Here is a 55,884-nt window from a genome sequence, read left to right as displayed (position 1 = left end):
GCGTTCGGCACCGCGCATTGGACCAGGAACCGCAGGTGGTGTGCTTCGTCTGTCGCTGCCATGAGGCGCTGCGGACCGTGCTGGGCCGGGCGGGGCTTGCCCGACAGGCCGGCGGCCCAGTGGGCCGGGTTACCGAACGCCGGTGCGGCTTGAGTCCGGACGGCCATGAAGGAGACCGCGCCGGGCAGCAGCGTCCCCTCTGCCGTGCCGTCCTCGGCCACGGTGAGCAAGACCCGGGCGTATCCGTAGAGCCATCCCGACAGGCTGAGCAGGATCTTTCCACCCGGTCGGGTCTGGGCGAGCAGCGCGGGTGGGACGGCACGGAAGGAGCAGGCAGCCACGATCCGGTCGAAGCGGGCCTCGGGCCAGTACCCGTACAGTCCGTCCGCTACGGCCAGGGTCGGGGTGTAACCACAGCTGTACAGCGCACCCGCCGCCGATTCCAGTCGCCGCTGGTCGACCTCGATGCTGGTGACATCCCCGGAGTCGAGGCGTTCGCAGGCCAGAGCGGTCGAGTACCCGGTCCCGGTCCCGATCTCCAGCACCGTGTGTCCCTCTGCCACTTCGGCGTCGGCCCACATACGCACCACCAGGGACGGCAGCGTGGACGACGAGGTAGGCGCACCACCAGAGCGGGCGACCGGAGCCTTCCAATCGGGTTCATCCCCGTCGAACTGGGTGATCAGTGTGGTGTCGGAGTACGCGGCTGCCAACCACCGCCCGTAGTCGAGCTCGGCGGTGACCGGCTCCCACACCGTCAGTCCCTGCTCGTCGCGCTTGTCGGCGGGCAGGTAGAAGCCGGGCACGAACCGATGCCGTGGCACCGCCTCCACCGCCGCCCGCCAGGCCGGTTCCACAAGGACACAGTCTTGGGCGACGGTGTCCGCCATGGCTTCGCGTAGGCGGACCGCGTCGGTGTCAGGGTCGGCGGGCATCGCCATGACCTGGCGTCTCCTTCCGTACTTCCGTGCTCAGAATGTCGGCGAACGCCTCGGCGATATCCGCGGCGTCCGGGAGCCAGCCCCACTGCCCGTTCGGGTTGCACTCGATGGCCCACCAGTCTTCGGGATCGCTCCCATTCCCGGTGAGTGCGAAGTCGAAGCAGCCGAAGACCAGGCCGAAGGAATCCAGGTACTCATGCAGGGCAATCTCGACCATGGCCGGAACGGCGATGGGGGCATGCACCAGTTCGTCCCAGTCACCCCGACGCCAGTCGAGGGCCCCGTCGGGCGGAGTGATGCGCTGGGCGAAGATCCGATGGCCGACCATGGTGATCCGTACGTCCCCGCTCTTGGGAACCTCGGCCTGGAACATGTGCGCGGTCACTGCCAGCGTGTCGTCGAACGTGCCAGGCTCCACACGCTGGGTCCAGATCGCGCCGGTGTGCCCGTCCTCGCTGCGGGGCAGTCCGCGGAATGTCTTGTAGACGACATGCCGGTGGTCCGCAGCGAACTCCTTCGCCGCGTCCCACTCATTGGTGATGAGGGTCGGCGGAACACGTAACCCAAGCTCGGCGAACTTCTGCAACTGAGCCGGCTTGAAGTCCGCACGCGCCACCGCCTGCGGATGATTGACGTACAGCACCTCCCGGAGGCCGTTCAGAACACCGCCGAGTCCGTGTCTGGCCTCGGCGATCGCGAAGTCCCGTTGTTGCTGTGGCAGAAGCTCGAAACGGGTGGTGTAAGGGGTGGGGCGCCGGTAGTAGACCGCCGCCACGTCTCCCACCTCCACGTCTCGACTTGGAGTCCGCAATCTCCCACCCCAAACATGGGTGTCCGGTCCGAGGCGGAATCCGAAGGTCAGGTCGGGCCCGATGTCGGCGGGATCGACCCGTACGACGGGCAACTCACGTCTATTCAGAGCCTCGATGACGCGGTCCGCTGTGAAGTCTTCCAACGCGGTGACGACGAGGACAGTGGAGGCCATCGATCAGTCCGACTCGTAGTCGGTCGTGTTGTCGTCTTGCGTCTGCGGCTGCGGATTCTGTCCGTCGCCACCTCCGGAGACTGACGCGGTGCCGGTCGTCCTCGATGTGCCATGCTTGCCCATCTCGACCACCTGGCCGACGGCATCCGTATAAAGAGCCGTCTGGGAAGGTCCGTCCAGCATGACGGTCGTGTATGACGGCGGGCGTACGGGAAGCCGGTCGGTCACCAGTCGCATGGCCCACGGACGCTGAGCTGCCACAGTCGTCTTGAGTTCACCCGCGTCGTGCGGACAGACCTCAGCCTCCGCGGCCAGTCGAGAGCGGCCTGCTTCGACGAGGCCGATGACTGAACGCGGTGGACACAGATCACCCGCGTGCCGCGGTGGCACCACCCAGTACGTGCCCGGTGGTCGCTGTCGGTCGATGCGCGGCACTCCCAAGTAGGTGCCGTGGCCAAGGCACGTCGCGGTGCTGTCGTGGGCCCAGACGTCACCGGCATGCCCGTCGACTAGGGCGTAATACGTGCCACCTGCCACTCGGCGGTCGTAGATGATCGCGCCTCCAAGTAACTCGCCCAGAGTCGCCGCCACTCGGTCCTGATCATCGGACTGAACAGCGGCATGCACGACCTCGGAGGCGATGCGCACTGCCGCGAACCGCTCACCGAGAGGCAGAAGCGCGACGCCCTGTGAGGCCCACTCCGTCCGTACGCGCTCGGGCACCGGGTGGGTCCGAGCGAGCCACTCCGAGATCCTTCTGTCCAAGCCCTCGTGTGTGTGCACAGCGTGCTCCCCTTGCTGTCCGTCGGTCGGTACGCCAAACAGAGTCCACGACCGGCGTCGACTATTCGAGGACTTCAAGAGGCCGTTAAAGGGACCTATAAAGGGCCTACATGACTCCCTGAGAGGGAGGGGGTGTCCTGTAGCGGACCTTCGTGGGAGGGTGAGAGCCAAGTTGTCAGCAGGAGGAGGTGGCCCCGTGCCAAGGCCCACAGGCAACGTTCGACTCAAGGCGGCTCGGGTGGCCGCTGGCTTCAACTCACAGCAGGACCTGGCCGATGCCCTCACCGAGCACGCGAAGGGCATGGGCATCCGTGGCTTGTCCGTCGGGGTCCGCCAGGTCCGCCGCTGGGAGTCGGACAATCCACCATGGCCGCAACCGGACTGCCAGCGTGTACTCGTACACCTGCTTGGCCAGAACATGGAGTCCCTCGGATTCACGCCCCCGTGGGGTCCGGAGGGTTCAATGCCCGACCCTGTCCGACGCACACTGGTCGCCGGTGGGGCGGCCGCGTGGGGCCTGGCGATGGGGCCAAGCAGGGCCACAGCCGTATCGCAACCGGCCACGGCCGGAACGGACTTTGAGGCAGTCACGCGTTCTCACCGTCGGCTCTACTGGTCGGTCGCGCCGACCAAGCTGCACCCGGCTGTCCTTGCACACGCGACGCTCGGCTGCGCCCTACTTCCTGAGACGTCCGACTCCACCCGACGCGCGGTCGCCGCCGCGCTGGCGGAGACGTACCTCCTCGCGGGCCGGATCGAGTTCTTCGACCTATCCGAGCCGACCACCGCACACGAGACGCTTCTCTTTGCCCTGCAAGCCGCTGGCGAGGCCGACGATCCCTTGCTCGGTTCGGCCATCATCGCGCACATGGCCTTCATCCCGGGCTGGGCAGGAGATCAAGAGGGAGCCCAGGAACGCATGATCGCGGCACGCACCTACGCGCGCCGCGCTCCTGCCTCCGCGGAATTCCTCGCGTGGCTGGACGCCGTCGAGGCCGAATGCGAGACGAGGTGCGGCAACACCCGCACCGCCCTGCACCTGATCGGCCACGCCGAGGACATCCTCGGGGACGGCAACGAACAGCCCTCACCGCAATGGATGGACTGGTTCTCCCCAGCGCGGCTCGCGGCCTTCAAGGGCAATACCCAATTGCTCGCCGGCCACCTCCCGCAAGCCCGAGCGGCACTGCTTCAGGCGCTGGAAGCCATGACCCCAGGAGAAGAGAAGCAACGCACGGTCGTCTACGGAGACTTGGCAGCCGTCGAGGCTGCATCCGGCAACCCCGACGCAGCCTGCGAGTACGCGGGCAAGGCGCTCGACCAGTTGGCGCGCACCTGGTACGCCACCGGCATGGACCGCGTACGCGAAGTCCGTCGTGCGCTGACTCCCCACCAACACCAGAGCTGCGTCCGCGAACTCGACGACCGCCTGTACGACTGGTCTACGACACTCAGCGTGCTGAGGCGTTGAACCCGCGCACTCGGTCGCTCAGTTCCAGTAGTCCTTCGAGGCGGAAGGTTGGCAGCTCCCTGGCCTCGGTGCTGTCCCACTGAATGGTGGCCCACGGCCCGCGATGCACGAGCGCTGTATGCATGCCCGCCTGGGCGGCCGGCCTGATGTCGTTGTCGCACCGATCACCGACATAGAGAATCTCGCCGACCTCGAAGGGCACCGCCTCGGCGACCCGCTTGAAGAACTCGGGGTCGGGCTTGCTGGCGCCCCAGTCGTCGGACGTACCGATCAGGTCGACGTCGTTGGAGAACAGCTTCCGCAGGATCCCCCCGGCTCGTACGGTCTGATTCCCAGCGATACCGAGCCACAGCCCGTCGGCCCGGAGCTGCTCCAGGGCTGGCCGAACGTCCCCATACAGATCGTCTTCCCCAAAACTCTCCGGCTGCCCGGCAGCGGCCCGCTTCTCCCGTTCCTCGTAGAGATCGAACCCGGGCCGGAACGCCTGGAACGTCTCCCGGTAGTCCCGGCCCTGGGCGATCACGCCCCCGAACATCGCATGGAACGTATGCCGCGGTACGCCCAGCCAGTCGGCCCAAGTGCCGTACTCCCGGGTCTCGTCCACGAGGCACTCACCTACGTCGAAGACCACTGCGCGAATCATGTGGAAAGACTATCCAGGGTTGCGCTAGCCGAACGGGTCGGGCTCACTGGGAAGTGGATATCTCAGAGCTCGAAGGTATGGCGAAGTAGGGTTCGGGCCACTCGACGGAACCGTCTGCGTCGGCTTGGGCCACGTGCTGTAGGAGCAGTGCTGTGGGGTTCTTTGTATCGCGGTCATTGTCACCGACTAGTAGGGGTGACGTCTTGGATATCGATGGGTAGTCGATACCCAGCAGCTTGCATATGTGCTCGAAATCTTCGTTCTTGTTTTCGTCGCCGAGGTTTCCGTGGAGGTAGTCGCGGAGGCGCGAGCAGATATCGAGCATCGCATTTCCGCTGTCCGTCACGCTGTAGAGACCCCCTTGCGGGCTGTCGCTCGACAGGAACCCTATGATGAAGAGCCGCTCCGTTTCGAACTGGACAGAGTTCAGGTTGACGTCTAAAGCCGTGGCGATGTGTCGATGGTTGCGATAGCCCTGCTTCTTGACGTGAGACAGGATCCTGAGCGGAAGGCCGGGGCGCCGTGACGACGCGAAGCGCGTCACATCCGGGAGAGTAATCCCTCCCAGGGCTACTTGGAGGAGTAGGTCCCTGGTTATCTCCTCCTTCAAGAGGTTGTGGACGGCCGTGCGGGATTTTTCGTCGTCCGCGTCAAAGTCCGCCGGCACCCAGAAGACGCGCAGGCGAGACAGGCTCCCGGGCATTCTGCGAAGGTAGTCCTGTGTTACCTCGGCGAGGCGCGCACGGCTACGGCTCTGGTGCCGAGCGATGTATACCGCCGCGGCGATGTCCTCCTCAAGAAGGAGCGTTCTGAGGTCCTTGTCAATTCCGTCCCCGTCGTGCTTCCAGAGAGTCTGTCCTGCAACTACCTTTGACCAGTCCTTCTTTAAGTCGCAGGAGAAGTCAAAGCGCTTGCGCTGGCCTTCTGTGTAGCCAAACAGTGTTGAGTTCGAGGCGCTGTCCATGATCTGGAGAGCTGTGTCCGACAGGAAAACATGCTCTGGTGACTCTGCCATGATTGCTCCAAAGAGGTTTGCAGGGTGCTGTTACTTGGTCGCGCATCTCGTGTAGCCATCGACATCGTCGTAGACGAGGTTGATGCCCTCTGCGTGAAGTAGATTCAGCAAGTCGTCCTGCGGCTTCTCCGGAAGCAGCACGGTCAGTTTGGGGTCGCGCGGCTTGATGTGCCGTACAAGGTCCTTCAATTGGCCTATGGCCATGCGTACTTCGTCCCGACTGCTCGCGCCTCTGATCGCATACAGTTCATGCATGGTGGCGTCGTAAAGGTCGGTCTTGAGGGTCTTGGTCGTACCCGAGATCTTTATTTGGTACGCGAAGACTTCATGCTCACGATTTGTGAGCTCCTCGAGGTACTGCTCGCGCAACGCTGATTGGCGTAGATCGGCTATGAGGCTCGGTTGTGCAGCCCGCCTGCTCTCAGACGCGCGCTTCTTCTTCGGCTCCACCATTTTGCAGGCGACTACAGTGGCGGAAACCCTGTGGGCGTCTGTTTCCTTCGCGCGACTGATGACATCCTGAGTGAGGCGCTCAGAGTCTCCCTTAGGGCGTAGTCGGAAGACGATGATGCGACGGCGCTCACCGTTCTCGTCATGTGCCTCACGCACTGTGTACGGCAGCTCTGCATCGAGCTCAAATTCGCCTACGTACCGTTGTTGCTTAGCGGAGGATGTTGGATCGGGAACCTTCCCTGCTGCCATGAAGACTCGCAGTGACTTTCCGCTGTCTGCGTGACACAGGACGGCTGCGTTGCGGGAGCCGTTCAGCCCCAGAAACGTTTGCTCACCGCGGGTGCCCTGGCCGGTGTACTCGAACACCGGCCCTCGTTCGTCCTCTTCCTCTAGCCAGCCGTCCTCGTAGCCGTACTTCTTGCCACTGTCGTGATCTACGTAGATGAGGATGTTCGGGGTGGTGTCGGAGGGGATGATCCCTCCTTGCGTCCCTCCGCCGAACAGCTCCTTCATCGCTGCGCGTGTGGTCATCAGCCCGGGCTTGATCGAAGCTAAGTCCATGCTCTGACGTTAGCTGATCACTCTGACATCGAACGGGGCCAACTAGCTTGCGTTGATGGCTGCGTACGACCAGACATCGGCCGGCAGCTCATGTTCCATGCGCCACGTGATCGCCATCGGCTTGCTGCCAGCGTGGCCTTCGTAGGTGGCAGGCCCGAGAAGCATCCAGGGCTGAGACTTACCGATGTCGGTGTTCTTGTAGCGACGCATGAAGAGCAGGACATGACTGCCCCGCTCGGCGTGATGCTGGTAGCGCTGTCCTGTTGGGGAGCTCTCGGCTGTGGAGTTCTGGGACTCCCAGTGGAAGAGCGTCGGGCTGAGCGCGTAGTCCCTGTACCTGACAGTGGGGGAGAAGTCCTTCTCGTTCTTCTCCAGGGTGATCAGAAGGGCGTCCGTCTGGAGGTCCTCGACCCACTGGACGCCCTGCGCGAAGGACCTGGGCATCTGGCCGCCAAAGCGTGCCACGCCGAGGGCGGCCAGAATCTCGGAGCGGTTATAGGAGGAGTGCACCCTTAGCGGGAGCTGGCTGTGGCTGCCCGACAAGGGGATCGGGAAGTGGTCCGCCTGCTCGATGACGTAGGACAGGACCTGGCGGAGCTCGTCGCGCAGGACCGGTTGGTCGCGGAGCGCGTCGAGGCCTTGCTGGAAGCTGGTGAAACCACCAGCGTTGTCCCACAAGTTGAAGAAGAGCATGCGGGCATAGGCTTGGTCTGTGGGGTCCAGCTCGTCGTATGGCGGTACTTCGTCGGCGAGTAGACGGAGGTACGCGTTGGCTCGGGCAGGGTCATCGACGTGTAGGAAAGCGTGGACGCGTTTGAGGAGTGCCGGTTCGCCACTAGGAGCAGCAGCTTTGAGCAGGCCGGCTCGACGCACGATGGTGGTCCAGGAGTTGTCGCTCTTGTACAACTCCTTGATCTCCCTGCGACTCTCCCGAAGGTAGTCGCGTAGCTGTGGCGTCTCGTAGGCCTTGACCTCGTTAACCAAGGTCTTGACGGTAGCGCTCAGCTGCGTCCGAATGTTGTCCAGCACCAATTTCTTGGCCTTGCCTTCCAGGATGATCTGGCATCCCGATGGAAGGAGCGGGAAGTCGTGCTCGATGTGATCGACGAGCCGGTTCCTGGAGAGGTTCGTCAGAGCTCGGAACTGCTCTTCGAAGCGGAACTCTGCCCGGTGCTGTCCGATGAAATCGAGGACAGTGAGCACGGGCTTCATCTCGGTGCGGCGTAGCCCACGGCCTAGCTGCTGGAGGAAGACAGTGGCGCTGTTGGTGGGGCGCAGGAGCAGAAGCGTGTCGACATCGGGAATGTCGAGACCTTCGTTGAAGAGATCCACGGAGAAGATGACTTGCAGCTTCCCTGCTCGTAGATCAGCGAGAGCTTGAGCACGTGCTGCGGATGGTGAGTCGCTGGTGAGGGCGGTTGCTTGGAAGCCCGCTTTTCGGAAGAAGTCCGCCATGAAGCGCGCGTGCTTCTTGTCCACGCAAAAGCCCAGTGCACGCATAGCTCCGGGCTGGGAGACCTTGTCTCGGATCTGCTTGACGACGATACGGGCACGTGCCTCATTGCCCGTGTAGAGGTTGCCGAGGTCCTGGTCCGCGTACGCGCCCCGCTGCCAAGTGAGGTTCGTCAGGTCTGTGCCGTCGGGGATGCCGAAGTAGTGGAAGGGGCACAGTAGGTCGTTCTCAAGGGCCTCCCAGAGCCGCATTTCGGCTGCGATGCGGCCCTCGAAGAACTCGTCCTGGACATTGAGCCCGTCCATCCGCTCGGGGGTAGCGGTCAGGCCGAGAAGCTGATTGGGCTTGAAATGATCGATAACTCGACGGTAGGTGGTGGCCGTGGCGTGGTGGAACTCGTCGATCACGATGATGTCGAAGTGGTCGGGAGCCAGCTCTTCAAGCCTTTGGACGTTCAGTGATTGGACGCTGGCAAAGACGTGGTCCCATGCCTGAGGGTCCTCGCCGCCGTAGAGCAACTCGCCGAATGAGGCATCGTCCAAGACCTCTCGGTATGTCCGCAGAGACTGTTTGAGGATCTCCTTGCGGTGTGCGACGAACAGCAGCTTTGGTCGACGGTTATCAAAGCTCTTGGCCAGGCTTCGGTAGTCCACGGCCGCCATGACGGTCTTGCCGGTACCGGTTGCTGCGACCAACAGGTTGCGATTGCGCCCTCGGAGCTCGCGCTCTACCCGTAGGCGCTCCAGCATGTCCTGTTGATAGGGGAAGGGGCGTACCTCCAGCCCAGAGAGGTTGATCTTCAGGTCAGTGGTGGAGGCAGTACCGCTTGCCTGTGCCAGAGCGTGGTCGAGGCGCTCGGTGTGGTGATCGGGGTCGTACGTCTCGAACGCGGAGTCGTTCCAATACGCGTCGAAGGTCGCCTCGAACTTGTTCAGCACCGCCGGTGTAGCGATGGAGGACAGGCGGACGTTCCACTCCAAGCCATCGAGGAGTGCAGCCTTCGAGAGGTTGGAGCTGCCGACGTACGCCGTGTCGAAGCCCGTGTGGCGCCTGAAGAGCCAGGCCTTGGCGTGCAGTCGCGTTGATCGAATCTCGTAGTTGACCTTGACCGTAGCGCCGAAGTCGCGAACGAGACGGTCGAGTGCGTGGCGGTCGGTGGCGCCGATGTAGGTAGTCGTAATGACACGGATCGGCACGCCTCGCTCCTTAGCAGCGCGCAGTGAATCCTCGAGGACGCGAATGCCGTACCACTTCACGAACGCGCAGAGCAGGTCAATGCGGTCTGCCGTAGCGAGCTCTGCCCGGAGCTCGGAGCCGAGACTGAGGTCTTCAGGAGAGTTTGTGATGAGCGATGTCTCGGACAAGGGAGTGAGAGGGCGGAGGCCGTAGACGCCCGGAGCCTCCTGTTGGGCAAGAGCAAGGAGCTGTCGAGGGCCTTCGGCGATAGTGCTCGTGCTGATGGCCTTGGCTTCGCTGGGGTCGGCGGCACTCGTGCCCAGGGATTCGAGGATGCGGTTCGCGACAGCCACACGGTCTTCGGGCGGAAGCTCGCTGAGCCTCTGACTGACAGCTTCACCGATGTAGCGAGCTAGCACATGGGGCGTGGACTCTGGCGTGACCTCGGCGTCGATTGCCTTCCACCCTGCGGCCGTGAATCGCTCCAGCTCGTCATGCAAACCATGGGTGATCAGCTTCTCGTAGACACCCGCGATCGGCTTGGACAGGCCCCCATGTTCTGCCACGACTGCTCCCCTGATCCCTCGTGGTTCTCGTACACGATCACGCGTGACGATGTGGATCTGTTCTAACAGCAATCACTGACATTCGAGGGGCCATGCCGGAAGGTGGGCTGCCGTTGCTGCTGGGCCGCCCGCTTCTTGTCAGTGTCGCGCTTCCACGGCCCGCCTCAAGGGCGCTCCACTCCGCTGCGCTGCGTTCCGCGTCGGCTGCGCCGATGGCCCTGCGGGCCACCCTTGACCCGGGCCGTTCCAGTGCGGGAGAGAAGCGAGCGGGCGGCCCGGGAGGGCCGGTGGCCATCGGTCCGTCGGCCAACGGCGAGTTGTCCAGGCACTCGGGGTGCAGGACGCATCCGCGGTTTCCGGGCACGCCGGGTTGGCTTAGCGGCGATCGGCCGGTGGCCGAGGCGCGAGGGCCAGCGCGCCGGTCGGCCGCGTCGGGAGGCCGACCGTGCGCGTCATGAGGGCTGCGCCGTGATGAGGACGTCCGCGATGAGAGCCCTGGTCTCGTCATGCGGTTCTGCGCGACCTGTGATCCAGGCTGAGACGGTGGCGCGGGTCGTGCCGACCTGGTCAGCCAAGTCCGCCTGTGACATACCCGATCGTCGCAACTGGCGCCCCAGCCATGGGCCGAAGGTCTCGTTGTGCTCGGTGAGAGGGAGTGGGTCGTGCATCTTCTTCAGACTCGGCTAGGCGTCCAAGCCGTGGCACTCGCCGTACGGTCGGCCCGAGTCGCACCAGCAAGACGCCCCCTGCTGCGGCGGCCAAGCCACCGCCCGCCCCCTGGCCGCCAGTGTCGTCGCGTACTGGGGGAGCAGGGTCGCGTCGTCCGGGGACGACAGTTCCGATGCTGCGAAGGCCTCGTAGGACGGGACCGTGCCCGTGACGATGCCGAGGTTGGGGGTGCCGGAGGAGGCGAGTTCTCGGAGGGCGGACTCTATGGTCGCGAGGTGGGTCTCGTGGGTCGGGTACTCCGAGGTCAGCGTCGGGTACGCCTCCAGGAGTTCCGTCAGTTCGTCCGCCGGCCAGTGGAGGATCGCTACCGGGAACGGGCGGGACAGGGCCTCTCTGTAGGCGCCGAGTTCCGCTCGGAGGCGGAGGATCTCGGCCTCGAGTTCTGCCGGGTTCTCCGAGCCCAGGGACCAGACCCGCTTGGGGTCGTGGAGTTCGTCCAGGGTGATCGGGAGGGAGTGGACCGTGTCCGCGAGGGCGTCCCATTCGTCGTGGGACTCGCCCAGCATGCGCCGTACGCGGTGGCGGCCGAAGAGGAGGGGGTGGGTGGCGTAGGGGGGCTCCGCCACGTCCGTCAGGAGACGGTGCACGGCCTCCGTGAACGTCTCGTGGGCCGCTTCCAGTTCGTCGTGGGATTCGAGGGCTTCGGCCACGATGACCCAGGGGGCCGGGTCCTGGGGGGAGGCTGCCCGGACGCCCTCGATGATCGCCCTGGCCTCGGCCTCGTGGCCGTACTCCCAGAGGTTCGAGGCCTTGAGCGCCCGTACCAGGTGGGGGTTGTCCAGGCTGGTCGCGGAGGACAGCAGGCGGTCGTAGAGCGTGGACGCGGTGGGGCGGTCGCCGGAGAGTTCCAGGTGGGCCGCGGCCCGTAGCAGCAGGGCCTCGGCGTCCTCGGGGTACAGGCCGGCGGTCCGCTCCAGGCGTGCCGCTTCGGCGGTGTGGTCGACGTTTTCGGCAGGCGTGTCGGGGCGCATGGGGGACACCGTACTGCCGGGAGGTGACGAGCGTGAGAGAGGTGCAGGCCAGACACCTGTACCCGCGGATTCCCCGTGCTCGCCACCCAGGCTTTACAGATCGCCCCGAACCGCCGCCGACCTACGGAGTGACGCCGTCCCCTTGGAGCGCTTGGATCGACTTTGCCGTGAATGGAATGCTTAGCGATTTTCCGTTCAGGTGAGTGTCCGAGCGGGTGTGTAGAGGTCCCCGCCGCCCGACGGGTCCATCACCTGCCATTGACTTGCTCCTCGGGTTGAAGCCCGAGGATTCTGGCCTTCTCGTCCGTTGCTGGGCCGCTACGCGGCACGGGGGTCGGGCGGGAATCCGTGGCTTCCTGCTTCGTCGCGCTGTGCCAGGACGAGTCCTGGTCTGACCTGCGCTCCACAGGCTGTCACCGCCAGTCCGGCGGCCGTTTTCACGTTCTTCGCGGCATTGTGGTCCCGGTCGTGCACCGTGCCGCAGGCGGCACAGGTCCATTCCCGGATGTGCAGGGGCTTGGGGCCGTCCTTGGCTCCACACACCGAACAAACCTGACTGGTCGGCTCGAACCGGCCGATTTTCACCAGGGTGCGCCCGTACCGGACCGCCTTGTACTCCAGCATGTGGGCGAACTGAGCCCAGCCCGCGTCATGCACACTCTTCGCCAGTCCGGTGCGCGCAATTCCCTTGACCGCCAAGTCCTCCACACCGATCGCTTGGTTGTCGCGGATCAGCCGGGTGGAGAGCTGGTGGTGGAACTCGCGGCGTGCATCGGCCACTTTTGCGTGGACGCGGGCGACCTTCAGGCGGGCCTTCTCCCGATTCCTGGATCCCTTCTGCTTGCGGGACAGCTCCCGCTGGACCTTCTTCAGTTTCTTTTCCGCCCGGCGCAGAAACCGCGGACAGTCGATCTTCGTCCCGTCGGAGAGGACGGCGAAGTGTTTCAAGCCCAGGTCGATGCCGACCGTTTGGCCGGTGCCGGGCATCCGGGCGGCGTCCGCGGCCGGGTCGGTGTCGACGACGAAGGAGGCGAAGTATCGTCCGGCCGCGTCCTTGACCACGGTGACCGAGGAGGGGTGCGCGGGCAGGGTGCGGGACCACTTCACCTTCATCGCACCGATCTTGGGGAGGTTCAGCTTCCCGGAACGGGTGATCGACCAGCGGGCATTGGCCGTGAAGCGGATCGACTGACGGCTGTCCTTGCGGGACTTGAAGCGGGGCGCACCGCTCTTCGCACCCCTGCGCTCGCCCTTGAGGGAGGCGAAGAAGTTCTTGTAGGCGGCCTCCGCGTCGCGCAGGGACTGCTGGAGGACGACCGAGGAGACCTCGCCCAGCCAGGACCGCTCGGGTGTCTGCTTGGCCTGGGTGATCAGCTTCTTGGACAGCGCACCCGCCGTGGGGAAGGCTTCGCCCGCCCTGCGGGCGTCCTCACGGGCGCGTACGGCATCGTTGTACACGACGCGGGCGCACCCGAACGCCCTGGTCAGTGCCGTTCGTTGGCCCGGTTCTGGGTACAGCCTGAAGGTGTACCGAAGCTGCATGCGGTGATCGTACGAACGAGCGCCACCCGCCACCAGAGGGAACGTATGAACGGTCGGTACTCCCTTGAACCGGGAGGAGCGGAACGGGCCGAACGGCGGGAAGCATCGCCCGGCTCAGCCGGGTCAGGCACCCTGGCGCTCCCGTCAGCCGTGATGAACGGCGAGGTGATCCTGTATAACGAACAACAGGACATACACATGTACGAGAGGAGGGGCCGTCGATGAACCGCAGTTGGGCGAATCCGCGTCCCGCTCTCGTGCTGCTCTGCCTGATCCTGGAAGTGGCGCTGCTCGACACCGGCAGCCTCACCGCCACCGTCGCGCTCGCCGCGACCGCCGCGGCATCGGCCGCGCTCGCGGTCTGCGCCGTCGTCGCCGCGCGCTGCGCGCCCGCCGTGCCACGCACCCGGGTGCGTACGGCCATCCGCGACCGTGACCTCCGTACGGCCTTCCTGCCGCAACGCGACCCGGACGCCAAGGGGCGCCCCCGGCCCCGGGCACCCGGACACGCCCTCCGGGCGACCTTCGCGTAGGGGCACCACGCATCACACGTAGCTGACCCCGCGCGGGTCGTCATGCCGCCATGACCCACTTCCGGCACGACGAGACCCCCGGAGGGCTCACGCATGTCCGTCTTCGCCAACCTGGTCGAGCACCTCGCCGACCTGCTCCAGCCGTTGTTCGGCGCCTCCGCGGCCGCCGCCGCGATCGTCCTGTTCACCGCGCTCGTACGACTTCTCGTCCATCCTCTGTCCCGGGCCGCCGCGCGCGGCCAGAAGGCCCGGACCGCGCTCCAGCCGAAGATCGCCGAGCTGCGGAAGAAGCACGGCAAGAACCCCGAGAAGCTGCAGCGGGCCGTACTGGAACTGCACGCCGAGGAGAAGGTGTCGCCGCTGGCCGGCTGCCTGCCCGGACTGCTCCAGGTGCCCGCGTTCTTCCTGCTCTACCACCTGTTCTCCAGCGACACGATCGGCGGGCGGGCCAATGAGCTGCTCGGGCATGAGCTGTTCGCCGCGCCGCTGGGGGAGCGGTGGACGGACGCGCTCGGGGCAGGGAGTGTGCTGAGCGGGGCCGGGCTCGTGTACGCCGGGCTGTTCGTGATCGTCGCCGGTGTCGCGGCGTTCAGCTACCGACTGAGCAAGCGGATGATGGCCGCGAACCCGGCCGTCCCGGCCGCGGCGGGCAGTGGTGGAGAGCAGCTGCCCGGGCTGGGGGCGGTGACCAGGGCCATGCCGTTCATGTCCTTCTTCACGCTGGTCACCGTGGCCGTGGTGCCGCTGGCCGCCGCGCTGTACGTCGTGACCAGTACGACGTGGAGTGTCGTCGAGCGGGCCGTGCTGTACCGGTGACCAGGCGACCGGGGTCCAGTACGTGAACCGGGTATTGCGGAGTGGACTCCCAGCTTGGAGGATCGACCAGTCCTCCGATCGCTGTCCCCGCCGCATCCGGGTCGCGCGCATCGGCGGGCGCCCGCGATCTAGGGAGACATGATCATGAAGCTGCTGCGAGTCGGTACGGCTGGGGCGGAGCGGCCCGCGCTGCTCGACGCCGAGGGGACCCTGCGGGACCTGTCGGGCGTCGTCGCGGACGTCGACGGCGCGCTGCTCGCCGACGAGGCCGCGCTCGGCCGGGTGCGGGCCGCCGCGGACGCCGGTGAGCTGCCCGCCCTGGACGCCACCGGGCTGCGGATCGGGCCGCCGCTGGGCCGGATTGGCAAGATCGTCTGCATCGGGCTGAACTACCACGACCACGCGCGCGAGACGGGTGCCGAGCCGCCCGCCGAGCCGGTCGTCTTCATGAAGGCGCCGGACACGGTCGTCGGCCCGCACGACACGGTGCTCGTGCCGCGCGGGTCCGTGAAGACCGACTGGGAGGTCGAGCTGGCCGTCGTCATCGGGCGTACGGCCAGGTATCTGGGGTCCGCGGAGGAAGGGCTCGCCCATGTCGCCGGGTACGCGGTGGCGCATGACGTGTCCGAGCGGGAGTTCCAGATCGAGCGGGGCGGGACCTGGGACAAGGGCAAGAACTGCGAGACGTTCAATCCGCTCGGGCCGTGGCTGGTGACGGCGGACGAGGTGCCGGATCCGCAGGATCTGTCCCTCAGGCTGTGGGTCAACGGGGAGTTGAAGCAGGACGGGACGACGGCTGAGCAGATCTTCGCTGTGGGGGAGGTCGTGCGGTATCTCAGCCAGGTCATGACGCTGTACCCGGGCGATGTGATCAATACCGGGACGCCGGCGGGGGTTGCTATGGGGGAGCCCGAGCCGAAGCCGTACCTTCGGGCCGGGGATGTGGTCGAGCTGGAGATCGAGGGGCTCGGGCGGCAGCGGCAGGAGTTCAAGGACGCGTAGGGCTGAGTGACGCCTTGGGGGCGGGGAGCTGCCGTTCAGCCGGCGGCTCCCCGCCCGGCGTATGGCGCGCATATGCAGGTCGGGGGTGCGCCCCCAGCGCAGTTGTGCGCGGTAGGGGCGCGCGCAAGGTGTGCGCTCCTATTCGGACACTCATGACGCTCAATGTGTGGAAATCAGCCAGTACGGTTGGCGTGCGGGTGGGCTGATTCATGGCGCGCTCCAGGGGCGGCTTTTGCGTGGGGGTTCGCACCCTGACGCTGAACGGGGGGAGCGCCGTGCGGGTACTCGCCGAGCGGTACGAACTGATCGAAGAAGCAGGACGTGGCGGCATGGGCCAGGTCTGGCGTGCCACGGACCGGGAGCTCGGCCGTTCGGTCGCCGTGAAGCTTCTGCCGCCGGAGCTGACGAGGCACGAGGAGTTCCGGGTCCGCTTCCGCCGGGAGGCCCGTACCGTCGCCTCGCTCAGCCACCGCAACATCGCCGTCCTGCACGATGTCGGTGAGGACGTCCGGGACACCGAGACGACCCCCTTCCTCATCATGGAGTTCATCGACGGCCGCACCCTGGCGGACGCGCTGGTCGAGGGGCCGTTCAAGGTCGACCGTGCTCTCGACGTCGGCCAGGGGATCGCCGAGGCCCTGGCCCACAGTCACGGGCGGGGCCTGGTTCACCGGGACATCAAGCCTTCCAACGTCATGCTCACCTCCGAAGGCGGGGTCAAGGTCCTGGACTTCGGGATCTCCAAGGTGGTGGCGGAGACCACCACCCGCCTGACCGCGACGGGCATGACGGTCGGGACCCCCGCCTACCTGTCACCGGAGCAGCTGACGGGTGAGGCGATCGACGGTCGCTCCGATCAGTACTCCACGGGCTGCCTTCTCTACGAACTGCTCACGGGACGCCCGCCTTTCATCGGTGACTCCTCGTTCGCCGTGATGCACCAGCACATCAGCAAGGAGCCCGTCGCGCCGTCCAGGCTGCGACCGCAGATCCCGGCGGCGGTCGATGCCGTCGTGCTCCGGGCGCTGTCGAAGGAGCGGGAGCAACGCTTCGCCGGCATAGACGAGATGCGGCGGGCTCTGGCCCTCGCAGGGGCAGGAGTCCCTGCCCTGCCGGTGGCCCCTCCGACCCCGACGGCCCCGCTGGCACCCGCACCGGCCCCGGCACTCGGGGCGGGGGTCGGGCGGACGATGATGGCCGAACAGCAGACCCAGGCCGCATCGATGCCGAAGCAGGCGGCTTCCACCACACCTCCCGTCATCCCGGCGCCTCCCGCTGTCCCGGCACCTCCCGCCGCCCCGGCGCCCCCCACCACCCCGGCACCTCCCGCCACCCCGGCACCTCCCGCCGTCCCGGGCGAGACGGCGACCGACCAGGGCGATCAAGCACCGGCCGCACCATCTGCCGCGACCGCCACCGGTTCCGACCAGACAGACTCCGCCGTCACGCCGTCCGCGCGCAGATGGCGTCACCTCGCGGCCGGGAACCGCGTCGTCGCCCTACTGGGGATCGTGGTCTCGGCCGTGGTCGTCCTCGGCCACCAGGAGCTTCAGCCGGGGAGCGGCTACCTCGTACTGTTGTCGGCGATCGCCGTCCTCGGGCTGGTCGCGTTCCGTTGGTGCCCCCCTGACGTCCGCTCTTCTGTGGTGGGGAGCCGGCGCCTTGGTCATCGCGGGCGTCACCGCCGGGGCAGCGGTCGAGGAGAGCGGCCTCGCCTCCGTGTCCGAAGACGACTTCACCGACCCTCTTTACTACTACAGCTCTTACACCAAGGACTACTACGAACTGGACGAGGACCCTTCCGGCCACACACTGTTCGAGGAGGGGTACGACGGAGAGTACGAGCCTGCGTCGGATCTGATCTTCCCGGACTACACAGGGCACGAAACGATGTCTGCCCTGGCTGTTCCGGTCCTCGTCCTCGCTGTCCTGTGCCTGGTCCGGACTCTCCGCCCCCGGCGGCACTCGGCTCTTCTCGCGGCCTCCGGCATCACGCTGGCCGGGCTGGGGGTCAGCTGGCTGGCTGTCGGAACCGGTGCCCAGATGACAGCGTTCCTCGTCGCCTGGGGCCTCACCGTACTTGTGGCTCTCGTCCAGGAGCTGCGCGGCCGCGACCGCGGTTCGGGCCCGCGCCCCCGGCGCCGTCTCCGGTTCGTGGTCGCCGAGTAGTCGGCTACACAGAAAGACAGGGCTCAGCTCATGACGTTCTTACGTGTGCGCAGAATCGCAGGGGCTGTACTGATCGCGGCAATCGTCGCGGGGTGCGGAGGAAGCTCCGGAGAATCCCCTCCGCCAACTCCACCGCCCTCCACGGCCACGGAATCGGGTGACGAGACCCCCGATCCGCCGCCATCCACCGAAACGACGGAAGCCAGCACAGAGCCGCCCTCGCCCACGCCACCAGAAACGCCACCAGAAACGCCACCAGAAACGCCGCCATCAGCGACGTTCGAAGCGCCGGAGGGCTACGTTCCCAGCGAACTGGTCGGCGAATGGGACGGCGACGGCACGTCCGTGCGCTTCGACAAGATCCGCTTCTCCGCGGACGGCGGTGTGCGCCTCCTGTACAACAACGGCCTCGTGCTGGATGGGACAGCGGTGGTCGAAGGCACCTCCATGACTCTGTACGTGCCGATAGGTCCCATCCCGTACGACTACTGGTCGATCGAGGAATTCGACGCCGGCTATGGATACGTCTTCGAGAATCTGAAGCTGGACGGGATCAGTTATGTCCGTCAGATCGCCGGTGGCTGACGTGGTCGTCACCGGTGCGGTCCGCGCGGTGCTCTGCGCCACCCTGCTGCTCGGGAGCGTCACGGCGTGCGTAGCACGAGGTGACCCGCCCGGCCCGGGACCCACGTCCAGGACAGCCTCACCCCCGCCGGCGCCGCGGACCACCGATGCCGCCACGGGTGAACAGGTGCTCCCTCAGGCCCTCGTCGGGACATGGAAGAGCGACTCGAAGGACAGTGACGCCGACCTCACCTACAGCTTCCGGGCCGACGGCGACTACACGTTCGTGGGCGTCCTCGCGTACGACTCCCCGGACGGCATCGTCCAGGTCACCCGCACCTCGGAAGGCGCGGCACGGGTCGAAGGGGCGCGGCTCGTCCTGAAGCCCGAGAAGGCCGCCACATCCCGCCGGGACCCGGGCGATCCTGAAGGCGACTTCGTGGCCAGGCCCGCTGCGCTCACTGCCGAGCGTCACACGTGGGAGGTGACGGGCGATGTCCTCGCTCTCACCGACAAGAAGGGGCTGAAGGTCACGTACGAGCGGGGGGCGCGGTGAATCCGTCGACCTCGCGGTTCAGTCTCCGTATCCGGGTGCAGATCTGGCTGCTCGCCGTCATCTCCGTGGCGACACCCCTGTCCGCCTGGGCGTTCAGCGAGGCGTCCGGGACGTACCAGGACGCGGTGCGTCAGGAGATCACGCGTCAGGAGACGCTGCTGGACGATGTGCGCAAGGTCTACACCGAGGATGCGCGCCTCGCCTTCAATGTGGCCGCGGCCTCGGCGCGCGCCGACGCGCTGCGACCGATCCGTCATGAGGGCAGGACTGCCGCGGCGGAGTACGAGATCGCCGCCCAGACCGCGTTCAGTCTGCGCAGCGTGGCCGATTCCGGGAGCTTTCTGCACGACGCCTACCGGCACAAGAACCTCGGCTACGACCTGCCCCGCCGACTCGCGGACCTGCAACGGGACAAACCCAAGTCCTACGGACTCGCCCCAGAGGCGACGATGCGGTCCGGGGACACGTGGGTGATGTGGGGGCTCGTGTTCGCCGCGCTCGTCGGAATGGCCGTGATCGCCGGTGTGGCCGCCGCGAACGTCGTGCGGCCACCCGCCCTGCGCAGGCCGTCGGGTCCTGACCGCCGGCGCGTTGTCAGGGATCTGCAGCTCATCCCTCAGCCGGCCGTCACTCCGAGCGGTGAGAGCCGCCCCGCCGCGCTCCTCGGTCTGTTCATCGTGGTTCTGCTGATGGTGCTTCCCCTCGGGGGGATCTACGCGTCGGGCGTCGAACAGCGGGCCCAGGCCGAGGCGGCCCGCAAGACGACCCAGCTCGGTACCGCTGCCCTGGCCTACGGTCAGCGCACAGCTTTCCTGGACGGAAGCCGCCGAACGGCAGAGCTCACCGAACTTCAGGCGATGGCCCGCGAACGCGCCTCGCTGGAAACCGGGGTCACGCCCGCTCAAGCACGGCACGAGCGAGTGGTGTCCGTGGCCGAGACACGTGCCGCGGGGCGCGTGCGCGAGATCGCCGATTACATGGGGCGTCCTCCCGCACGCGCCGACCGCGTCGATGCCGCGGCGGTGAGGGCCTTGGGCAAGGAATCCGAGCACCTGTTGTCAGGTCTTCGGACCGAACAGAAGCGCCAGGTGAGTCTGGCGGAGCGGGCCAGCAGCCGCGGTCTGTATCTCGGCGCGGCGGCCGCCATCGCCGCCGTGGCGGAGATGCTGGCCGCCGCCGCTGTCTCCGACGGGCGCCAGAGGTGGCTGCTGTGGCCGATGACGGCCGCGGGCTGCTCGACCGTTCTGACAGCCATGGCCCTGATCTGAACCGTGCCCCGAAAAGGGTCAGTTGAGCACAGCTGCCAGATCGCGCCACGCCTTCCTCGGGAGGGTGTCCTTCGGGGAGCCGTCGATCAGTTGGAGGGCCACGTGGTCCGCGCCCGCCTCGAAGAATGAGTCGATCTTGGCGCGGATCGCCGTCTCGTCGCCCCAGGCGAACAGGGCGTCGATGAGGCGGTCGCTGCCGCCGTCGCGCAGGTCTTCCTCGGTGAAGCCGTGGCGGAGGAAGTTGTTGGTGTAGTTCGGCAGCGAGAGGTAGAAGCCGATGAACTCGCGGGCCAGGGCGCGGGCGCGGGCCGGGTCCGTCTCCGGGACCACGCCCAGTTCGGGGGCGAGCAGGGGGCCCTCGCCGAGGAGTTCGCGGGCGTGGGCGGTGTGCTCGGGGGTGACCAGGTAGGGGATCGCGCCTGCGGAACGGTCGCGGGTCAGCTTCAGGCTCTTCGGGCCGAGGGCGGCCAGGACCCGGCGGTCCGCGGGCACCCCGGCGGCGTCCAGGCCGTCCAGGTAGGCGACGAGGGCCGAGTACGGGCGGCGGTACTGCTCCGCCAGCTTGGCGTGGCTGACGCCGAGGCCCAGCAGGAAACGGCCGGGGTGGGCGGCCTCCAGCTCGGCGAAGCCCGCGGCGGAGGCGTCCGCCTCGTGCTGCCAGATGCTCTGGATGCTGGTGCCGACGGTGAGCCGGGAGGTCGCCTCGATCAGCGGGGCGGCGTTCGCGGCGGAGCTGTTGCCGCCCAGCCAGACGGCGCCGTAGCCGAGTTCCTCCAGTTCGGCGGCGGCCTCGGCGAGTTCGCCGCGCCGGTCCGGATCCTCCGAGCGCAGGTCTACGCTCCAGATGCCGTACCGGCCGACGGTTTCCTTCAGAGCGGTGGTCATCGGTTGCGATCCCTCCGGGTGGGCGCCGTTTCTGATCACGCGTACGGCGGTGCCAACCAGAGGGGCGCCTCGCTCATTCCGGCCGGCTTCATCCGGCTCGCTCGCTAGCGGTCCCGCTCGCTAGCGGTCCTTGCTCAGGAATTCCTCCAGCGCCTCCACCACGAACCGGTGGTCCTGGAGCTGCGGCAGCCCGGACACCGTCACCGCGCCGATCACGCCGACGCCCTCGACGGTGATCGGGAAGGAGCCGCCGTGGGCCGCGTAGGTGTCCGGGTCGAGGCGCGAGGACTCCTCGAACGTCGTGCCCTTGGCGCGGAAGCGGGCGCCCACCAGGTAGGAGGCGGAGCCGTAGCGCTCGACGACCCGGCGCTTGCGGGCGATCCAGGCGTCGTTGTCCGGGGTGGAGCCGGGCAGCGCCGCGTGGAAGAGCTGCTGGCCGGCGCGGTGGATGTCGATGGCGAGCGGGGCCTGCCGCTCCCGGGCCAGTTCGACGAGGAGGGAGCCGAGCGCCCAGGCGTCGTCGTAGCCGAACCGGCGGAAGACCAGGCGGCGTTCCTGCGTCTCCAGTTCCTCCAGGCTCGGCGTGAGCTCCGGCTGGAACTTGGGGCCGAGTTCCTGGTGGTGCGAAGGGTTGTGCGAGCCCTTGTGCGTCACAGCGTCACCGTCACCTTCTCGCGGGCCGAACGACGAGCGGCCTCCAGTACGTCCAGGGCGGCGGCGGCCTCCAGCGCGGTCACCGGGTTGGGGCCGCCCTCGAGCAGGGCCTTCGCCACGGCCGCATAGTAAGCGGGGTAGTCCCCCGGGAGGGTCGGTTCGGGGCGGCCGCCGCCTGTTGCGGGAGACTCGCCGGAGCCGACGCGGCCCCACTCCGACTCGGGCTCGACGCCCCAGCCGGGGCCGGGGCGCAGGCCGTCACGGAGTGCCGCCTCCTGGGGGTCGAGGCCGTACTTGACGTAGCCGGCGGTGGAGCCCAGGACGCGGAAGCGGGGGCCGAGCTGGGCGGTCGTCGCGGAGACGTAGAGGTGGGAGCGGACGCCGTTCGTGTGCGTGATCGCGATGAACGTGTCGTCGTCCGTCTCGGCTCCGGCGCGGCGGATGTCCGACTCCGCGTAGACGGAGGCCGCCGGGCCGAAGAGGGCGAGGGCCTGGTCGACGACGTGGCTGCCGAGGTCGTAGAGCAGACCTCCGATCTCTGCGGGGTCGCCGGACTCGCGCCAGCCGCCCTTCAGCTGCGGGCGCCAGCGCTCGAAGCGGGACTCGAAGCGCCAGACGTCGCCCAGCTCGCCCTCGTTCAGCAGCTTGCGCAGGGTGAGGAAGTCGTTGTCCCAGCGGCGGTTCTGGAAGACGGAGAGGAGCAGGCCGCGCTCCTCGGCGAGGGCGGCCAGCTCACGGGCCTCGGCGGCCGTGCCCGCGACGGGCTTGTCGACCACGACCGGCAGACCGGCCTTGAGGGCGGTGGTGGCGAGCGGCACATGCGTCTTGTTCGGGGACGCGATGACGATCAGGTCCAGCTCGGCGGCCCGGTCGAACAGCTCGTCCGGGGTGGCGGCGAAGCGTACGTCCGGGAACTCGGCACGGGCCTGCTGCTGCCGTTCGGGGTTCGAGGTGACCACCGTGTCGAGGGTGAGGCCCTCGGTGGCGGCGATCAGCGGGGCGTGAAAGACGGAGCCGGCGAGGCCGTAGCCGACGAGGCCGACGCGGAGGGGTGTGCCAGTCATGGTGGCTACTTTCGCAACGCTGTTGCCAAAGTGCAAGCGCCGGGGACAATGGGGGGCGTGAACAGGGCGGACGACCGTACGGGTGGGATGGGCGGCATGCGTGGCACCGGAGGTGGGGTGAACCTGCTGGCCTTGCGCGGCCACAACGCCGCGCTCGTGCTCGACCTGCTGCGGACCGCCGGGGCCGATGGCATCAGCCGGCTCGAACTGGCCGAGCGGACCGGGCTCACCCCACAGGCGGTCAGCAAGATCACGGCCCGGCTGCGGGAGGCCGGCCTCGCGGCGGAGGCCGGCCGGCGGGCCTCTACGGGAGGCAAGCCGCGGACGGTGCTACGGCTGGTGCCCGAGGCGGGGCACGCGGTCGGGGTCCAACTGGACCGGGACGAGGTGCGGGCCGTGCTGGTGGATCTGCGGGGGACCGTGGTGGGGGAACGGCGGGCCCCACTGGACCTCGGGGCAGGGGCACCGGCCGTGCTGACGGCGGTGACGGAAGCGGTGCGGGAGGTGGTGGCCGGGGTGCTGCCTGCCGGGTCGCTTGCGCGGGCGGATTCCGGGCTCGGGGTGGGGGGCGTGGGGGAGGCGGTTGGTGAGGCCGGGGCGGCCGGGGTGAGGGCTGCCCGGGATGCGGCGGCCCAGGTGTCGGCCTCCGGGCCGATTGCGGGGGCGGATGCCCTGCTCGGGCCGGAGGTCGCGCCGGAGGTGGCTGGTGAGGCTCGGTCGGTCGGGGCGGGGGCTGCCCGGGATGCGGCGGCGCAGGCGTTGACCTCCGGGCCGCTCGCTCGGCCCGGGTCCTTGCCCGGGACGGACGTCGTGCGGGAGGCGGTTGGTGAGGCCGGGGCGGAAGGGGTGCTGCCTGCCGGGTCGCTTGCGCGGGCGGATTCCGAGCTTGGGGCGGAGATCGCGCGGAAGGCGGTTGGCGGGGTGGCGGGGTCCGCCCGGGCAGCGGCGGCCCAGGCGCCGACCTCCGGGCCACTCGCTCGGCCCGGGTCCTTGCCCGGGACGGACGTCGTGCCGGAGGCGGCTGGAGACGCCCGGGCGGCCGGGGCGGGGTCCGCCCGGGACGAGGCGGCGCAGGCGTCGACCTCCGGGTCGCTCGCCCGGGTCGGGTCCCTGCTCGGGGTCGGTGTCGCGTTGCCCGGGCCGCTCGATCACGGGCGGGGGGTGTTGCACCGGGTGACCGGGTTTCCCGAGTGGGACGGCTTTCCGTTGCGGGAGGCGTTGGCGGAGCGGCTCGGGGTGCCCGTGGTGGTCGACAAGGACACCAACGCGGCGGCGCTGGGCCTGGCCGCCGGGGGCGAGCGCGGCTCCTTCGCCTACCTGCACCTCGGCACGGGGCTGGGCGCCGGGCTGGTGATCGGCGGGACCGTGCACCGGGGGGCCAGGACCGGGGCCGGGGAGTTCGGCCACCAGGTGATCCAGCTGGACGGCCCGCCCTGCACCTGCGGCGACCGCGGCTGCGTCGAGGCGCTGTGCCTCGGGGCGGTGGCGCGCGGCGACACGGGGGAGGCGGCCCGGGTCCTGGGCGCCGGGGCGGCGAACCTGGTGGGACTGCTCGACATCGACGTCGTCCTGCTGGGCGGCCGTACGGTGGCCACCGCTCCGGAGGCGTTCGTGCGGGGAGTCGGGGCGGTACTGGAGGCCCGGGCCCGGCGGACGGGCCAGGAGGCCGTGCCGGTGCGGGTCGCGCCCGGAGGCGGACGTGTCGTGGCGGCGGGGGCGGCTCAGCTGGTGCTGGGGCCGGTGTTCGGGCGTGGGGGCGGGTGAGGTGTCCTCCAGGACCCTGTTGCTTGCCCCCAGGTGTGCGCGTAAGGACATGTTCTTCTCGCGGCGGCCTCGGTAGACGTTGATCGGTTGATCGGCTGTCCGGTTCCGGGGAGAAGGAGAAGACATGCGGGCCTTCCACCAAGGGCATGCCGGTGCGGTCGGCCGGGCGGCGGGCGGATCCTCCGCCAGGCCACCGGCGTCACCGCTGAGCGCGGCCTGGATCCGGCATGTGCAGCGCGTGGCCGCGGCGGGCCACGACACCCATGAGGCCGCAGCCGAGGCCGAGCACGCCCAGGTGCAGCGGGCCGCCCTCGACCGGGCCCTCGGTTCCCCGGCCAGGCCCTTGGAGCCGGGCCTGCGCTCCGAGATGGAGCAGCGCTTCGGCGGGACGGACTTCAGCGGTGTCCTCGTGCACGACGGGCCCGAGGCACGCGAGTCGGCGGCGGTCCTGGACGCCAAGGCGTTCACCAGCGGCCGCCATGTCGTCGACGGCGGCGGGATGACCAAGAAGGACTGGGCGCACGAACTGGCCCACTTCGAGGACCAGCAGGCAGGACCCGTACCGGGCACGAACAACGGCGCGGGCATGAGCATGTCCGCCCCGGGCGACCCGGGCGAACGCCACGCGGAGACGAAGGCGGACCGGGTCATGAGCGGGCCGGTACCCGTGCAGCGCACCGCCGACGGCACCCAGAAGGCCGCGGCCGCCGGCTGCGCGGACGGGGACGGCTGCGGCGGCGACGGTACGGCGGTCCAGCGCCTCCACGTCATCAAGGCCGGCTCCACGGAGTACCCCAAGAAGCAGCCCGACTCCGACGACTTCTTCGTGGGGCAGGACACCAACGAGCAGGGCAGCTGGTACGACGAGCGCTCCCCTTACGCGCCGCCCAAGCCCCACCTCGTCTACGCGGGCGAGGTGGACCTCGCCGTGTCGGACAAGTTCGACCTGGCCGTGGAACACGCCGGCGACGGCAAGGAACCGAAGAACTTCTTCGCCACCGACAAACAGCTCAGCGCGTCCATCAAGAACCTCCCCGGCGCCGGTCAGAAGCGCGGGCTCTCGCTGTCGAAGACCGGCAGGACCCTGACCATCGAGGGATCGGGCCGCAAGGTCGTCCTCCACGAGGTGGAGCCCAAGTACCGCAAGGAGAAGGGCGGCGAGAAGACCAAGGGCCTCGACGTGCTCACGCCGCAGCGCTGCAACGAGATGCTCGGATGGGTGACCGGGAAGCATTCCATGTACCGCGAGGCGGACAACCGCTACTGGGACACGATCGAGAAGTTCCTCGCGCGCATGGAGCCCGGGGGCGGCTGGCAGGGGAAGTTCCAGGAGGCCATCGACGGCGGCGACCCGGCCGGATACGACCGGATCACCTTCGGCATGAGCGGCCGCTTCCAGCAGCTGGTCCGGGAGTCCCCCGAGAACGCCGAACGGGTGCTGCAGGACCTTGAGGCCAACCAGCACGCCGCCATCCCCAGGGTCGGCGACGGCATGGTGACCATGGCCCGGCCCGACGCCCAGCAGCACGAAACGCGAGCGCAGGCCCGAGCCGAAGGCACCGACAACCACATGGACTACCACTACGGCGGTGTGGTCGCCGTGAGCGGCAGCGACTACATCACCATGGAGAACTACGCGCGCGAACAGCACGCCGACAGCATGAACACCCTCGACCGCAACGATCCCCTCTGGTACTTCCGGATGTACGGCAAGGAGACCGGCCGGACGTGGCACGAGGGCTGGACCGGCTCCGCCGACAACGGGTTCCTGGGCGCGACGCTCACGCTGACCCTGCGCCGCTGAGCGGGGCCGCGGGTGCCGCCGGCGCAGAAACCGCCCGACCCCAAGGTCGTCGAGCATCTCCGGCACGCCCAGCGGTGCGCCGGCAACGCGGCCGTCGTACGCATGCTCCGTGCCGGAGCGGGGAGCGGCACGGCCTGAGACCCGCTCCCGGGGGCCGGCTGTCCGCCGACCGGGCGGATCCGCACCGCCGTTCGGGGGTCGTTGCGGGCCGTGTCGCTCGCGATCGCCCGCATCCGGCAATGTCACATGTCCATGCGACTCTGCACGCCCGCTCACCTCTGCCTGGCGGCGGCAGCCGCCGTCCTGCTCCCTGGTGCTCACCCGGCGTACGCGGACGATCCGACGCCCGCCTGTGCCGCGCCCGACGACCACACCTTCCCGCTCACCACCCGCGTCCACGGCGGCCCGGACGCCTACGCGGCCGGGGGCGGGTTCGGGACCTGGTACCTCGACCTGACCAACACGACCGACCGGACCTGCACCGGGATCCATCCCGTCGTCGTGCTCGTGGACGACAAGCGGGCCCTGGAGCCGTCCCAGCCCCGGCTGGAGTTCTTCGAGGGCGCGCGGTCCCACACCGTGCGGTTCGAGAAGACCGGTGAGGACGAGCTCGTCGGGGCGCTGGCCGACGACGAGAACCGGTTCGCCGGGTTCACCGTCGGGCCGGGCAGGACCGTCACCGTGAAGGTACGGCTCGCGATCACCTCGGACGCCGTGCCCAACGTCGTCACCGCCAACGCCGCCGTCGTACAGCGGCACGACGACGACGGCGACTGGGTCGGGCAGTCCAACGACTACCGGTTCGGCATCGCGAGCGATGGCCCGGTGGACGGCGGAGACGGGGAGAGCGACGGCGGTGACGGGGAGATCGACGGCGGCACCGACTCCCAGCCGGAGACCCGGCCGGAGCCGGAGTCCTCGGTCCCGCCCCGCGAGGACCGCTTCCCGTTCGCCGAGGAACTCGCCCGCACCGGAATCGGCGTCCGGGTCGCCGCGGCCGCGGCGACGCTGCTGCTCACCGGGGGCGGGGTACTGCTGCTGGCGCGCAGGCGCCGCTGAGGCGGCCGCAGCGCGGTGCGGGTCTCTGTGCACCGTCCCGCCCCTCGGGACGCCGTGACCGGCCCATTCCGCATGATCCGGCCACTTGTTTAGGCTGGGTCGCACGCTGGACCGGACGCGTACGGCAGGAGATCCCGCACATGGCAGACCGCAAGCCCATCGAGTCGTGGCTCACCGACATGGACGGTGTGCTCATCCACGAGGGCGTACCGATCCCCGGCGCCGACGCCTTCCTGAAGAAGCTGCGCGAGTCGGGGAAGCCCTTCCTGGTCCTCACCAACAACTCGATGTACACCCCGCGCGACCTGCACGCCCGGCTGCGCCGGATGGGCCTGGACGTGCCGATCGAGAGCATCTGGACCTCGGCCCTGGCCACCGCCCAGTTCCTGGACGACCAGCGGCCGGGCGGATCGGCGTACGTCATCGGCGAGGCGGGGCTGACCACCGCGCTGCACGACATCGGCTACATCCTGACCGACCACGAGCCGGACTACGTCGTCCTCGGCGAGACCCGCACATACTCCTTCGAGGCCATGACGAAGGCGGTGCGGCTCATCCTCGGCGGCGCCCGCTTCATCTGCACCAACCCCGACGAGACCGGCCCCTCCACCGAGGGCCCACTGCCCGCGACCGGCGCGGTGGCGGCGCTGATCACCCAGGCGACCGGCAAGAAGCCGTACTTCGCGGGCAAGCCGAACCCCCTGATGATGCGGACCGGGCTGAACGCCATCGGGGCGCACTCCGAGTCCAGCGCGATGATCGGCGACCGCATGGACACCGACGTGCTGGCCGGTATGGAGGCCGGGATGCAGACGTTCCTGGTGCTCACCGGCCTCACCCGGCCCGACCAGGTCGAGGACTTTCCGTACCGGCCCTCGCAGGTCCTGGACTCGATCGCGGACCTCGTCGACCGGGTCTAGCCGGCCGGGGTTCAGGGGCGGGGCACCCGCGCCCAAACCCGTCGCCACCCGTTCGGAGCAGTCGCCGTGCCCCTGAGGATGCGGCGACCCACCCTGCGGGGGAGGCTCCAGGCATCTGGAGGTTCACGATGGGTTCCCTGCGGTTCACTCTCTGTACGAGCGTCCTGGTCGCGGCCGCCCTCACCCCGACGGCGTTCGCGGCGGACCCGGGGGGCGTCTCGGTGACCCCGGCGACCCCCGCACCCGGCGGTGACGTCGCGCTCCGCGTGACCGGCTGCGCGGCGAGGACGGCCGTCGCCGCCTCGACGGCGTTCGTCGCGGACGCGCCGCTCACCGTCACCGGCGGTGAACTCGTCGGCGAGAGCCGGGTCCCCTCCACGCTCAGGGCGGGGACCTACACCGTGAAGATCAGCTGCGGGGGCGCCGAACGGACCAGCACGTTCACCGTCAGGGAGAGCCGGGAGAGCCGTGAGAGCCCGGAGAGTGCGGGTCCGTCCGCGCCCGGGGTGGTCGCGACCGGGGCCGCCGGGCAGCCACCCGCGCCGGGGACGGGCGGGCGGCAGCCCCTGCCCGAGGGCGGCAAGCCATCACCCGAGTCCGAGCCTGAGCTCGATCCCGGGCTCGAGGAAGAAGGCCGGTCGTCCGCAACCCGGCGGCCGGGCGCGCACGCCTCGCCCGTCGCTCCCGTCGAGGCCGGCGGTGGCGGCGCCGCACACCTCGTCGCCGCCGAGGACGGTGGCGCCGGGCCCGGCGCCGCGCAGGGCGTGATCGGCCTGGTCCTCGCGGGAGTGGCCGCGGTGGCCGTCGCGCGGGACAGTGTCCGCCGGAAGCGCGGAACGGACTGACCATGTCCGACCTCGACCTGGACCGGGTGCGCCGACGCCCCTCGGGCACCGGCCGTCTGCTGGCCGGCGTGGCCTGGGTGGTGCTGCTGCTCGGGCTCTGGCTCTGGGGCCGCGAGGTGACCGACGTACGGCACGGCATCTCCGCGCCCACCACCGGCGACATGGCCGCGGCCGGACGCCCCCCGGACGTGAAACTGCCCCCCGCGCACCGCCCGCTCGGCGACGCGCTGCCGCAGCGCGTCGACATTCCCGGCATCGGCGTCCAGGCACCGGTGGTGGCGCGCGGCCTGGACCGGCGCGGGGCGCTCGATCCGCCGCCGTACGACCAGCCGGGCGTGGTCGGCTGGTATGCGGGCGGGGCGGCACCCGGGGCGCCGGGGACCGCGCTGCTGGTCGGGCACGTCGACAGCGAGACCCGGCCCGCCGTCTTCTACAAGGTCAGCGCCCTGCGGCCGGGCCAGACGATCCGGGTGATCCGGGCCGACGCCAAGGTCGCCGAGTTCACCGTCGAGTCCGTCCAGGTCCTCACCCGCGACCGCTTCGACGCCCACCAGGCCTACGGCCCTCGCCGCTCGGGCCGGGCGGAACTGCGGCTGGTCACCTGCGGCGGCAGCTTCGACCGTACGACGGGCAGCTATACGGCGAACGTGGTGGTGTCGGCCTACCTCACCGGTACCGGACTGTGAGTGGGGGAGGTCCACCTGACCCGGCCGACGACCCGCTCCCCCTGAAGTCGACGACCGGGCCGGTCCTCGACCACGCGCGCACGGGCTGCGGGAGTAACCCGGCGAACTGCGCGGGAGGCCACGGGAGCCACGGTGGGTGAAACTCTGGCCGGAGGCCGGGTCGTGCTGATGGAGACTGTAGAACCAAAGGGGCGCCCGGGCCTAGGTGTCGCGGGACGTATGTCAGGATTGAGACTTGGAACGGTGCACCCAAGGGGGAGTTGGATGTACGGCAGCAGGGGGGCCGGGACGACCGCGGGAAGGCGGATGTCCGCAGTGGTGCTGGGGGCGGCACTGCTGATCACGGGGTGTTCCTCCTCCGACGGAGGAGACGGATCGGACGGCGGCGCGGACGCCGGCGCCGGGATCACCCAACAGCCCAAGGAAAAGGCGCCCTTCTGGGTCAACCCGGACGGCACCGCGGCACAGCAGGTCGCCGCGCTGGAGAAGTCCGGCAAGAAGCAGGAGGCCGAGCAGATCCGCAAGATCGCCGAGCAGCCCGTCGCCGAGTGGGTCGGCCCGGACAACCCGCGGGAACAGACCCAGGGCTTCACCGAGGCCGCCGACAAGGCCGGCCGTACGGCGCTGCTCGTGCTCTACAACATCCCGCACCGCGACTGCGGCCAGTACTCGCAGGGCGGCGCCGCCGACGGCAACGCCTACCGCGAATGGCTCGACGGCGTCGCGGAGGGCATCGGCGCCCGGTCGGCCACGGTCATCCTGGAACCGGACGCCCTGCTGCACCTCGTCGACGGCTGCACTCCGGAGCAGTTCCACGAGGAGCGCTACGACCTCCTCAAGGGTGCCGTCGCCAAGCTGAAGTCGCTGAAGAACACCAAGGTGTACCTGGACTCGGGCAACGCCGGCTGGGGGCACCCGGACCAGATCTTCGAGTCGATGAACCGGGCCGGCATCGAACAGGCCGACGGTTTCTCGGTCAACGTCTCCAACTTCTACTCCACCGACGAGTCCATCGCCTACGGCAAGCAGCTCTCCGCCAAGGTCGGCGGCAAGCACTTCGTCATCGACACCAGCCGCAACGGCAAGGGCCCCTACACCCAGGGCAACCCGGACGAGCGCTGGTGCAACCCGCCGGGCCGCGCGCTGGGCGAGACGCCCACGACCAAGACGGCCGACCCGCTGGTCGACGCGTACCTCTGGGTCAAGCGGCCGGGGGAGTCGGACGGCGAGTGCAAGGGCGGCCCGAAGGCGGGCCAGTGGTGGTCGGACTACGCACTGAAGCTGACCAAGGCCAGCTCCTAGCCCGGCCCGGACAGACGAAAGGGGCGCTCTCCACAAGGAGAGCGCCCCTTTCGGCCGTGAGGAGCATGAAGAGCTACGGCACCTTGACCCACTGGGCCTTGCTCGGCGTCCCCTTGGCGTCCGTCACGAACAGCATGTACCAGCCCGCCTGGACCAGGTTCCGGTTCTTCGGAACGGTCACGGTCAGCTTGTCGCCGGACGCCTTGAAGTCCAGGGCGATCGACCGCTGGTCGACGTCCGTGACGTGCGTGGCGGCGCTCGGCCGGATCAGCCGGACCTTCTTGACCGAGGACGCGCTCGACGAGGTGAACGTCCCCGTCGCGCCGCGCTCGATGGTCTGCGGCCCGCCGGACAGCGAGGGCCGCTCCCCGTCGCCGTAGAGGTACGGCGGCGTGTAGATCTCGATGCGCTGCTCGAACTTGCCCGGCTTGGTGTTGGCCGCGTCGCCGTAGAGCGAGTCCGAGCCGAAGAACATCAAGCGGCCGTCGGGCAGCAGGATCGACCCGGAGTGGTAGTTGCGGCCCACCAGCGGGTCGGCGACCCGCTTGAGGTCGTTCTTCTCCGTGTCGTAGAGGTGCGCCTGGAAGATGTTCGAGTCGCCGCGGCCCCGGTAGTCCTCCGAGCCGCCGGAGATCAGCACGTTGTCGTCGGGCAGGATCGAGGCGTTCGGGTAGCGGGTCCCCTTCTCCAGGGACGGGCCGTCCTCGAAGCTCGGGTCCGCGTCCTTCAGGTCGACGATCCGGGTCTTCTCGCTGGACTCCTTGGACTCGCCGACACCACCGCCGCCGACCACCATGTACTTCTCGTCCTGCGCGGGCGGCAGCAGCACCGTGCCGGACGTCTCCATGAGCTTGGGGTCGCTCAGTCCCGGGATCTTCTTGAACTGGTTGGTCTCCACGTCCCAGACGCCCGGCTCACGGCCCACGTCGTCCGGTCCGTAGCCCGCGTTGGAACCCGAGTAGAAGACCTTGCCGTTCTGCATGAGGAACAGCGCCGGGTAGGTCGGGAACTGCCGGACCTTGTCCGTGTAGGTCCACTTCTTGGTCTTCGGGTCGAAGACCTCGTTCTTGCCCGGGACGAGCTGCCCGATGTCGTCGAGGCCGGAGACGCTGAGGATCTTCCCGTCGCTCAGGGTGGTGAGCGTCGGGTACCAGCGGGCCTCCTTCATCGGGTCGACCTTGATGTACTTCTCGGCGACCGGGTCGAACTCGAAGGCGTCCCGGATGCCCTGGAAGTCCTTCTTGTCGAGGGCGAGCTTCTGCGCGATGCCGTAGGTGTTCTTGGCGTCGGCGCCGCTCAGGCCGTGCACCTTGTAGTTGTCCTGCGTGCCCGTCTCGTACTTCTGCCCGCGCTTCTGCGCCTCGACGTAGATACGGCCGAGTCCGGGGTCGTTGCGCAGGAACTTGCCCGTCGCCTTGTCGAACACCTTCTTCGCGCGCGGCACGAGCACCGGGTCCTTGGAGACGAAGGTCTTGCCGTTCTCCTTGCCCGTGAACCTGGTGCCCGCGGGCAGGGTGATCGGCTCGTCCGGGTTCTCGTTGTGGACGATCATCAGGCCGCCGGCCTTGGTGACGTCACCCTTGAGCTTCTCGTACCGCTTGGTGCCGCCCGCGATCAGCAGATTGCCGTTGGCGAGCTGGGTGTGGCCGGTGCAGAACAGGTCGGCGGGCGTGGGGACCTTCTTGATGGTGCCCTTGACCGGGTCCCAGATCCGGGTGTCGAACTTCTTCGCGTCGAAGTTGTCCTGGTTGTTGCCCGAGCCCGCGACGAGCAGCACCTTGCCGGTGCGCAGCAGCGCCGCGTGGATGGTGTTCTGCCGGTACTCCTCGGGGAAATCGATGATCTCCCACTTGCCGTTCGCGGCCTTGTACTCCGGCTTGTTGATTGTGTACTGGTGGTATTTCTCGGTGCCGAAGCGGTAGAGCCACGGCCCGTTCATCCCGGCCAGCGCGAGTACCACCGCCGTGCCGATCGCGAGTCGACGGGCCCGGCGGCGGCCTGCACGGTCGTTCATTCCTTACGTCCCCCAAGTCCACCAAGGGCGATCTGCATGGTCTGGTCGGATCCTCCGACCTCCCCGTCGCCGCCGGGAGCGGCGGCCCAACTGGGCTTGTGCTGCGGGGCGTGCGACGCCGGCTGCTGCGGGATCGGCAGCGGCTGCGTCCGGTACGGCCCCGCGGAGTCCTGCGGCGCTTCCACGGCGGGTTCGGCGGGCTTCTTCGCGTCCTGCCGCAGCTGCCAGCGCCAGGCGAAGACCGGCGAGGCGGTGATCAGCAGCGCGAACGTCGCCCAGATGATCATCGCGGGGTGGGCGTGGCCGTAGACGAAGCCGGCGGCGATCGAGCCACCGAAGATCGCGACGAAGTACCAGTGGTAGCGGAACGTCCCGAACCAGCGGTCGGGGCTCGCCGAGTCGCCCTTGGGCGTGACCACGAACTTGCTCTTGCGCCGCAGTACGGAGTCGATCAGCGCCTTCGCGTACAGCGGTGCCGACAGCGCGGACATCACCATGCCGGCCACACCGCCGGAGCCCTCCGGCTCGTGCGGCGAGACGTTGTGCCGGCGGTTCCAGACGTACAGGCCGATCTGCAGGGCCGAGGCGTTGCCGTAGAGCATCAGCCAGACCGCCGGGTCGATGTTCACACCCGAGGCGCCCAGGCCCAGGAACAGGCAGCAGCTCAGCGCCGCGAGGATCCAGTTGAGGGCCGACATCGGGTAGAAGATGATCATCATCGTGTAGTTGAAGAGCTTGCTCGGCGGCAGCGAGTACCAGCCCTTCCAGTACTGCCCGATGATCGTCTCGTACGTCCCTCGCGACCAGCGCATCTGCTGGGTGAAGAAGTCCGTCCAGGCGCTCGGGCCCTCACCGACCGCGAGCACGTCCGGCGTGTACACCGAGCGCCACTTCTTCCCCGTCGCCGGGTTCTTGTGGCGGTGCATCTCGAAGCCGGTCGCCATGTCCTCGGTGATCGAGTCGTACAGACCGCCGATCTGCTTGAGCGCCTTGATGCGCACGGCGTTGGACGTGCCGACGAACATCGGGGAGCCGTAGCGGTTGCCGGCGCGCTGGATCAGCGCGTGGAAGAGGAACTGCTGCGACTCGGCGGCCTTGGTGATGGCGTTGTCGTAGTTGCCGTAGACCTGCGGGCCGATGACGAAGCCGACGTCCGGGTCGCGGAAGAAGCCGAGCATCCGCTCCAGGTAGTTGGGCAGCGGCACGTGGTCGGTGTCGACCGAGGCGAAGAAGTCGTAGTCGTCGCCGTGCGCCTCGAGCCAGGCGTTGTAGTTGCCGTGCTTGGTCTTGGCGCGGTGCGGGCCCTTGGCCTGGTTCCACTTCGCGACGCCCTTGCGGGAGAAGTGGTGCACGCCGAGGCGCTGGCAGACGGCCTTCACATCGGGGTCGTCGCCCTCGTCGAGCAGCCAGACGTGCATCAGGCCCCGGTGGCGGATCTTGACCGCGGCCTCCAGGGTCTTCGTCACCATGTCCAGCGGTTCCTTGCCGGGCACGAAGGAGGTGAGGAAGGCCACTCGGGTGCCGGTCTCGGGCACCACCGGGATCGGGTCGCGGGCCACGAGCGTGGCGTGCGCGTTCGACAGCACGTTCATGCAGCGGAAGAACTCGATGAGGCCGATCGAGACCAGCATGACTATGTCGAGCGCGGGCAGCCAGTCGAAGGCCGGGTAGTCGCGCTCGGTCCAGTGCTCGGGCTGGAGCAGCCAGAACAGCAGGACCAGGGACAGCACCGGGGCCGCGGCCAGCATCAGGGCGACCCTGATGCGGTGCGGCTCCTGCGAGATGAGCGAGCGGTACTGCACCTTGTACGGCTTGTTCGGATCGGGCTGGGTGAGGGGACCCGCGAGCCGGCTGTAATGCTCGTAGTCGTATCTCGGCAGATTCTTCTTGATCCGCCGGAATGTCCCCGTCGTGCTCATCCGGTGCCCAGGCACCCTGAGCTGAGTGGTCTGGGACGGGTCGTGGTCCTGCCGGGCACCCGTGGGCCTCGACGTCATGAGTCATCCCCCCACACGCGAATATCCGCGTGTTTCGTCGCTTCTTACCGTCTGCTCCAGGTCCCCCTCGACCTTCACAGACGTATCAGTGGTGGATCGCAGTCACCACGTCATCCACACCCTATAGACACGGCAACGCGACCTTCCGGTTGCATGATGCCCCCCTCGGCATCGCTCCGTGAACGGGGCCCCTACCCCCGCCCGGGCGGCAACCGGTACTTCTGCCCCCCAACTGCCGCGAATCCGCAGCATCTTGAAAAACCAGATAACCAGGGTTCTACGGCGTCCATCATGATCGCAAGATGCGAAACGCGGTGTTTACCGGTCATACGCGTTCATTGTGACGCGTGTGGGGACTCTGTGGAGCCGTTGTGGACAGACGGGCGCGGATGTTGCCGAAGTGCTCCCTTATGGCCTCCTCCGCCCGCATCGAGTCACCGGACCGGACCGCGTCGAGGATCTCCCGGTGCTGCCGGCAGGTGACCTTCGGGTCCTGCGGCTCGCCCCCGAGGTCCGTACGGACCCGGTGGAAGGCGTCCCAGAACGCCTCCAGGACCTCGCACAGCAGCACGTTGTCCAGCCCCCGGTAGAGGGTGGCGTGGAAGGCCCGGTCGGTCTCGGCGAGGCCGGCTCCGCGTGCGGCCTCCTCTTCCATACGGTCGACGAGCGCGTCCAGTTCAACGAGGTCGGCTTCCGGTATCCGCCCCGCGAGCCGGGAGACGAGCCCGGTCTCCACGGCCTCCCGCAGTTCGAGCAGCTGGAGCAGGGAGTCCTCGCCCCGGTAGTGCCCGGCGACCGTGCGGAAGGCGAGGCCCTCGATCATCGGGGCCAGGGACATCGGGCCGACATAGGTGCCGAAGCCGTGCCGGATCTCCACGATGCCCATCGCCTGGAGCGCCTTCAGCGCCTCGCGCACCGAGTTCCGGCTCGCGCCGAGGTACTCCATCAGCTCGGGCTCGGTCGGCAGCGGGGCCCCGGAGGCCAGCCGGCGGTCGATGATGAGCTTCTTGATCCGCTCTTGTAGGTCTCGCGCTGCCATGGCCAGAGGGTATCCGGCCAATCGCGCGGTGCACCGGGTTCCGGCCACATGGAGATACAAGAAAGCCCCCCGCTTCCGCGAGGGGCTTTCCGGTCGGTGCGCCGCCAGGGACTCGAACCCCGGACCCGCTGATTAAGAGTCAGCTGCTCTAACCAACTGAGCTAGCGGCGCGCGCTGACGTCGTAACTCTACAGGACGTATGGAGGTGCTCCGGACCACCGGATGGGGTCAGGAGCGGCCCCGGCGAGGGCGTCGGTTACATCATTCGGACCGTCAGCATGCGAGTCCGGAAGACAGTTGAGAAACTGACGGCGCGCGCCCGGGGCTGCACCGGGCGCCGTCATTTTCCGCCGGAACTGTGAGGGGAATCGCATGAAGTCGCCGGTATTCGAGGAATTCGACCCCGGGGGCGACTGCGACTGCCCCGGCTGCGTCCACTGGCGCCGCGTCCTGCCGCGTTCCCCGGTCGGCCGCACCACCACCCATCCGGCCGCGCACCGGGCTCTCGCCCTGGCCGCCGTGGCCGCCGCCACCCTCGGCGCGGGCCACGCCGTACCGGCCGTCGCCGCCCCGCAGGCACCCCACCGATCGGGTGTTTTCGCAGATGACGATCCCGAGACCCCGCAGGGTGACACGGCCCCGCTGCATGGCTCGGACGGCCGCGAGGGCAAGCCCTCCGACTCCGTCGAGCTCGCCGCCATCACCCGTACGGAGATCATGGAGCGGGCCAAGACCTGGGTCGCCGCGAAAGTGCCGTACAACATGAACGCGTACTGGTCCGACGGTTACCGGCAGGACTGCTCGGGCTATGTGTCGATGGCCTGGAAGCTGCCCGGAAACGAATGGACGGGCAGCCTCGCCCAATTCGGTGAACGGATTTCCAAGGAGGAACTCCAGCCGGGCGACATTCTGCTGTTCCACAATCCGGCCAACCCGGAGAGCGGCTCGCACGTCGTCATTTTCGGCGGTTGGACGAACACCAGGCACACCTCCTACACGGCCTACGAGCAGGCCCGCCCGCACACCCGCCGCCAGACCACCCCGTACGCCTACACGAGCGACTCCGACCGGTACGTCCCCTACCGCTACAAGGGCGTCAGCACGCAGGAGGAGCCGCCCACGGCAAAGGACCGGCAGGAGGAGCCGGCCCCCGCCAAGGACCGGGGGATGCCGGGCGCACCGGCCGCCACGCCCTACCCGGGAGCGACGTATTTCGGCCCCGGAGCGAACAACAAGTACGTCACGCAGCTCGGCCGCATGCTCGTCGCGCGCGGGGCCGGCGCCTCGTACCCCGCGGAGCCGGGGCCGCGCTGGTCGGACTCCCACCGGCGGGCCACCCGGGCCTTCCAGGCGGCCCAGGGCTGGAAGGGTGCGGACGCCGACGGGCTGCCCGGTCCGCGCACCTGGGAGTTGCTGGTCATGGGGAAGGGCAAGGACGTCACCGCGGCGGAGGCCGGGCCGCCGCCCTCCTCCCACGGAGTACCCGGCTACCCGGGGCGGGCGATGTTCCGGCCCGGTGCGAGCAACCCGTATGTCACCAAGCTGGGGAAACAACTGGTGCGGAAGGGGTTCGGCAGGTTCTACCCGGACCGGCCGGGGCCGCGCTGGGGCGAGTCGGACCGGCGGGCCGTCCAGGCCTTCCAGCGCACCCAGGGCTGGCGGGGCGGTGCGGCGGACGGCTTCCCGGGGCCGGAGACCTGGCGGCGGCTGTTCTCGTAGCACTCACGGCACTCACGGCACGGGGGGCCCACCCGTTGTGACGCATCTGGCGCGGAGGCTGGAGGCACGCATGACCACGACCACTTCCCACACGTCCGAGCCCGAGGGACCGGCCGAGGGGCCGGCCAGGACCGCCCGGCTCATCCAGAACGAGTCGACCACCGAGATCCCCGTCCATCTGCTGTTCCGCGACGAGCCCGACCCGGCGCCGGTACCGCTGAAGCCGGCGGTCGTCGGCCGCCGGCAGGGCACGGGGGAGCAGCCGCGTCTCAGGCACCCGGCCGCCCTGACGCCGCGTCCGGTGCCGGAAGTCGACCCCGGCCTGGTGGAGCGGACCGCGCGGGTGCTGCCCGGTGCGGCGGGCGTGCTGGCCGGGGCGTGCGGGGTGGCCGGGTGCGTGGCCGCCTCGTGGTGGGCCGGGGTGCTGCCGCCGCTCGCACTGGAGGTGATGCGGCTGCCCGCCCACACCGGGGCCGGGCTCGGTCCCGCGCAGTGGGCCGCGTACGCGGGGGCCGGGGCGCTCGCGCTGTTCGGGTTCGGGGGGCTCGCCCGGGGCCGGACCGGGCGGGCCTGGGTGCTGGATCTGTTCGGCCGCTACCGGGGGACCGTCCGGCGCACCGGCCTGTTGTGGGTCAATCCCCTGTTGCTGCGCCGCCGGGTGGACGTACGGCTGCGGCACTGGCGCAGCGAGCCGGTGCCCGCGGCCGACGCGCACGGGGTCGCGCTGCGGGTGGTCGTCCTGGTGGTGTGGCGGGTGCGGGACACCGCGCGGGCCACGCTGGGCGTCGAGGACCACGAGTCGTACCTGCGCGAGTGCGTCGAGGCGGCGCTGGCCCGGGTGCCGGTGGTGATGCCGGGCGGTTCGAGGGGAGCAGGGGAGGCGGCGGCCGAGGTGCTGACCCGGCTGGTGTCGGCGGAGGCGGCCCCGGTCGGCCTGGAGGTGTTCTCGGTGCAGCCGCTCCGGGCGGAGTACGACCCCGAGGTCGCCGCCGCGATGCACCGCCGCCGGATCGCGGCGCTGGACGCCCAGCATCGGGCGAGTGTGCTCACCTCGGTCGTGGACTCTGTGGAGGACACGGTGACCCGGCTGACCATGCGGGGGCTGGTCGAACTCGACGACTACGAGCGCAAGGCGCTGGTGAAGGACCTGACGGTGGCGTTCTGCGCGGGGCGCGGGGAAACGCCTCCGTGATTGGTATGGACATGTTCAACTAACGGTCATACATTCAGACTTGGTCTAGACCTACCTGCACGGCTCACTGAACATCCCCCACGTTCTCCAGGAGCGGCAGCATGCGCACAAGGACCAAGTTGTCCGCAGCCGCGGTGGGACTGGCCACGACCGGAGCCCTCGTACTCTCCTCCGGCGGCGCCAGCGGCCACGGCTACACCGACCTCCCCATCAGCCGGCAGAAGCTCTGCCAGAACGGCACCGTGACCAACTGCGGCTCGATCCAGTGGGAGCCGCAGAGCGTCGAGGGCCCGAAGGGCTTCCCGGCGTCCGGCCCGGCCGACGGGCAGATCTGCAACGCAGGGCTCGGCCACTTCGGCCAGCTCAGCGCACCACGCACACCGTCAGGCGGCGCCTGGCCGGCCACTAAGGTGACGGGCGGCCAGAACTACACGTTCCGCTGGCAGTTCACGGCCATGCACGCCACCACCGACTTCCGGTACTACGTCACCAAGCCGGGCTGGAACCAGAACCACAACCTCGCCCGGTCCGACCTCAACCTGACGCCGTTCTTCACGGTCCCGTACAACGGCCAGCGGCCACCGCAGACGCTCTCCCACAGCGGCAGACTGCCGTCCGGGCTGAGCGGCCGTCACGTCATCGTCGCCGTATGGACGATCGCCGACACGGCCAACGCGTTCTACGCCTGTTCGGACGTCACCTTCTGAACCGTTCCGAACCGTCCGAACCGTCCGAACCTCTGAGGTTCTCTTGAGTCGCCGGTGCGGCCGGTGTGGGTAGGTTCCTCCCACGCCGGCCGATCGGGGCCGGCACACGGACCTCGGGGGACATGCGATGGACGTGATCTTCTACGCCGGGCCCGTCCTGATCATGGCTCTGGCGCTCTTCATGGCCTACCGGATGGTGCGGGGCTGGCTGCAGATCCGGGGCGCCTGGAACAGCGGACTGACGGCCGAGGGCCGGCGCACCACGCTCCGCCATGTGTACGAGTTCATCACGCATGACGGCCGGGTCATCCGCTTCGAGGAGGACGGCGGCCCCGGGAGGACTCCCGACGGCGACTACGTCACCGTGTACTACGCCGCAGGCCGTCAGGTCGTGGCCACGGCCCAGGCGCCGAGCCGGGCGAGGCATGTGATGGCCGTCGTCGGCATCCTGGCGTTCCTCGGTGTCGTCGTCGTGTGCTGCGCCGGCTTCGTCGTCACGTACGCGCAGATCTTCGCCCCGTACAGCGACTTCGTGTTCGGGGGCGGCGGCGACGCGACCGTGATGCCGTGACCCTCCACATCTGACGGTACGTCAACTACCGTGCGCGCCCATGGACTCCAGGGCGAGCACGGTCGCGGAACTCGTAGCCGGCCGGTGGGGCGACCACCGGCCGGGGCTGTGGTACGAGGACCGGGTGCTGACCCATCACGAGGTGGCGGCAGGTGCCGCGGCCCGGGCTGCGCTGCTGGCGGACCTCCTGCTCCCGGCCGCCGAACCCCACCTCGGGGTGCTGCTCGACAACACCCCCGAGTTCCCGCTCTGGCTGGGCGCGGCGGCCCTGGCCGGGGCGGCCGTCGCCGGCGTCAACCCCACCCGCCGCGGTGCCGAACTGGCCCGCGACATCCTGCACACCGAGTGCCGTGTCCTGGTCACCGAGCGGGCCCACCTGCCGTTGCTCCGGGGTCTGGATCTGCCCGGGGTGCGCCTGCTGGTGACGGACACGGCGGAGTACGCCGACCTCCTGGCCCCCTACGCGGACGCCCGGCCGGACCCGTCCCGCGCGACCCCGGCCGACCGCTTCCTGCTCTACTTCACCTCCGGCTCGACCGGCGCGCCCAAGGCCGCCCTCTGCTCCCAGGGCCGCCTGGCGGCCGCCGGCCGCTCCCTGGCCGGCCAGTTCTCCCTGGGCCCGGACGACGTCCACTACCTCTGCATGCCGCTGTTCCACGGCAACGCGGTGATCGCCGACTGGGCGCCGTCGCTGGTCACCGGGGCGGCGGTGGCGCTGCGCCGCCGCTTCTCGGCGTCCCGCTTCCTGCCGGACGTACGCCGCTACGGGGCGACGTACTTCACCTATGTCGGCCGGGCGATCCAGTACGTCCTGGCCACCGAACCGCACCCCGAGGACCGCGACAACCCCCTCCGTCTGGGCTTCGGCACGGAGGCGGGCGCGGTGGACGCGGCGGCCTTCGAGCGGCGGTTCGGGGTGCGGCTGGTCGAGGGGTACGGCTCGTCGGAGGGTGGTGCGGCCGTGCAGTGGTCGCCGGGCACACCGGCGGGAGCGGTCGGCCGGGCGACGCCCGGGCTGGTGGTGCTGGACCCGGAGTCGGGCCGGGAGTGCCCGCCGGCCCGCTTCGACTCGGCGGGCCGGCTGCTCAACGGGGACGAGGCGATCGGCGAACTGGTCAACCAGGGCCCCAGCCCCTTCGAGGGCTACTGGCGCAACCCGGCGGCCGAGGCGGAGCGCCGCAAGGGAGGCTGGTACTGGACGGGCGATCTCTTCTGCCGTGACGCCGACGGCTACCTCCACTTCGCCGGGCGCGCCGACGACCGCCTCCGCGTCGACGGCGAGAACCTGGCCGCCGCGATGATCGAGAACATCCTCGCGCGCTACGAGGAGGCGGCGGCGGTCTGTGTGTACGCGGTGCCCGACCCGGTGACCGGCGACCAGGTGATGGCGACGATCGCCGGCACCTTCGATCCGCTGTCCTTCGCGGAGTTCCTGCTCGCCCAGCCCGACCTGGGGACGAAGATGGCCCCCCGGTTCGTCCGGGTGACCGACCGCATGCCGGTCACGGCCACGAACAAGATCCACCGGGCGGCTCTGCGGCGGGAGGGCTTCCGGTGCGCCGATCCGGTGTGGTGGCGGCCGCCGGGGAAGGGCACGTACCGCAGGCTGACCGGGGAGGACCTCGAACACGCCGAAGGGCCTCTCGCTCCCACGAGAGGCCCTTCACCGGTGCGCCGCCAGGGACTCGAACCCCGGACCCGCTGATTAAGAGTCAGCTGCTCTAACCAACTGAGCTAGCGGCGCATGACTCGCGCCGACCGGTGGAACCGTGTTCCGCGGTGGGCGACGGGAAAATACTACCCGGTCTCCAGGGGTGCTTCTGACCACCCGGGGGTCGGCTAGATCGCCATGGACAGCAGGACCGGTGCCGCGTTGCGGTTGAGGGCGTCCGCGGCCTGGCGGAGGCGGTGGGCGTGCTCGACCGGGAGGGACAGGGCCAGGCAGCCGACGGAGGAGCCGGCCGTGATGGGGACGGCCGCGCAGACCGTGCCGACCGCGTACTCCTGGAGGTCCAGCACGGGCACGGTGGCCGGCTGGGCCTCCAGCCGGGAGAGCAGCAGCCGGTCGCTGGTGATGGTGCGCGAGGTGAGGCGGGCCATCCTGTGCCGGGAGAGGTGATCGCGGCGGCCTGCGTGGTCGAGCTGGGTCAGCAGGCTCTTGCCTATCGCGGTGGCGTGGGCCGAGGAGCGGAAGTCGACCCACTCGTTGACCTTGGGCGTGGCCGGGCTGTCGGCGTACTGGGTGACGCTGATCTCGCCGTCAACGTAGCGGCTCATGTAGACGGCGGCGCCGACCGAGTCGCGCAGCCGGTCGAGGGTGTGCTGGATCTTGTCGCGCAGGGCCTGCTCGCGATGGCGGGCGGAGCCCAGACGGGTCAGGGCCTCGCCCGTGACGTACGCGCCGTCGGTGATCTGCTCGACGTAGCCCTCGCGGCGCAGCATGCGCAGCAGCGCGGTGAGCCGCTCCGGTCCGATGCCGGTGCGCCGGGCGAGCTCGGCGTCGGTGACGCCTGAACTGTTTCGCGCCACCGTCTCCAGGACGCGCAGGGCTTCCTGGGCCGAGTGGTACGGGGTGGTCGGCTCGTTCCTCAGCGCCACGGTGGTCTCCCCCTGCGCTTGCTGTTGGCCGTAATCCGGACAGCGAATCACCTCCACGATAACCGGCAAAGGGGTTGCGCAGAGCGGGGGTTGACAAGATTCCGGGCCCCCGGGCTGGGGCATTGACCCTCTGGCATATGCCAGGAGCATGCCCCGATCCGAGGGCCCGGCGTCAGGCCTGTTCACGGGCCGTAGTCACAGCACTGCGCTGAGGAACTCCCTCGTCCGGTCCAGCTCCGGGTCGCTGAAGATCTTCTCCGGCGGGCCCGACTCGATGACCCGGCCCGAGTCGAACATCAGTACCTGGTCGGAGATGTCCCGGGCGAAATTCATCTCGTGGGTCACGCAGAGCATGGTGATGTCCGTGCTGCGGGCGATGTCCCGCAGCAGGTCCAGCACGCCCGCGACCAGCTCCGGGTCGAGCGCGGAGGTCACCTCGTCCAGTAGCAGCACCTTGGGCTGCATCGCCAGCGCCCGGGCGATCGCCACGCGCTGCTGCTGGCCGCCGGAGAGCTGCGAGGGGTGGGCGTCACACCGATCGGCCAGGCCCACCATGTCCAGCAGGCCCTTGGCCCGCTCCACCGCCTCGTCCTTCGACATGCCGAGGACGGTGACCGGCGCCTCGGTGAGGTTGCGCAGCACGGTCATGTTCGGGAACAGGTTGAACTGCTGGAACACCATCCCGATCTTCTTGCGGACCTCGCGGACCTCCTTGTCGGAGGCGGGGAACAGCCGCTGCCCGTCGACCGTGATCGTGCCCTCGTCGGGCTTGAGCAGGGTCATCAGCAGCCGCAGGATCGTGGTCTTGCCGGAGCCGGACGGCCCGATCAGGGTGACGTGCTTGCCGGCGTCGACCGAGAAGTCCAGGTGGTCCAGAACGGTGTTCTGGCCGAACCGCTTGGTGACCTGTTCCAGCCGGATCAGCTCGCCGGTGCTCTTGGCGGGGTTCTTCTCGGGATTGGGGAGAGTGTCAGTGGGCAAGGCGTCGCTCCAGGGCTCGCAGGGCAAGGGAGGCCAGGTAGGAAATGACGATGAAGGCCACGCCGATCACCGTGAGGGGCTCGGTGAACTGGAAGTGCTCCTGCGAGAACAGGCGCGCGTGGCCGAGCATCTCCAGGACGGTGATCGCCATCAGCATCGGCGTGTCCTTGAGCATCGCGATGACGTAGTTGCCGAGCGCGGGGACCACCCGGCGCACCGCCTGCGGCAGGATCACCGCGGTCCACGTCCGCCGCAGCGGCAGGTTCAGCGCCGTCGCCGCCTCCCACTGGCCGACCGGCACGGCCTCGATGCCGGCCCGGTAGACCTGCATCGTGTACGTCGAGTAGTGCAGCCCGATCGCGAAGACGCCGGTGGCCAGCGCCGAGAAGGTCAGGCCCCACTCGGGCAGCACATAGAAGAGGAAGAACAGCTGCACCAGCAGCGGGGTGTTGCGGACGAACTCCGTGACCGCCCCGACCGGCCAGGTCACCCAGCGCGAGGGCACCCGCATCAGCAGCGCCCACACCAGGCCCAGCGCGAACGAGATCAGCGAGCCGAACAGCAGGATCTGGAGGGTGACCAGCAGGCCCTCCCAGAAGTCCGGCATGAAGTCGGAGACCGCGCTCCAGTCCCAGTTCATCGGACCCCCTCCACCACGACCGGCTCAGGCGCCCGGGTCTTGCTGTCGGGCTTCTTCCCGACCCCGGCCTTGAGCTTCTTCTCCAGTCCGCGCATGACCCGGGTGAGCAGGAAGGCGATCACGAAGTAGATGAGCAGGATGTACGTGTAGATCTCCGCGCTCTCCTGCAGCGCGAGGCGGACCAGGTTCGCGCTGAACGTCAGGTCGCCCATGCCCGTGATCGACACCAGCGCGGTGCCCTTGAGCAGCTCGATCAGCAGATTCGAGAACGGCGGGATCATCTCCGGCACCGCCTGCGGCAGCAGGATCAGCCGCAGTCGCTGCCAGGGCGTGAAGCTGAGGGCGATGCCGCCCTCCTGCTGCGCCGGGTCGACCGAGCCCAGCGCGCCGCGCACGATCTCCGCGCCGTACGCGCCGTAGGTCAGCCCGAGCGCGAGCGTGCCCGCCCACAGGGGTACGAGCTGCCAGCCGAAGGCGACCGGCAGCACGAAGAACACCCAGAAGATCATGACCAGGGCGGAGGTGCCGCGGAACACCTCGGTGTAGAAGCCCGCGAGGAAGCGGACGATCTTCAGCCGGTGGCTGCGCGCGACGCCGACCACGAAGGAGACGGCAGCGCCCAGCAGGGCGCTGCAGACGAGCAGCTGGACGGTGGTCCACACGCCCTTGAGTACGAGTTCCCAGAGTCCCGAGGTCATCCGCCGCAGAGCTCCTTCGCGGTCAGATCCGTCATCTCGGCCTTCGTGAAACCGAAGGGCTTCAGGATGCGGAACAGTTCGCCGCTCTTCTTGAGCTTGCGCAGCTCGACGTTGAAGGCGTCCCGCAGGTTCGTCTCGGTCGGCCGGAACGCGAAGGCGCCTCCGTCGACGTGCGGCTTGCCGCCCACGATCGGCGTGAAGGGCTTGGTCGCCTCCGCCTTCGAGGACTTCTTCACCACCTCGCGGGTGGTGAGCGCCGTACCGGCGAACACGTCCACGCGTCCCGCCTCGACGGCGTTCAGACCCGCGACCTGGTCCGGGACGATGAGGATGTCGCTCTCCTTGTACCCCGCCTCGACGGCGTACTGGATCTCCGCGTAGCCGGTCCCGGTGGCGAACTTCGCCTTCTTGCCGACGACGTCCTTGTAGCTGTGCAGCCCCTTGGGGTTGCCCTTGCGCACGATGAACGAGTCGAGCATCTGGTAGTCCGGGTCGGAGAAGATGACCTGCTCGCAGCGCTCCGGGTTGACGTACATCCCGGCCGCGACGACGTCGAACTGCTGGGAGTTCAGGCCCGGGATGAGCGAGCCGAACTCGGTCGGCACGGGCTGCACCCGGTCGACGCCGAGACTCTTGAAGATCACCTTGGCCAGCTCCGGTGCCTCACCGGTCAGCTTGCCGTTCTTGTCGATGAACCCGAACGGGATCTCGCCGGCGATGCCGAGGCGGACGACGCCCGCGGCCCGGAGCCGTTCGAGCAGATCACCGCCCTTGACGTCCGAGGCGGTGGCGACCCGGCTGCATCCGGCGGCGCCCAGCGCGCCGAGCGCCGCGACCCCCGCGAGCAGCGATCGGCGTGTGGGGCCGGACACGGACCCGGACACGGATCCGGACACGGTCCGGGATATGGGTTCCGGAATTCTGAGGGGGCTTCTCTGTGGTGGAGCCATGGGCGCGCGGCTACCCGACCGCACCTGAGTTATGCCGATCTTTTCAAGCCCCGCACTCCGCCGTTGCGCCCTTGACCGCGGGGCCTGGGGGCACTCCCATGGAGGCATGGCTGATCGCTACATCGAACTCTCGCTGGTCAAGCGTGACGTGACCTGCACGGCCAAGCTGCTGGACGACCGCGCGCCGATCACGTGCGCCGCCGTCTGGGATTCCCTTCCGCTGGCCGGCGACGTCTACCACGCGAAGTACGCACGCAATGAGATTTACGCACTTTTCCCACCATTCGCCGAAAGTGAACCACCCCTGGAGAACCCGACCATCACGCCCATTCCCGGCGATCTGTGTTATTTCACCTTCGCCGGGGCGGAGCTTGGCACCAAGTCCTACGGCTACGACCGCGAGGTCCGCGCCGGGACCACGCTCGTCGACCTGGCCCTGTTCTACGAGCGCAACAACCTGTTGCTGAACGGCGATGTCGGCTGGGTCCCCGGCATCGTCTGGGGCCAGGTCGTCGACGGCCTGGAGAACATGGCCGAGGCGTGCAACGACCTGTGGAGGTCGGGAGCGGCGGGGGAGACGCTCAGCTTCCGGAGAGCCTGACCCGGTCGGCGGAGGCCACCCCGGCCTCGTACAGCGCGTGGGCCGCCCGCAGCACCAGATCGTCCCGGTGCCGGGCGGCCACGAGCTGCAGACCGATCGGCAGACCGTCCCCGTCCGCGCCGACCGGCACGCTCGCCGCGGGCTGCTGCGTCATGTTGAACGGGTAGGTGAACGGGGTCCAGCCCGTCCAGCGCCGGTGGCCGGATCCTTTCGGTACCTCGGCGCCCGCCTCGAACGCCGTGATCGGCAGGGTCGGGGTGAGCAGCAGGTCGTAGGTGTCGTGGAAGCGGCCCATCCGGCGGCCCAGGTCCATCCGGACGTCCACCGCTGCCAGATAGTCCAGGGCCGAGTAGCGGGCCCCCCGGTCGCAGATCTCCCGCAGGCCCGGGTCCAGCAACTCACGCTGGTGCGGGCCCAGATGCTCGGTCACCCGGGCCGCCCCGCTGAACCACAGGGTGTGGAAGGCCTCCACCGGGTCCGTGAGGTCAGGGTCGGTCTCCGTGACGTACGCGCCGAGCTCCGCCAGCCGTTCCACCGCCCGCCGCACCGCCGTCGCGACCTCCGGACGCACCGCCACCTGCCCGCCCAGCGACGGCGAGTACGCCACGCGCAGCCCGCGCACCCCGCCCGTCAGGCCGTCCGTGTACGCGCCCGGCGGCGGGGCGAGCGCGGACCAGTCGCGCGAGTCCGGGTGGCCGATCACATCCATCAGCAGCGCCGAGTCCGCCGCGTCCCGGGTCATCGGCCCGACGTGCGCCAGCGTGCCGAAGGCGCTCGCCGGGTAGAGCGGCACCCGCCCGTACGTCGGCTTCAGCGCGAAGATCCCGCAGAACGACGCCGGGATACGGACGCTGCCGCCGCCGTCCGTGCCCAGCGACAGCGGCCCCGCGCCGAGCGCCACGGCCGCCGCGCTGCCGCCGCTCGACCCGCCCGCGGTGCGCGAGGGGTCGTACGGATTGCGCGTCACGCCGCTGAGCGGCGAGTCCGTCACGCCCTTCCAGCCGTACTCGGGCGTCGTCGTCTTGCCGATGAAGACCGCCCCGTGCTCCCGCAGCCGGGCCACGGACGGGGCGTCCTCGTCCCAGCGCCCCGCCGGATCCACGGCCTTCGACCCGCGCAGGGTCGGCGCGCCGCGCTGCAGCAGGATGTCCTTCACCGTGACGGGCACCCCGTCCAGCAGCCCGTGCGGCTCACCGCGCCGCCATCGCTCCTCCGACTCCCGGGCCCGGGCCAGCGCGTCCTCGGCGGTCAGCCGGACGAAGGCGTTCACCTCCGGCTGGATCGCCTCGGCCCGCTCCAGCGCCGCCCGGGTCGCCTCCACAGGACTCCACTCGCCCTTGCGGTACCCGTCGAGGAGCCGTACGGCGGTCAGGTCGGTGAGCTCGGTCATCCACCCTCCAAGGAACGTCAGTGACCAGGTACGTACCCACGCTGCTTGTCGACCACGTTCTTCAGTGGCTCCCCGCTCGCCCAGAGTTCGTACAGGTCCACGAACTGAGCGCCGAGCTCGTCCCGCCAGCCGACGATGTCGCCGCTCATGTGCGGGGAGACGATCAGGCCCGGCAGCCGCCACAACGGGCTGTCGGGGGTCAGGGGTTCCGCCTCGAAGACATCCAGTGCGGCGCCCGCGATCCAGTGCTTGGCCAGGGCGTCGGCGAGCGCGTCCTCCACGACGAGCTGGCCCCGGCCGATGTTGATGAACCGGGCGGACGGCTGCATCACGCCGAAGCGGCGGGCGTCGAACATGCCGTGCGTCTGCTCGGTGAGCGGGGCCGCCGCGATCACCCAGTCGGCGCGCGCCAGCAGCCGGTCCAGGTCCTCCGGGCCGTGCACGCCGGAGCGCGGGGCGCGGCCCACGAGCGCGGTCGTGATGTCCAGCGCCCCGAGCGTGCGGGTGATCGCCCGGCCGATCGGCCCGGAGCCCACCACGACGGCCTTGCCCCCGGCGACCTTGTGCGACTCGCGGTGCCGCCAGGTCCGCTCCCGCTGCAACTCCAGCGTGCGCGGCAGATCCTTGGCCATCGCCAGCACCAGCGCGGCCACGTACTCGGCGATCGGCTGGTCGAAGATGCCGCGCGCGTTCGTCACCACCGTGTCGGAAGCGGCGAGTTCCGGACACATCAGATGGTCCACTCCAGCGCTCGCTGTGTGCACCCAGCGTGGCCGCGGACCCTCGCCCGGCCAGGCGTCCCGCACGGCGCGCGAGGTGAAATCCCACACCAGCAGTACATCCGCGCGCGGGAGGCGCTCGGCGAGACCCTCCGCGTCGGTGTGTTCGACATGGGCGCGGCCGGTGAGGCGGCCGAGGCGAGGGAGGGGTTCGGCGTCCAGGACGAGGAGGGTGGGAGTGGGCATGAGCAGCCGTTTCTCCAGCCGTGCGGTGGGGCGGGCCGGGTCCAGGGGGCTTCTGGTGGATCTCCGCGGCGTCGCGGCGTTCGGCACGCACTCTCGCCGCACCGGACAAAAGGCCAAGTAGCTCCGCTACGAGACCTTCCGCCCGGCACGCCGAGAGCACGCACCGAACGCCGCTCCTTCCTCCACGGAGATCCACCAGAAGCCCCCTGGGCGCCGGCCGGTGACGACGAGTTAACCGGGTGTTGACCAAGGAGTGATCCGGGCGGATTGACCACGCTCGCACCCGAACCTACCGTCGTCAACACGGGCGTTCCCACGATCCGTTGCACTCCAGTTGCCCAGCGTGAGGCCGGTGCCTGCATGGACGTCTCATTTCTCGGCGGGCCCAGCCCGCAGCGGGGGGTCGGCGTTGTCGCCCCCTTCGACTTCGCACTCGACCGCGAGCTGTGGCGCTGGGTGCCGGACGAGGTCTCCCTTCATATGACACGAACACCGTTCGTGCCGGTCGAGGTGAGCCTCGATCTGGCCCGCCTGGTCAGCGAGCACGAGACGCTGAGCGAGGCGGTCCGCACCATCAACGCGATCGCCCCCGAGGTCATCGCCTACGCCTGTACGTCGGGCAGCTTCGTCGGCGGTGTCATGGGCGAGCGCGCGATGTGCGAGGCGATGAGCCGGGCCGGTGCCGTACCGGCGATCACCACCTCGGGCGCACTGCTCGAGGCCCTGGTGGAGCTGGACGTACGGCGGGTCGCGCTGGTGACGCCGTACACGGTGTCGGTGACCCAGTCGCTGGAGGCGTACGTCGCCCAGGCGGGCGTCACGATCTCCGGATGCGCCTTCATGGGCCTGACCCGGCACATCTGGAAGGTCCCCTACCGGGAGGTGGTGGACATGGCGCGGGAGGCCGTACGCGGCGACGCCGACGCCCTGTTCATCAGCTGTACCAACCTGCCCACCTACGACGTGATCCCCCAGCTCGAGGCCGAGCTGCGGATCCCGGTGATCTCGGCCAACCAAGTGACGATGTGGGCTGCGCTGCGCCGACTGGGTACCCGTGCGGTGGGACCGTATCAAGCGCTGATCAATCCGGAGGCGCGTTCCGGTCTGGTATCGCCGGGGGTCGACCCCGGATCTGTAGTGCCGGAAGAAGAGCAGCAGCAGGAAGGCTGGACATGACAGCACTGGGATTTCTCTACCCGGGACACTCCGCCGAGGACGACTATCCGCGCATCGAGCAGTTGCTGGGCAGCGACATCCGGGTGGACCTGGTGCACACCGACATCGGTGAGGACGCGCACCGGGTGGACGCGCTGCTGGAGATGGGCTCGGCCGGGCGGCTCGCGGCGGGCGTCCAGGAGCTGCGGCACGCGGGCGCGGAGGCCGTCGTGTGGGCCTGCACGAGCGGCAGTTTCGTCTACGGCTGGGACGGCGCCCAGGAGCAGGTCCGCTCGCTGGCGCAGACGGCCGGCATGCCCGCCTCCTCGACGTCCTTCGCCTTCGCGCACGCGGTGAAGGAGCTGGGGGCGCGGCGGGTCGCGATCGGCGCGACGTACCCGGACGACGTCGCCCAGCTCTTCGCGCAGTTTCTTCGCTCGGACGGCGTCGAGGTCGTGTCGGTCAACAGCTCCGGCATCATCACGGCCGCCGAGGTCGGCACCTGGGGCGAGGCGGAACTCCTCGCCCTGGCCCGGAACTCCGACCATCCCGACGCCGAGGCCCTCCTCCTGCCCGACACGGCCCTGCACACGGCCGCGCACATCCCGGCCCTGGAGAAGGAACTCGGCAAGCCGATCCTCACCGCCAACCAGGTCACCGTCTGGGAATGCCTGCGCCTGGCCGACCGCCGCGTGAACGCGCCGGAGCTGGGCGCACTGTTCACGAGGGAGCCGATCGTCCAGGCGTGAGCCCGGACACCCGGGGTGGGACAGCGGAGCCGGTCCCACCCCGGTGTTTCAGTTGCCCGCCCTGACGGCCCGACGCCCCGGGGAATAACCGGAGACAGTCCCCTGTTAGAGCCGGGACGACAGCACACGGCCCACAGCAGGAGGCATCCCACCGTGGCGGCAGACGAGATACGCGGCGATGAGATTCGCGGCGCGGCGCAGGGCAGCGCCCCCGTTCCCCTCTCCGTACTGGACCTGGTCACCGTAGGGGCCGGCCGCACCGCCTCCGACGCGCTGCGCACCAGCGTCGAGCTGGCCCGGCTCGCGGAGGCCCGCGGCTTCCATCGCTACTGGGTCGCCGAGCACCACTCCATGCCGGGAGTGGCCTCGTCGTCCCCCGCCGTGATCCTGGCCCACCTCGCCGCCCACACCGACCGCATCCGGCTCGGCTCCGGCGGTGTGATGCTGCCCAACCACGCCCCGCTCGTGATCGCCGAGCAGTTCGGCACGCTGGAGGCGATGGCCCCCGGCCGGATCGACCTCGGCCTCGGCCGTGCCCCCGGCACGGACGGTGCCACGGCCGCCGCCCTGCGCCGCACCGACCGGCTGAACGAGGGCGCCGACGACTTCCCCGAGCAACTCGCCGAGCTGACCCGCTTCCTCGACGACGACTTCCCCGACGGGCACCGCTACCGCCGTATCCACGCCGTACCGGGCCCGGTCCAGACCACCTCCCCGGGTGGCGTCCAGTCCCCGCACCGGCCGCCGGTCTGGCTGCTCGGCTCCTCCGGCTTCAGCGCCCGCCTCGCGGGTGTCCTCGGGCTGCCGTTCGCCTTCGCGCACCACTTCTCGGCGCAGAACACCGTCCCCGCCCTGGACCTGTACCGGGAGTCCTTCCAGCCGTCCGCCGTGCTCGACCGGCCGTACGCCCTCATCGGCGTCTCCGCCCTCGCCGCCGACGAGCAGCAGGAGGCCCGCCGCCAGGTGCTGGCGGCCGCCCTCAGCATGGTCCGGCTGCGCACCGGCCGCCCCGGCCTCGTGCCCACCCCCGAGGAGGCGGCGGCCTACGAGTTCAGCCCCATGGAGCGCGACTTCGTGGACTCCTGGAACGCCAACGTCATCCACGGCACCCCGGACGAGGTCCGCTCCGGCCTGGACGACCTCGCCAAGCGCACCGGCGCCGACGAGCTGATGATCACCGCCAACGCGCACGGCGGTGACGTGCGCGTCCGCAGCTACGAACTCATCGCCGACGCCTACGGGTTGCCGACGCCCGCCTGAACGTCCGGCGTGCCCAGCAGCTCGGAGATACGGTCCGGCGACACCGGACGGGAGTACAGCCAGCCCTGTCCGGTGTCGCAGCCGATGCGCCGCAGCCGGACCGCCTGGGCCGAGGTCTCCACGCACTCGGCCGTCACGGTCAGCCCGAGCCGGTGCGCCAGCTGGATCATCGCCTCGACCACGACCTCGTCGGCGGGGTTCGGGCGCGCCGCCGCGTCCAGGTCGTCGTACTGGAAGCCCCGCACGAAGGAACCGTCCAGCTTCAGCACCGACACCGGCAGCCGGCTCAGATACGCGAGGTTCGAGTAGCCCGTGCCGAAGTCGTCGATGGCGATGCGCACGCCCATGTCGCTGAGCGCCTTCAGGGCCTGCAGCGGCCGGCCGCCCGAGCCCATCACGGCCGACTCGGTGAGCTCCAGCTGGAGCAGATGCGGCGCGAGGCCCGTCTCGGCCAGGGTCTCGGCCACATCGGCCACCAGGTCCGAGTCCCAGACCTGGCGGACCGCCACATTGACGCTGACGAAGATCGGCGGCTCGTCCGGGTGCTCACGCTGCCAGCGGCGGGCCTGCCGGCAGGCCGTACGCAGCACCCAGCGCCCCAGCGGGACGATCGAACCGTCCTCCTCGGCAAGTCCGATGAACCGATTCGGCGTCAGTACGCCGAACTGAGGATGATTCCAGCGGATGAGCGCCTCGACCCCGTGCAGCCGGTCGTCCTCCATGCCGACCAGCGGCTGGTACTCCAGCTGGAACTCGCCCCGGTCGATGGCAGGCCGGAGCGTGGAGGCGAGGGCCTGGCGGGTCATGCGATGGGCGTTGCGCTCCGGGTCGAACAGGGTCCAGCGGGCCTTGCCGTCGGCCTTCGCCCAGTACAGCGTCGTGTCCGCCGCCTGCACCAGGGCGGTCGGGGTGGTGCCGGCCGCGTGCCGCTCCACCACCCCGATCGACGCCGACACCGACAGCCGCTGGCCGGAGATGTCGAAGGGGTCCTGGATCGCCCGCAGCACTGCTTCGGCCAGCTCGGCCAGCTGCTCGGTGCCCGTGGAGTCCTCGACGAGCAGCGCGAACTCGTCGCCGCCGAGCCGGGCCACCAGCGGGGTGCTGGTGCGGGCGAAGCCCGTCTCGTCCGCGCAGCGCATCAGGCGCTCGGCGACGGCGGCCAGCAGCCGGTCGCCGACGCGATGGCCGAGGGTGTCGTTGATGGCCTTGAAGCCGTCCAGGTCCAGATAGCACAGCCCGATCCGGCCCGTGCCGCTCTGCTCGTACGACTCGGCCTCCAGTGCGGCAGACAGGCGTTCGAAGAACAGTGTGCGGTTGGGCAGCCGTGTCACCGCGTCGTGCATCTGCAAGTGCCGCAGCCGGGCCTGGAGTTCACGGCGGGAGCTGATGTCGGCGACGGACATGAGCACGCCCCGGTCCTCGGCGGGCAGCGGGGCGACCGTCACCTGCACCCACAGCGAGTGCCCGTCGGGGTGCTTGAGGCGGCGTGTGCAGCGCAGCCGGGACTGCCGGCCGCGCAGCACCTCGCGGTAGGCGTGCCAGGTGCGGGCATCGGAGGTGAGGTCGACCAGATCGGCGGCGACGGCCCCGGCGAGCTCGTCCGGGGCGGTGCCGAGCAGGGCGGCGAGTGAGTCGTTGGCGCTGACGACCGTGCCCTCTCGGTCCACGACGGCCATGGCGAGCGGCGCGGCCGTGAAGACGGAGCGGTAGGGCGACTGCGACAGGTGCTCGGTACAGGGGCTCTCGGTACGGGGGCTCTCGGTACGGGGGGACGTATCGATCTCACTCTCTGTGACGACCGGCCGGTCGAGGCCTGCCGCGGGCGTCGGCCCTTCGGAGGTTCCGCTCACCGCTCGCTCCCGCATGTATTCGATCTCTGTCCGTGCAGGAAAGGTCAGGAAAGTGTGCCGATCATAGAGGCTGGCCCCAGGGCCTTCCAGCCGGTGTCCAGTGTTCCCGACCAACCGGCCCTTCTGCCAGATCGTTTCTGCTCGCACCTGGACGGCTTCTTCAGGCCCCCGACCAGTTGTGACGTTCCGTGAGTGGTTCTGGGATGTCGGCGTCCGCGTTCTTTCGGCTCCTTCACCCGACTGGTGCAGGCAAACAGGGCGCAGTACTACAAATCATCACAGTCTGGGTGCGGTGTCCCGCGAACCGTACCCGGAGGTATCCGTGCCGCGTCAGTTCTCGCGCGCCCGACTGCGCAGTACCGCGGCCGTGTTCACCACCATGTCGGCGCTCGCCGCGACCTCCCTCGGCACCGGCCACTCGGCCGCCGGGCCCGGTTCGGCCGAGCCCTGCGCCCTGACCCGCACCGACGCCCACCACTCGGAGGGCCTGGACACCTGGAACGCCGCCTATCCGCGCCCCGCCCGGTCCCTGGACGCGGTCATGGTCTTCCTGTCCTTCCCGGACGCCCGCCCGCTGACCACACCACAGGAACTGACCGCCGACCACTTCCCGGACACCACCCGATTCTTCGAACGGGCTTCCTATGGCCGATTCACCCTGCGCCCGCACCCGCTCGGCCACTGGATCCAGATGCCGCGCCCGTCCACGGCGTACGCCATACAGCGTGACTGGAGCGCCGAGCACCGGGCCGCGTACCTGCGGGACGCCCTCTCCGCGGCCGACCCGGAGGTCGACTTCTCGCGCTACGACGTCGTGTACTTCGTCGCCGACCCGGACGCGCCCGGCGTGGACTCCGACGCGACCAAGGTCGTCAATCTCACCAGCCCGATGCGGGCCGACGGCACCGACCTGCGCCGGGTCGTCACGGTGTTCGAGCAGCACCCGCCGGACCGGCTCGTCCTCGCCCACGAGACCGGGCACGTCTTCGATCTGCCCGACCTCTACCACCGGCCCGCCGACGGCAAGGGCGACTGGGACACGCATGTCGGCGACTGGGACCTGATGGGCAGCCAGTTCGGACTCGCTCCCGACCTGTTCGGCTGGCACAAGTGGAAGCTGGGCTGGCTGAATCCGCGGCAGGTGCGGTGTGTGCAGGACGCAGGGCCCGCCCGGCTGACCCTGGAGCCGCTGGCTGCGGCGCCCGGGGTGCCGGTGTCGGGTGCCGCGGGGGCGCCGGTCTTCGGCCTCGGGCGGGGCACCAAGCTCGCGGTGGTGCGGACGGGCCCCGACAGCGTGCTCGCCCTTGAGGCGCGAGGGCCGGTCGGCAACGACGTGGCCGCGTGCCGGCAGGGGGTGCTGGTGTACCGGGTGCGGGGCGAGGCGCAGTCCGGGGGCGGCCCCATCGAGGTGATCGACGCCCATCCGCGGACCGAGGCGTGCTGGGAAAACTCGGTGTACCCGCCCCTCGCGGACGCGCCGATCGCCCTCGGGGAGAGCTTCACGGTGCCGGGGGAGGGGGTGCGGGTGGAAGTGGAGGGACGTACGGGTTCGGGGGCGTGGACGGTGAAGATCATGGTCCGCTGAGGGCGGTCCGGACATGTGAAAGACCCCCTCGCTTTCGCGAGGG

The 55,884-nt window shown here is 69.4% G+C and carries 49 protein-coding genes, 2 tRNA genes and 2 pseudogenes (1 of these 53 only partly in view); 27 read left to right on the top strand and 26 right to left on the bottom strand.

All coding sequences use genetic code 11. From position 1 onward, the window contains the following. The 3 genes in view from tgmC to ACWIF2_RS12710 are tightly spaced (at most 3 nt apart) and all read right to left on the bottom strand, a layout consistent with a single transcriptional unit that may run on beyond the window. Window positions 1-941 carry the 5' portion of an ATP-grasp peptide maturase system methyltransferase gene (gene tgmC / locus ACWIF2_RS12720; protein WP_454360178.1) on the bottom strand. The gene continues 262 nt to the left of window position 1, outside the view, so only the first 941 of its 1,203 coding nucleotides appear in the window; its start codon is at window positions 939-941; its stop codon lies off the left edge, out of view. Next, window positions 919-1,926, bottom strand: coding sequence for an ATP-grasp ribosomal peptide maturase (tgmB, locus tag ACWIF2_RS12715; protein ID WP_454360177.1), 1,008 nt, complete (start codon window positions 1,924-1,926; stop codon window positions 919-921). The genes tgmC and tgmB overlap by 23 nt, the downstream gene beginning before the upstream one ends. Before the next feature lie 3 nt (window positions 1,927-1,929). Further along, the gene (locus tag ACWIF2_RS12710) at window positions 1,930-2,709 is read right to left on the bottom strand and encodes a putative ATP-grasp-modified RiPP (protein ID WP_454360176.1); all 780 of its coding nucleotides are present in this window, start codon (window positions 2,707-2,709) and stop codon (window positions 1,930-1,932) included. 196 nt (window positions 2,710-2,905) lie between these two features. Here ACWIF2_RS12710 and ACWIF2_RS12705 point away from each other — a divergent pair, with 196 nt between their 5' ends. After that, entirely contained in the window at window positions 2,906-4,180 is a 1,275-nt protein-coding gene (locus ACWIF2_RS12705) for a transcriptional regulator (RefSeq protein ID WP_454360175.1), read from the top strand. On the opposite strand, the gene ACWIF2_RS12700 is transcribed toward ACWIF2_RS12705, so the two are convergent. The 7 genes from ACWIF2_RS12700 to ACWIF2_RS12670 form a co-directional block, all read right to left on the bottom strand. Next, window positions 4,161-4,823, bottom strand: a complete 663-nt coding sequence (locus tag ACWIF2_RS12700; protein ID WP_454360174.1) for an HAD family hydrolase — start codon at window positions 4,821-4,823, stop codon at window positions 4,161-4,163. The two genes, ACWIF2_RS12705 and ACWIF2_RS12700, sit on opposite strands and share 20 nt — an antisense overlap. A 43-nt stretch (window positions 4,824-4,866) precedes the next feature. Further along, a complete protein-coding gene (locus tag ACWIF2_RS12695; RefSeq protein WP_454360173.1) occupies window positions 4,867-5,838 on the bottom strand; it encodes a hypothetical protein in 972 nt (323 codons plus the stop codon). 30 nt (window positions 5,839-5,868) lie between these two features. Next, window positions 5,869-6,852 (bottom strand): hypothetical protein, encoded by a 984-nt coding sequence (locus tag ACWIF2_RS12690; RefSeq protein ID WP_454360172.1) that lies wholly within the window; start codon window positions 6,850-6,852, stop codon window positions 5,869-5,871. A 42-nt stretch (window positions 6,853-6,894) separates the two neighbouring features. Then, on the bottom strand, window positions 6,895-10,047 hold the full coding sequence (locus ACWIF2_RS12685; protein WP_454360171.1) for a DUF3427 domain-containing protein: 3,153 nt from the start codon (window positions 10,045-10,047) through the stop codon (window positions 6,895-6,897). Between the two features lie 452 nt (window positions 10,048-10,499). Continuing rightward, window positions 10,500-10,715 (bottom strand): helix-turn-helix transcriptional regulator, encoded by a 216-nt coding sequence (locus ACWIF2_RS12680; protein WP_454360170.1) that lies wholly within the window; start codon window positions 10,713-10,715, stop codon window positions 10,500-10,502. A 15-nt stretch (window positions 10,716-10,730) separates the two neighbouring features. Then, window positions 10,731-11,747, bottom strand: coding sequence for an SEC-C metal-binding domain-containing protein (locus ACWIF2_RS12675; RefSeq protein WP_454360169.1), 1,017 nt, complete (start codon window positions 11,745-11,747; stop codon window positions 10,731-10,733). A 318-nt stretch (window positions 11,748-12,065) separates the two neighbouring features. Further along, on the bottom strand, window positions 12,066-13,289 hold the full coding sequence (locus tag ACWIF2_RS12670) for an RNA-guided endonuclease InsQ/TnpB family protein (protein WP_454360168.1): 1,224 nt from the start codon (window positions 13,287-13,289) through the stop codon (window positions 12,066-12,068). 221 nt (window positions 13,290-13,510) lie between these two features. Here ACWIF2_RS12670 and ACWIF2_RS12665 point away from each other — a divergent pair, with 221 nt between their 5' ends. From ACWIF2_RS12665 to ACWIF2_RS12630, 8 genes and pseudogenes are all read left to right on the top strand, one after another. After that, window positions 13,511-13,822, top strand: coding sequence for a DUF6412 domain-containing protein (locus ACWIF2_RS12665; protein ID WP_454360167.1), 312 nt, complete (start codon window positions 13,511-13,513; stop codon window positions 13,820-13,822). A 93-nt stretch (window positions 13,823-13,915) separates the two neighbouring features. Beyond that, window positions 13,916-14,638: a YidC/Oxa1 family membrane protein insertase gene (locus ACWIF2_RS12660; RefSeq protein WP_454360166.1), complete on the top strand. Its 723-nt coding sequence runs from the start codon at window positions 13,916-13,918 to the stop codon at window positions 14,636-14,638. 144 nt (window positions 14,639-14,782) lie between these two features. Next, window positions 14,783-15,640, top strand: a complete 858-nt coding sequence (locus ACWIF2_RS12655; RefSeq protein ID WP_454360165.1) for a fumarylacetoacetate hydrolase family protein — start codon at window positions 14,783-14,785, stop codon at window positions 15,638-15,640. A gap of 209 nt (window positions 15,641-15,849) precedes the next feature. After that, window positions 15,850-16,632, top strand: a pseudogene (locus ACWIF2_RS12650) (serine/threonine-protein kinase); the annotation flags it as partial. Window positions 16,633-17,302: 670 nt separating this feature from the next. After that, the gene (locus tag ACWIF2_RS12645) at window positions 17,303-17,809 is read left to right on the top strand and encodes a hypothetical protein (RefSeq protein ID WP_454360201.1); all 507 of its coding nucleotides are present in this window, start codon (window positions 17,303-17,305) and stop codon (window positions 17,807-17,809) included. Window positions 17,810-17,854: 45 nt separating this feature from the next. Then, complete coding sequence (locus tag ACWIF2_RS12640) at window positions 17,855-18,394, top strand: hypothetical protein (RefSeq protein ID WP_454360200.1); 540 nt, start codon at window positions 17,855-17,857, stop codon at window positions 18,392-18,394. Then, complete coding sequence (locus tag ACWIF2_RS12635) at window positions 18,369-18,929, top strand: hypothetical protein (protein WP_454360164.1); 561 nt, start codon at window positions 18,369-18,371, stop codon at window positions 18,927-18,929. Before ACWIF2_RS12640 ends, ACWIF2_RS12635 begins: the two co-directional genes overlap by 26 nt. A gap of 125 nt (window positions 18,930-19,054) precedes the next feature. Continuing rightward, on the top strand, window positions 19,055-20,197 hold the full coding sequence (locus tag ACWIF2_RS12630; protein ID WP_454360163.1) for a hypothetical protein: 1,143 nt from the start codon (window positions 19,055-19,057) through the stop codon (window positions 20,195-20,197). Between the two features lie 18 nt (window positions 20,198-20,215). On the opposite strand, the gene ACWIF2_RS12625 is transcribed toward ACWIF2_RS12630, so the two are convergent. From ACWIF2_RS12625 to ACWIF2_RS12615, 3 genes are all read right to left on the bottom strand, one after another. Continuing rightward, window positions 20,216-21,082, bottom strand: a complete 867-nt coding sequence (locus tag ACWIF2_RS12625) for an LLM class F420-dependent oxidoreductase (RefSeq protein ID WP_454360162.1) — start codon at window positions 21,080-21,082, stop codon at window positions 20,216-20,218. A gap of 120 nt (window positions 21,083-21,202) precedes the next feature. Next, window positions 21,203-21,736 carry a heme-degrading domain-containing protein gene (locus tag ACWIF2_RS12620; RefSeq protein WP_454360161.1) on the bottom strand — a complete coding sequence of 178 codons (534 nt, stop codon included), beginning with the start codon at window positions 21,734-21,736 and terminating at the stop codon, window positions 21,203-21,205. Beyond that, the gene (locus ACWIF2_RS12615) at window positions 21,733-22,800 is read right to left on the bottom strand and encodes a Gfo/Idh/MocA family oxidoreductase (RefSeq protein WP_454360160.1); all 1,068 of its coding nucleotides are present in this window, start codon (window positions 22,798-22,800) and stop codon (window positions 21,733-21,735) included. The genes ACWIF2_RS12620 and ACWIF2_RS12615 overlap by 4 nt, the downstream gene beginning before the upstream one ends. Window positions 22,801-22,896: 96 nt before the next feature. Between ACWIF2_RS12615 and ACWIF2_RS12610 the strand changes: the two are divergent. From ACWIF2_RS12610 to ACWIF2_RS12575, 8 genes and pseudogenes are all read left to right on the top strand, one after another. Next, window positions 22,897-23,367, top strand: a pseudogene (locus ACWIF2_RS12610) (winged helix-turn-helix transcriptional regulator); the annotation flags it as partial. Window positions 23,368-23,472: 105 nt separating this feature from the next. Next, the gene (locus ACWIF2_RS12605) at window positions 23,473-24,564 is read left to right on the top strand and encodes an ROK family protein (protein WP_454360196.1); all 1,092 of its coding nucleotides are present in this window, start codon (window positions 23,473-23,475) and stop codon (window positions 24,562-24,564) included. A 124-nt stretch (window positions 24,565-24,688) separates the two neighbouring features. Continuing rightward, on the top strand, window positions 24,689-26,368 hold the full coding sequence (locus ACWIF2_RS12600; RefSeq protein WP_454360159.1) for an eCIS core domain-containing protein: 1,680 nt from the start codon (window positions 24,689-24,691) through the stop codon (window positions 26,366-26,368). 246 nt (window positions 26,369-26,614) lie between these two features. Further along, window positions 26,615-27,427: a hypothetical protein gene (locus tag ACWIF2_RS12595; protein WP_454360158.1), complete on the top strand. Its 813-nt coding sequence runs from the start codon at window positions 26,615-26,617 to the stop codon at window positions 27,425-27,427. 140 nt (window positions 27,428-27,567) lie between these two features. After that, the gene (locus tag ACWIF2_RS12590; protein ID WP_193478283.1) at window positions 27,568-28,347 is read left to right on the top strand and encodes an HAD-IIA family hydrolase; all 780 of its coding nucleotides are present in this window, start codon (window positions 27,568-27,570) and stop codon (window positions 28,345-28,347) included. 128 nt (window positions 28,348-28,475) lie between these two features. Further along, entirely contained in the window at window positions 28,476-29,192 is a 717-nt protein-coding gene (locus ACWIF2_RS12585; protein ID WP_454360157.1) for a hypothetical protein, read from the top strand. A gap of 2 nt (window positions 29,193-29,194) precedes the next feature. Further along, window positions 29,195-29,878 (top strand): class F sortase, encoded by a 684-nt coding sequence (locus tag ACWIF2_RS12580; protein WP_454360156.1) that lies wholly within the window; start codon window positions 29,195-29,197, stop codon window positions 29,876-29,878. 264 nt (window positions 29,879-30,142) lie between these two features. Then, on the top strand, window positions 30,143-31,180 hold the full coding sequence (locus ACWIF2_RS12575) for a glycoside hydrolase family 6 protein (RefSeq protein WP_454360155.1): 1,038 nt from the start codon (window positions 30,143-30,145) through the stop codon (window positions 31,178-31,180). Window positions 31,181-31,253: 73 nt separating this feature from the next. On the opposite strand, the gene ACWIF2_RS12570 is transcribed toward ACWIF2_RS12575, so the two are convergent. From ACWIF2_RS12570 to ACWIF2_RS12555, 4 genes are all read right to left on the bottom strand, one after another. Beyond that, window positions 31,254-33,194 (bottom strand): kelch motif-containing protein, encoded by a 1,941-nt coding sequence (locus ACWIF2_RS12570; protein ID WP_454360154.1) that lies wholly within the window; start codon window positions 33,192-33,194, stop codon window positions 31,254-31,256. Then, window positions 33,191-35,191: a glycosyltransferase family 2 protein gene (locus tag ACWIF2_RS12565; RefSeq protein WP_454360153.1), complete on the bottom strand. Its 2,001-nt coding sequence runs from the start codon at window positions 35,189-35,191 to the stop codon at window positions 33,191-33,193. The genes ACWIF2_RS12570 and ACWIF2_RS12565 overlap by 4 nt, the downstream gene beginning before the upstream one ends. Before the next feature lie 325 nt (window positions 35,192-35,516). Further along, the gene (locus tag ACWIF2_RS12560) at window positions 35,517-36,230 is read right to left on the bottom strand and encodes a FadR/GntR family transcriptional regulator (protein ID WP_454360152.1); all 714 of its coding nucleotides are present in this window, start codon (window positions 36,228-36,230) and stop codon (window positions 35,517-35,519) included. A 97-nt stretch (window positions 36,231-36,327) separates the two neighbouring features. After that, a tRNA-Lys gene (locus ACWIF2_RS12555) sits at window positions 36,328-36,401 on the bottom strand. Between the two features lie 201 nt (window positions 36,402-36,602). Between ACWIF2_RS12555 and ACWIF2_RS12550 the strand changes: the two genes are divergently transcribed. From ACWIF2_RS12550 to ACWIF2_RS12530, 5 genes are all read left to right on the top strand, one after another. Then, on the top strand, window positions 36,603-37,949 hold the full coding sequence (locus ACWIF2_RS12550; RefSeq protein ID WP_454360151.1) for a peptidoglycan-binding protein: 1,347 nt from the start codon (window positions 36,603-36,605) through the stop codon (window positions 37,947-37,949). A gap of 70 nt (window positions 37,950-38,019) precedes the next feature. Further along, window positions 38,020-39,141, top strand: coding sequence for an SPFH domain-containing protein (locus tag ACWIF2_RS12545; protein WP_454360150.1), 1,122 nt, complete (start codon window positions 38,020-38,022; stop codon window positions 39,139-39,141). 101 nt (window positions 39,142-39,242) lie between these two features. Continuing rightward, a complete protein-coding gene (locus ACWIF2_RS12540; protein WP_391097794.1) occupies window positions 39,243-39,848 on the top strand; it encodes a lytic polysaccharide monooxygenase auxiliary activity family 9 protein in 606 nt (201 codons plus the stop codon). Window positions 39,849-39,975: 127 nt separating this feature from the next. Further along, the gene (locus ACWIF2_RS12535; RefSeq protein ID WP_454360149.1) at window positions 39,976-40,419 is read left to right on the top strand and encodes a hypothetical protein; all 444 of its coding nucleotides are present in this window, start codon (window positions 39,976-39,978) and stop codon (window positions 40,417-40,419) included. A 40-nt stretch (window positions 40,420-40,459) separates the two neighbouring features. Then, complete coding sequence (locus ACWIF2_RS12530) at window positions 40,460-42,124, top strand: long-chain-fatty-acid--CoA ligase (protein WP_454360148.1); 1,665 nt, start codon at window positions 40,460-40,462, stop codon at window positions 42,122-42,124. On the opposite strand, the gene ACWIF2_RS12525 is transcribed toward ACWIF2_RS12530, so the two are convergent. The 6 genes from ACWIF2_RS12525 to ehuB form a co-directional block, all read right to left on the bottom strand. Beyond that, a tRNA-Lys gene (locus tag ACWIF2_RS12525) sits at window positions 42,090-42,163 on the bottom strand. The genes ACWIF2_RS12530 and ACWIF2_RS12525 overlap by 35 nt on opposite strands. Window positions 42,164-42,258: 95 nt before the next feature. After that, on the bottom strand, window positions 42,259-43,017 hold the full coding sequence (locus ACWIF2_RS12520; protein ID WP_454360147.1) for an IclR family transcriptional regulator: 759 nt from the start codon (window positions 43,015-43,017) through the stop codon (window positions 42,259-42,261). A 195-nt stretch (window positions 43,018-43,212) separates the two neighbouring features. Further along, window positions 43,213-43,998, bottom strand: coding sequence for an ectoine/hydroxyectoine ABC transporter ATP-binding protein EhuA (ehuA, locus tag ACWIF2_RS12515; protein ID WP_454360146.1), 786 nt, complete (start codon window positions 43,996-43,998; stop codon window positions 43,213-43,215). After that, on the bottom strand, window positions 43,988-44,638 hold the full coding sequence (gene ehuD / locus ACWIF2_RS12510) for an ectoine/hydroxyectoine ABC transporter permease subunit EhuD (RefSeq protein ID WP_454360145.1): 651 nt from the start codon (window positions 44,636-44,638) through the stop codon (window positions 43,988-43,990). The genes ehuA and ehuD overlap by 11 nt, the downstream gene beginning before the upstream one ends. After that, entirely contained in the window at window positions 44,635-45,336 is a 702-nt protein-coding gene (gene ehuC / locus ACWIF2_RS12505; protein ID WP_454360144.1) for an ectoine/hydroxyectoine ABC transporter permease subunit EhuC, read from the bottom strand. Before ehuC ends, ehuD begins: the two co-directional genes overlap by 4 nt. After that, window positions 45,333-46,286, bottom strand: a complete 954-nt coding sequence (ehuB, locus tag ACWIF2_RS12500; protein ID WP_454360143.1) for an ectoine/hydroxyectoine ABC transporter substrate-binding protein EhuB — start codon at window positions 46,284-46,286, stop codon at window positions 45,333-45,335. Before ehuB ends, ehuC begins: the two co-directional genes overlap by 4 nt. Window positions 46,287-46,392: 106 nt before the next feature. Here ehuB and ACWIF2_RS12495 point away from each other — a divergent pair, with 106 nt between their 5' ends. Continuing rightward, window positions 46,393-46,887: a DUF3830 family protein gene (locus ACWIF2_RS12495; protein WP_382578826.1), complete on the top strand. Its 495-nt coding sequence runs from the start codon at window positions 46,393-46,395 to the stop codon at window positions 46,885-46,887. On the opposite strand, the gene ACWIF2_RS12490 is transcribed toward ACWIF2_RS12495, so the two are convergent. Together ACWIF2_RS12490 and ACWIF2_RS12485 are read right to left on the bottom strand one after the other, a co-directional pair. Further along, the gene (locus ACWIF2_RS12490; protein WP_454360142.1) at window positions 46,868-48,277 is read right to left on the bottom strand and encodes an amidase; all 1,410 of its coding nucleotides are present in this window, start codon (window positions 48,275-48,277) and stop codon (window positions 46,868-46,870) included. The two genes, ACWIF2_RS12495 and ACWIF2_RS12490, sit on opposite strands and share 20 nt — an antisense overlap. 17 nt (window positions 48,278-48,294) lie before the next feature. Continuing rightward, window positions 48,295-49,242, bottom strand: a complete 948-nt coding sequence (locus tag ACWIF2_RS12485; RefSeq protein WP_454360141.1) for a D-2-hydroxyacid dehydrogenase — start codon at window positions 49,240-49,242, stop codon at window positions 48,295-48,297. 360 nt (window positions 49,243-49,602) lie between these two features. Here ACWIF2_RS12485 and ACWIF2_RS12480 point away from each other — a divergent pair, with 360 nt between their 5' ends. The 3 genes from ACWIF2_RS12480 (at window position 49,603) to ACWIF2_RS12470 (ending at window position 52,406) form a co-directional block, all read left to right on the top strand. Beyond that, window positions 49,603-50,418 carry a maleate cis-trans isomerase family protein gene (locus tag ACWIF2_RS12480; RefSeq protein ID WP_454360140.1) on the top strand — a complete coding sequence of 272 codons (816 nt, stop codon included), beginning with the start codon at window positions 49,603-49,605 and terminating at the stop codon, window positions 50,416-50,418. Then, complete coding sequence (locus ACWIF2_RS12475) at window positions 50,415-51,146, top strand: maleate cis-trans isomerase family protein (protein WP_454360139.1); 732 nt, start codon at window positions 50,415-50,417, stop codon at window positions 51,144-51,146. The genes ACWIF2_RS12480 and ACWIF2_RS12475 overlap by 4 nt, the downstream gene beginning before the upstream one ends. A gap of 153 nt (window positions 51,147-51,299) precedes the next feature. Beyond that, entirely contained in the window at window positions 51,300-52,406 is a 1,107-nt protein-coding gene (locus ACWIF2_RS12470; RefSeq protein ID WP_454360138.1) for an LLM class flavin-dependent oxidoreductase, read from the top strand. Here the strand turns inward: ACWIF2_RS12470 and ACWIF2_RS12465 are convergent. Next, window positions 52,382-54,271 (bottom strand): putative bifunctional diguanylate cyclase/phosphodiesterase, encoded by a 1,890-nt coding sequence (locus ACWIF2_RS12465; protein WP_454360137.1) that lies wholly within the window; start codon window positions 54,269-54,271, stop codon window positions 52,382-52,384. The two genes, ACWIF2_RS12470 and ACWIF2_RS12465, sit on opposite strands and share 25 nt — an antisense overlap. Window positions 54,272-54,548: 277 nt before the next feature. Between ACWIF2_RS12465 and ACWIF2_RS12460 the strand changes: the two genes are divergently transcribed. Continuing rightward, a complete protein-coding gene (locus ACWIF2_RS12460; protein WP_454360136.1) occupies window positions 54,549-55,841 on the top strand; it encodes a M6 family metalloprotease domain-containing protein in 1,293 nt (430 codons plus the stop codon). Window positions 55,842-55,884: the final 43 nt, after the last annotated feature.

The sequence above is a fragment of the Streptomyces sp. NPDC055506 genome (assembly GCF_053643595.1).
This window is presented reverse-complemented; position numbering and strand designations above follow the sequence as displayed.

What these genes read in the sequence shown, in the direction of transcription:
- tgmB (WP_454360177.1), bottom strand. Translation starts at nt 1,926, where the DNA reads ATGGCCTCCACTGTCCTCGTCGTCACCGCGTTGGAAGACTTCACAGCG.
- ACWIF2_RS12700 (WP_454360174.1), bottom strand. Translation starts at nt 4,823, where the DNA reads ATGATTCGCGCAGTGGTCTTCGACGTAGGTGAGTGCCTCGTGGACGAG.
- ACWIF2_RS12695 (WP_454360173.1), bottom strand. Translation starts at nt 5,838, where the DNA reads ATGGCAGAGTCACCAGAGCATGTTTTCCTGTCGGACACAGCTCTCCAG.
- ACWIF2_RS12690 (WP_454360172.1), bottom strand. Translation starts at nt 6,852, where the DNA reads ATGGACTTAGCTTCGATCAAGCCCGGGCTGATGACCACACGCGCAGCG.
- ACWIF2_RS12680 (WP_454360170.1), bottom strand. Translation starts at nt 10,715, where the DNA reads ATGCACGACCCACTCCCTCTCACCGAGCACAACGAGACCTTCGGCCCA.
- ACWIF2_RS12675 (WP_454360169.1), bottom strand. Translation starts at nt 11,747, where the DNA reads ATGCGCCCCGACACGCCTGCCGAAAACGTCGACCACACCGCCGAAGCG.
- ACWIF2_RS12670 (WP_454360168.1), bottom strand. Translation starts at nt 13,289, where the DNA reads ATGCAGCTTCGGTACACCTTCAGGCTGTACCCAGAACCGGGCCAACGA.
- ACWIF2_RS12665 (WP_454360167.1), top strand. Translation starts at nt 13,511, where the DNA reads ATGAACCGCAGTTGGGCGAATCCGCGTCCCGCTCTCGTGCTGCTCTGC.
- ACWIF2_RS12660 (WP_454360166.1), top strand. Translation starts at nt 13,916, where the DNA reads ATGTCCGTCTTCGCCAACCTGGTCGAGCACCTCGCCGACCTGCTCCAG.
- ACWIF2_RS12655 (WP_454360165.1), top strand. Translation starts at nt 14,783, where the DNA reads ATGAAGCTGCTGCGAGTCGGTACGGCTGGGGCGGAGCGGCCCGCGCTG.
- ACWIF2_RS12635 (WP_454360164.1), top strand. Translation starts at nt 18,369, where the DNA reads ATGTCCGTCAGATCGCCGGTGGCTGACGTGGTCGTCACCGGTGCGGTC.
- ACWIF2_RS12625 (WP_454360162.1), bottom strand. Translation starts at nt 21,082, where the DNA reads ATGACCACCGCTCTGAAGGAAACCGTCGGCCGGTACGGCATCTGGAGC.
- ACWIF2_RS12615 (WP_454360160.1), bottom strand. Translation starts at nt 22,800, where the DNA reads ATGACTGGCACACCCCTCCGCGTCGGCCTCGTCGGCTACGGCCTCGCC.
- ACWIF2_RS12600 (WP_454360159.1), top strand. Translation starts at nt 24,689, where the DNA reads ATGCGGGCCTTCCACCAAGGGCATGCCGGTGCGGTCGGCCGGGCGGCG.
- ACWIF2_RS12595 (WP_454360158.1), top strand. Translation starts at nt 26,615, where the DNA reads ATGTCCATGCGACTCTGCACGCCCGCTCACCTCTGCCTGGCGGCGGCA.
- ACWIF2_RS12590 (WP_193478283.1), top strand. Translation starts at nt 27,568, where the DNA reads ATGGCAGACCGCAAGCCCATCGAGTCGTGGCTCACCGACATGGACGGT.
- ACWIF2_RS12585 (WP_454360157.1), top strand. Translation starts at nt 28,476, where the DNA reads ATGGGTTCCCTGCGGTTCACTCTCTGTACGAGCGTCCTGGTCGCGGCC.
- ACWIF2_RS12580 (WP_454360156.1), top strand. Translation starts at nt 29,195, where the DNA reads ATGTCCGACCTCGACCTGGACCGGGTGCGCCGACGCCCCTCGGGCACC.
- ACWIF2_RS12575 (WP_454360155.1), top strand. Translation starts at nt 30,143, where the DNA reads ATGTACGGCAGCAGGGGGGCCGGGACGACCGCGGGAAGGCGGATGTCC.
- ACWIF2_RS12570 (WP_454360154.1), bottom strand. Translation starts at nt 33,194, where the DNA reads ATGAACGACCGTGCAGGCCGCCGCCGGGCCCGTCGACTCGCGATCGGC.
- ACWIF2_RS12565 (WP_454360153.1), bottom strand. Translation starts at nt 35,191, where the DNA reads ATGACGTCGAGGCCCACGGGTGCCCGGCAGGACCACGACCCGTCCCAG.
- ACWIF2_RS12560 (WP_454360152.1), bottom strand. Translation starts at nt 36,230, where the DNA reads ATGGCAGCGCGAGACCTACAAGAGCGGATCAAGAAGCTCATCATCGAC.
- ACWIF2_RS12550 (WP_454360151.1), top strand. Translation starts at nt 36,603, where the DNA reads ATGAAGTCGCCGGTATTCGAGGAATTCGACCCCGGGGGCGACTGCGAC.
- ACWIF2_RS12545 (WP_454360150.1), top strand. Translation starts at nt 38,020, where the DNA reads ATGACCACGACCACTTCCCACACGTCCGAGCCCGAGGGACCGGCCGAG.
- ACWIF2_RS12540 (WP_391097794.1), top strand. Translation starts at nt 39,243, where the DNA reads ATGCGCACAAGGACCAAGTTGTCCGCAGCCGCGGTGGGACTGGCCACG.
- ACWIF2_RS12535 (WP_454360149.1), top strand. Translation starts at nt 39,976, where the DNA reads ATGGACGTGATCTTCTACGCCGGGCCCGTCCTGATCATGGCTCTGGCG.
- ACWIF2_RS12530 (WP_454360148.1), top strand. Translation starts at nt 40,460, where the DNA reads ATGGACTCCAGGGCGAGCACGGTCGCGGAACTCGTAGCCGGCCGGTGG.
- ehuD (WP_454360145.1), bottom strand. Translation starts at nt 44,638, where the DNA reads ATGAACTGGGACTGGAGCGCGGTCTCCGACTTCATGCCGGACTTCTGG.
- ehuC (WP_454360144.1), bottom strand. Translation starts at nt 45,336, where the DNA reads ATGACCTCGGGACTCTGGGAACTCGTACTCAAGGGCGTGTGGACCACC.
- ehuB (WP_454360143.1), bottom strand. Translation starts at nt 46,286, where the DNA reads ATGGCTCCACCACAGAGAAGCCCCCTCAGAATTCCGGAACCCATATCC.
- ACWIF2_RS12495 (WP_382578826.1), top strand. Translation starts at nt 46,393, where the DNA reads ATGGCTGATCGCTACATCGAACTCTCGCTGGTCAAGCGTGACGTGACC.
- ACWIF2_RS12490 (WP_454360142.1), bottom strand. Translation starts at nt 48,277, where the DNA reads ATGACCGAGCTCACCGACCTGACCGCCGTACGGCTCCTCGACGGGTAC.
- ACWIF2_RS12485 (WP_454360141.1), bottom strand. Translation starts at nt 49,242, where the DNA reads ATGCCCACTCCCACCCTCCTCGTCCTGGACGCCGAACCCCTCCCTCGC.
- ACWIF2_RS12480 (WP_454360140.1), top strand. Translation starts at nt 49,603, where the DNA reads ATGGACGTCTCATTTCTCGGCGGGCCCAGCCCGCAGCGGGGGGTCGGC.
- ACWIF2_RS12475 (WP_454360139.1), top strand. Translation starts at nt 50,415, where the DNA reads ATGACAGCACTGGGATTTCTCTACCCGGGACACTCCGCCGAGGACGAC.
- ACWIF2_RS12465 (WP_454360137.1), bottom strand. Translation starts at nt 54,271, where the DNA reads ATGCGGGAGCGAGCGGTGAGCGGAACCTCCGAAGGGCCGACGCCCGCG.